This is a genomic window from Bradyrhizobium centrolobii (assembly GCF_001641635.1).
Classification (GTDB): Bacteria; Pseudomonadota; Alphaproteobacteria; order Rhizobiales; family Xanthobacteraceae; genus Bradyrhizobium; species Bradyrhizobium centrolobii.
On record NZ_LUUB01000030.1, the window covers coordinates 77,770 to 135,440 of the forward strand.

Sequence of the window (57,671 nt, forward strand, 5' to 3'; positions counted from 1 at the left end):
CGCCACGAAGAATTGATAGCGGTCGGCGAGATCGCGGCAGGCGCGGGCGACCAGCTCCTCGGACCGCGCCAGGCGCGCATTGGCGGTCTGCTGGAATGACTCGAACAGCAGGTAGCCGGTCGCAATACCGGAGACGACCAGCATGATCCACAGAGCCAGCAGTCGGGATCGAAGGGAGCGCATCGCGGCGTCCTTAAGACTTGTCGCCTGATCAGTATCTCAAAACTTCACCGCCAGCAGCACCGCACCGGCACCGATCATGGCGATGCCGAGCCAGCCCTGCGCGGTCGGGCGCTCGCCGAGAAAGGCGAAGGCGAACAGCGCAACCAGGACGACGCTGAGCTTGTCGATCGGCGCGACCAGCGTCGCGGGCCCGAGCTTCAGCGCGCGGAAATAGCAGAGCCAGGACGCCCCGGTCGCAAGGCCCGACAGCACCAGGAACAGCCAGGTCTTCGACGAGATCGCGGAAGGCACGGCGAACTGGCCGGTGAGGAACAGCAGCATGGAAAAGGCGAGCAGCACCACGATGGTGCGGATGAAGGTCGCCAGATCCGGATTGATGTTCTCGACACCGACCTTGGCGAAGATCGCGGTCAGCGCGGCAAAGCAGGCCGACAGGAACGCCCAGGTCTGCCAGGCGGAGAGGAGTGCGGGTTTCATGGGGGGTACCTGATGCGTAGTCTTAAGTTGGTCGTCGCGGAGATGACTGCTCGCCAAGCATTTCACTGTCGTCCCGGACAAGCGAAGCGCAGATCCGGGACCCATACCGCGGAGTCTATCTTGAGGCACGCGCGTCGTCGCTCTTCGCCAAACACAATCCTGTGGTTATGGGGCCCGGATCAGCGCTCGCTGACGCTCGCTTGTCCGGGACGACGGCTGAGAGCTGATCACCGCGCCACTGACAGTTTCTCCATGATCGCCTTGCGCAGGATGCGCGACAGCGATTCCACCGAATACGGCTTCTGGATCAGCTCGAAGCCGCGATGGGCGTTTTCGGCGAGCACGTTGCTGTAGCCGCTGGTGAGCACGACGGGGAGGCCCGGATAGCGCTCGCGGAGGACGCCGGCGAGCTCGACGCCGTTCATGCCGGGCATGATGACGTCGGAAAAGACGAGGTCGACAGCGAACTCGTCCTCGGACAGGATCGCGAGCGCCGCATTGGCGTTGGCGACGCGGCGCACGACATAGCCAAGATCCTCCAGGAGCTCGGTGGAGAAGCGGCCGACATCGTCATTGTCCTCGACCACGAGCACGCGATAGCCGCGCCCGGTGGTTGCGGCCTCGTGGGTCAGCGCCGCCGCTTCCGCTTCGGTGATCGGGCTTGGTGCCTGCGGCAGATAGATGGTGAAGGTCGCGCCGCGCCCTTGCGTGCTTGTCACGGCAAGGTCGCCCTCGGACTGCTTAGCGAAGCCGAAGGCCTGGCTCAGGCCGAGCCCGGTGCCCTTGCCGACCTCCTTGGTGGTGAAGAACGGCTCGAAGATGGCTTCGATGTTTTCCGGCGCGATGCCGCTGCCGGTGTCGGCGACCGAGATCGCGACGTAGTCGCCGCCGCGCGCCGATTGCCCGCGCAGGCTCGGAATGCCCTGTACTTTCCGGACCGCGATGGTGAGGCGGCCTTCGCCGTCCATGGCGTCGCGGGCGTTGATGGCAAGATTGATCAGCGCGGTCTCGAACTGGGCGATGTCGGCGATGGTGAAGCAGTCGGCATCGGCGACCTCCACCGTGATCTCGATGCTGCCGCCGACCAACGGCCGGACCAGCTGCGCGACGCCCTCGACCTGGTTGCCGACATTGAAGATCTGCGGTTTCAGCGGCTGCCTGCGGGCGAAGGCGAGGAGCTGCGCGGTCAGCTTGGATGCGCGCTCAACGGTCTCGGCGATCGCATCGACATAGCGGCGGCGGCGCTCCTCCGGCAGGTCGCGGCGGCGCAGGAAATCGTTCGCCGAACGGATGATGGTGAGGAGGTTGTTGAAGTCGTGCGCGACGCCGCCGGTGAGCTGGCCGATTGCCTCCATCTTCTGCGACTGGCGCAGCGCTTCCTCGCCGCGGCGTCGTTCGGTGATGTCGACGGCTTCGGGCACGGCACCGGTGATGTTGCCGTGGCGGTCGAGCACGGGACGCATGCCGAACTCGAAATCGCGCTCGCCCACGGGAAGGTGCAGGCGCATCTCCATCCGCACAGCTTCGCCCCTCAGCACGGTGTCGAAGGCGTTGCGCACGATCGCGCTCATGCCTTCCGTGGCGGTGAACCACGGCGTTTCCCAGAACGGCTTGCCGATGACATCGCGTGCCTCGGCGCTGATGCCGTCAAGCGCGGTCCGGTTGGCGTAAAGCAGCTCGCCCCTGAGATTGACCAGACCCTGATACTGATTGCTGGTCTCCAGGATTGCGCGCAGCCGCGCCTCGTTGGATTCGAGCTCGGCGGTGCGCTCGGTGATACGCTCTTCCAGCGTCTCGTTGAGCCGTCTCAGCTCGATCTCGGCCTGCTTGGCGGCGGTGATGTCGTGGGCGACGCCGATGAAGCCGATATGCTTGCCGGTCGGGTCCCAGCGCGGTTGGGATTCCGAGCGCAGCCAGCGCCATTCGCCTTTGGCGTTCTTGTAGCGCGCTTCCAGCACGAAGGGCTTTAGCGACGCTTCACCCTGGACGGATTGCTGCAACACGTGCGGTAGGTCATCCGGATGTAGCACCTTGCGCCAGTCGAAATCGATGGCCTCCTCGTAGGGCAGGCCGACGAAGTCGACATAGGCTCGGTTGGCGAAGGAGCGCTTGCGGTCGAGCTTGGTCACCCAGATCGGCACCGGCGCGCTGTCGGCGATCAGCCGAAAGCGCGCCTCGCTCTCGCGCAGCGTTTCGCGGACGAGCATTTGGGCGGTGATGTCGATATGGGCACCGACCAGGCGGAGGGCGCGGCAGTCTGCGTCGCGCTCGATCTTGGCGACGACGCGGATCCAGCGTGTCTCGCCGTAGTTGGGACGGATGATGCGGTATTCGGCGGTGTAATCTTCGCTCCTCCCGGCCAGCGCGTCGAAGAAATGTTTGACGGTCGCCGCCCGGTCCTCGGGATGGATTCGATTGACCCAGTCCTCGTGCGACTCGTCGGCGGCTTCCGGGGGTAGGCCGTGGATGATCAGATATTCCGGCGAGCGGCGGTTCTTGAACCCCTCCCGGAAATCGACCTCGAACCCGCCGACCTTACCGATGCGCTGGATCCGCGCGAGCTCCGCCTCGCGCTCCTGGAGCGCGCGATAGGCGTTGTCGCGCTCGCGCGCGAGCTCCTGAAGATGCTGGCGCAGCCTTTCGGCGGCGATGGTTTCGGGCGAAGGATCGTTCAAGGCGTCGGCCGTTGTGATGCGGGTGCGCACGTGCCGAGCCGATATTCACACAGACGGGGAGGGATGACCATTGTTCAATGGAAGGGTGCTTAAGGAAACGGCTCGGCAACGCCGGGTCTGGCATTTTGTTCCGGAGACTGGAACGATCGGCCCACGAGAGCGTCGTCGCGGGGCGCAAAACGCTCTTCCACAAGACTTCCTTTCCGAAGAGGCTAAATCTTGAAGCTCTTTGTCTGCCAGGCCTGCGGTAACGTGCTGTATTTCGAGAACCGCACCTGCGAGCGTTGCGGCCATCGGGTCGCTTTCCTGCCCGAGAAGGAGACGCTGTCGGCGATCGAGCCCGATGGCGAGGCCTGGACGGCGCTTGCCGACAAGGGCAGGGGCCGCATGCTGTGCCGGAATGCGGAGTACGACGCCTGCAACTGGCTGACGGATTCGGACGACGGCAACGGCTATTGCCGCGCCTGCCGGCACAACGGGATTGTGCCGGACCTGTCCGACCCGGCTCAGCTCGCGGGCTGGCGCGAGCTCGAGGTGGCGAAGCACCGGCTGTTCTATTCCCTGATCCGCTGGAAGCTGCCGCTCCAGACGCGGCAGGAGAATCCCGCGCACGGTCTGATCTTCAATTTCCTCGCCGACGATCTGAACAGCGGGCAGAGGGTGACGACCGGCCATGACAATGGGCTGATCACGATTGCGCTCACCGAGGCCGATGACATCGAGCGCGAACGGCGCAGGCTCGAAATGGGCGAGCCTTACAGGACGCTGCTCGGGCATTTCCGCCATGAGGTCGGGCACTATTTCTGGGACGTGCTGGTGCGCGACGGCGGCAGGTTAGAGGAATGCCGCGCGGTGTTCGGCGACGATTCGGCCGATTACGGCCAGGCCTTGCAGCGCCATTATGCGGAAGGCGCGCCACCGGACTGGCAGCAGAACTATGTGTCGGCTTATGCGACGATGCATCCCTGGGAGGACTTTGCCGAGACCTGGGCACACTATCTCCACATCGTCGACACCTTGGAGATGGCCTCCGAGTTCGGCATGGAGGTGCGCCCCAAGGTCGACCCCGACGGGGAGTTGACTGCGCGCATCCGTTTCAACCCTTACGAGGCGAAGCACGTCCAGGCACTGGTCGGCGCATGGCTGCCCTTCACCTTCGCCATGAACAGCGTCAACCGCGCCATGGGCCTGCGCGACCTCTATCCCTTCATCCTGTCGCCCGCAGTGGTCGCAAAATTGGCCTTCATTCACGGCCTGGTGCGGGACGTCGCCAAGGCCAAGGGACGTTAGAGGGGCGCGCGGGCTCCCGCCGCGGCTGGTTTTGGCCCTGCCTGGTACGCCAGGGGCGCGGATTTAGACCGTTGCCTCCGGCCCATTTTGCTGTACCACGACGGGGATACGGCCCGTCCCGATCGGCCGCCAACGGCCCGGGAGGGGTCCCGCCCAAGGACGAAGCTCAAAAAGAACATGTTCAAACGCATTCTGATCGCCAATCGCGGCGAAATCGCCTGCCGGGTCATCAAGACTGCCCGCCGGATGGGAATTCAGACGGTTGCGGTCTACTCGGAGGCCGACCGCGATGCCCTCCATGTCGAGATGGCCGACGAGGCGGTGCTGATCGGCCCGCCGGCGGCAGCCGAGAGCTACCTGGTGATCGAGAAGATCGTGGACGCCTGCCGCAAGACCGGCGCGGAAGCAGTGCATCCCGGCTACGGCTTCCTGTCCGAACGCGAGGCGTTTCCGCGTGCGCTTGAGGCGGCCGGCATCGTCTTCATCGGTCCCAACCCGGGCGCGATCGCTGCGATGGGCGACAAGATCGAATCCAAGAAGGCCGCAGCGAAGGCCAAGGTCTCGACCGTGCCGGGCTATCTCGGCGTCATCGAGGACGACAAGCACGCGGTCCGCATCGCCGACGAGATCGGCTATCCCGTGATGATCAAGGCGTCCGCGGGCGGCGGCGGCAAGGGCATGCGCATCGCGCATTCGAAGGCCGAGGTCGCCGAGGGTTTTAATCTCGCCAAGGCCGAGGCCAAGGCCTCGTTCGGCGACGATCGCGTCTTCGTCGAAAAATTCATCGTCGATCCCCGCCACATCGAGATCCAGGTGCTGGGCGACAAGCATGGCAACGTGATCTATCTCGGCGAGCGCGAATGCTCGATCCAGCGCCGCAACCAGAAGGTCATCGAGGAGGCGCCGTCGCCGCTGCTCGATGAAGCCACCCGCCGCAAGATGGGCGAGCAGGCGGTTGCGCTCGCCAAGGCCGTCCATTACGACTCCGCCGGCACCGTCGAGTTCGTCGCCGGCCAGGACAAGAGCTTCTACTTCCTGGAGATGAACACGCGCCTGCAGGTCGAGCATCCCGTGACCGAGCTCGTCACCGGCATCGATCTCGTCGAGCAGATGATCCGCGTTGCTGCCGGCGAGACGCTCAGCATCGCGCAGAAGGACGTCACGCTGACGGGCTGGGCGGTGGAATCGCGCCTCTATGCCGAAGATCCCTTCCGCAACTTCCTGCCCTCGATCGGGCGGCTCGTGAAGTACCGGCCGCCGGCAGAAGCCAGCAAGGACGGCATCACCGTGCGCAACGACACCGGCGTGCAGGAGGGCGGCGAGATCTCGATCCACTACGATCCGATGATCGCCAAGCTGGTCACGCATGCGCCCTCGCGCGCCGCCGCGATCGAGGCGCAGGCGACCGCGCTCGACGCCTTCTATGTCGATGGCATCAGGCACAACATCCCGTTCCTGTCGGCGCTGATGCATCATCCGCGCTGGCGCGAGGGCCGGCTCTCGACCGGCTTCATAGCCGAGGAATTTCCCAAGGGCTTTGCGGTGCGCGTGCCGGAGGGCGAGGTCGCGCGGCGGATCGCCGCGGTCGGCGCCGCCATCGATCACGTGCTCGGGGAGCGCAAGCGGCAGATTTCGGGGCAGCTCGGCGGTCGTGTCGTGCAGCGCGAACGCCGCCGCGCGGTGTGGCTCGACCGTGACGAGATCCTGCTCGAGGTCGCGCGCGAGGGCGAGGCCATCGCGGTGAGTTTCGTCGATGCCGAGGGCAAGGCCGGCAATGTGCATCTGTTGCAGTCGCCATGGAAACCGGGCGATCCGGTCTGGCAGGGCACGATCGACGGCCACTTCGTCGCGGTGCAGGCGCGTCCCATTGCGAACGGCATCCGCCTCGCGCACCACGGCGTCGAGGTGCCGGTCTATGTTTGGACCGAAGCGGAAGCGGCCTCAGCGCGGCTGATGCCGGTTGTGACGGCCTCCGACACCGGCAAGAAGCTGCTCTGCCCTATGCCCGGCCTCGTGGTCTCCATTGCGGTGACCGAGGGCCAGGAGGTCAAGGCCGGCGAGACGCTCGCGGTGGTCGAAGCCATGAAGATGCAGAACGTGCTGCGCGCCGAGCGCGACGGCACGGTGAAGAAGATCCACGCCGGCGCGGGCGCCACGCTCGCGGTGGACGCGCTGATTTTGGAGTTTGCGTAAGGGCATCAATGTCGTCCCGGACAAGTGAGCGCCTGGCAACGCGCAGCGTTGTCCAGGTCGCGAACGCCGATCCAGGACCCAGTACCCCAGGGAGCAGTTGTTGACGGAGATCGTGGCCGTCACCTTCTGCAACGACCTTCAGCCGGGGTAATGGGTCCTGGCTTTCGCCAGGACGACGACGGGGATGCATTCATATTGATCGAGACAGCACCATGACCTTTCGTTCCCGCCGCGAAAAACTGCGCTTCATCCTGTCGGGCTCGGACTGCGTCCGTCCGGGCTCGGTCTATGACGCGATCTCGATCCGGATCGCTGAGGATCTCGGCTTTCCGCTCGGCATGTTCGGCGGCTCGGTCGCTTCGCTCGCCGTGCTCGGCGATCCCGACATCACGCTGATCACGCTCACCGAGCTTGCCGAGCAGATGCGGCGGATGTCGCGCGCTGCGACGCTTCCGGTGCTGGTCGACGCCGATCATGGCTATGGCAACGCGCTCAACGTGCGTCGCACGGTGCAGGAGCTTGAGACCGCCGGTGCCGCCGGCCTCACCATCGAGGATACGCTGCTGCCGGCCGCCTTCGGCGAAGCCAAGACGCAGCTGATCTCGCTCGAGGAAGGCGTCGGCAAGATGAAGGCGGCGCTTGACGGCCGCAGCGATCCCTGGCTCGTCATCATGGGCCGCACCGGTGCGGCCTCGATCACCTCGCTCGACGACACCATCGGCCGCGCGCGGGCCTATGAGGCCACCGGCGTCGACGCGCTGTTCTTCACCGGCATCAAGTCGCGCGCCGAACTCGAGGCAATTGCGGCGGCGACGCGTCTGCCGATCGTGCTGGGCGGTGCGCCGGACGAATTGAACGCGCTCGACTATCTCGCGGGCCAGCGCGTGCGCATCGCGCTCCAGGGCCACGCGCCGATCGCGGCCGCGACGCAAGCCGTCGACGACACGCTCAAGGCGCTCCGCGAGGGCACGCCGCCGAAAAACCTCAAAGGCCTCGCATCGTCGGAACTGACCGGCCGCGTCATGCGCGAGGCCGACATGAAGGCGCGCAGCGCCGACTTGCTCGGGCTGAAAAAATGAGCCAGGCGATCCTCCAGGTCATGATCCGCGGGCGCGTCCAGGGCGTCGGCTATCGTGCCTGGGTCGAATATCAGGCTGTCACAAGCGGGCTAGAAGGCTGGGTCCGCAATCGCCGTGACGGCAGCGTGGAAGCGCTGTTTGCGGGCGCGCCGAAGCATGTGGCCGACATGGTCGCGCTGTGCCGCCACGGTCCGCCGTCCTCGCGCGTCGACAGCGTCACCAGCGAGACCGCGAGCGCCGATGAATTGAAGCTGCGCAGGGCAGGGGAAGCGTTTTCGGTGTTGCCGACGGTCTAACCATCCGCACACACGGCACCTTGGTGGCTGCGAACGGACTCGGCCTCATGGTTCGAGACGCGCCGTAAGGCGGCGCTCCTCACCATGAGGGGCTGAGATTTCACCGCGAAACAGGGCCTCATCCTGAGGAGCCCGCCAACAGCGGCGTCTCGATGGATGGGCCGCAAGGAGGCTGCCCGCCAAGTTCTATTTCAAATGCGATAGCCTGTCGCAAGCGGGCGAGGTGGAGCGGGCGCGCCTCACCGCGGCAGCTTGGCGATCGCTTCGCTGAGCTCGTGGATCTCGTAGGGCTTGCGCAGGATCGGGAAGTCGCCGCGGACGTCGGCGGCGATGTCGCTGTGGCCGGTGGCGAGCAGGATCGGCAGGCCGGGGCGGATCTGGCGCAGATGGTGGGCGAGGCTGAGCCCGTCCATCTTGCCGGGCATCACGATGTCGGAGAACACGAACTCGACGCCGTTCATCTCGAGCTCGTGCAGCGCAGCCTCGGCATCGGCGACCCGGCGCACATTGTAGCCGAGCTGCTCCAAGAGCCCGATGCTGACGGATGCGACGTCAGGATTGTCTTCCACCAGCAACACCGTGCCGCTACCGCGGAACGGCGCGGACTCAACCGTCTCCCGCGTCGGTGCATTCGTCCCGCGCGGCAGGAGGACGGTGAAGGTCGTACCCTTGCCGAGCTCGCTTGCGACCTTCACGGTGCCGTCGGCCTGGTGGGCGAAGCCGTGCACCTGGGAGAGACCGAGACCGGTGCCCTTGCCGATCGGCTTGGTCGTGAAGAACGGCTCGAAGATCTTGTCGAGCACGTCGGAGGGAATGCCGAGTCCGGTATCGGCGACGCTGATCGCGACGAACTCGCCGGCGTAGGGCGGCTCGGCCAGCACGGCATTGCGGGCGCTGATCGTCACGGCGCCGCCGTCGGGCATCGCATCGCGGGCATTGATGACGAGATTGAGCAGTGCCGTCTCGAGCTCGGAGACGTCAGCCTTGACCGGCCAGACGCCGCGCTCGATGTCGAAAGCGAGACGCACGGCACTGCCGACGCCGGCATCGAGCACCTCGCGGATCGCGGCGATGCGCTCGGTGAAATCGATCGCCTGCGGATTGACGCTCTGGCGCCGTGCGAAGGTGAGGAGCTGGTTGGTCAGCGCCGCGCCGCGCTTGGTCGCGGTATCAATCGCGGAAATCGCGCGCTGCAGCTTCGCATCGTCCTCGGCCCCCCGCTTCAGGATGTGAAGGCTGCCGCTAATGATCATCAGGAGGTTATTGAAGTCGTGGGCGACCCCGCCGGTGAGCTGGCCGAGCGCGTCGAACTTCTGCGACTCGGCGAGCTGCTTCTGCATCGCCTCGAGCTTGAGCTGCGTATTGCGCCGTTCGGTGATGTCGCGCGTGATCTTGGCGAAGCCGACGAGCTCGCCGTCCTCATAGATCGGATCGATCACGACGCTCGCCCAGAAGAAGGTGCCGTCCTTGCGGACGCGCCAGCCTTCCTCCTCGTAACGGCCCTTTTCCCGCGCAATACCCAGCGCCCGGGCGGGCTTGCCGTTCGCACGGTCGGTCTCGGTATAGAAGCGGGAAAAATGCTGGCCGACGATTTCGCTCGGCGAATAACCCTTGATGCGCTCGCCGCCGATGTTCCAGCTCGTGATGATCCCGGAGGGATCGAGCATATACAGGGCGTAATCCGCAACGCCTTCAACCAACAGCCGTAAACTGCGTTCGCTTTCGAACAAGTCTCTCTGTTGATTGTACTTTTTCACCATTCCCAGCGCCCTGCGTCGACCCGTGCAAACGCTGCAGGATAGGGATTGTTCCCGACCGTGGGATATTTTTAGGCAAATGTCGCCAAGGGTATGCAGGGCAAAGCATTCCCAGCGACTTGACAGTGGACCGGATTCGTCAGATATTTCTGTCATGACAGAAATAACCGGCAAGAAGAAATTACCCGTGGCCGTCGAGCGCTTCATCCTGCATTGGGGCGACATGGGCGACGAGTGGGGCGTCAACCGCTCGGTCAGCCAGATCCATGGGCTGCTGTATCTGGCGGAAGCGCCGATGACCGCCGAGGACATCGCCGACACGCTCGGCATGGCGCGCTCCAACGTCTCCAACTCGCTCAAGGAGCTGCTCGCCTGGAACCTGATCCGGCGGGCGCCGATCCTCGGCGACCGTCGCGACCATTACGAGGCCGAGACCGACATCTGGGAGGTCGCGGCGCGGATCGCGGCGCGGCGCAAGGAGCGCGAGATTGATCCGGCGATCGCCGCGCTGCGGGCCTGCGTATCGGATGCCACCGACGATCCGACCATCAGTCCGGTCGCGAGCAAGCGGCTGAAGGAGATGCTCGCCTTCACCGAGCTCGCCGATCACTGGTTCATGCAGATGCTGAAGGTGCCGCGGCCGCGCCTGGTCGCGCTGATGAAGCTTGGCGAGAAGATCGCCAACCTGCTGCCGCTGGGTAAGGCCAGATAGTTCGGAGGGGGGCGATGACGTCGGCAAGATTACCGGGCTCTCTCGCATCTCATCCCCCTCACACCAGACTACTCGACGATCGCCGCTTTCGTGCCCTGCTGTCGGACGAGGACTGGGGTCGCCTGCCGCTCGCGACCTGGCGCCGCTTTTCGAAACGCGTCGCTGACGGTGACAGCGTCGTTTACGTCGGCGTGGTCGACGAAGTCGGCTTCAGCGATATCGGCTGGTGGTTTGCGCAAGTCGCTCGGCTGATCGGCGGCCCCTTGCCGATAAGCCGCGACACCGGCGTGCCGATGATCGTCACGGTCACCGAGGATGGCGTGAGCGGCGGCCAGACCTGGACGCGCATCTGCGCGCGCCGGTGCGGCTTCCCGCAGGTCATTCACTCCGCCAAGCGCTTCGCCGGCCCGACCGGGCTCGAGGAATATGTCGGCTTCGGCGTCTCGATGGCGCTGCGTATTGCGGTCGAGGACCAGGTGCTGACCTTCCGCAGCGCGGGCTATGGCCTCCAGCTCGCAGGCTTCTGGATTCCGCTGCCGCAATGGCTCACGCCCGGCGATCTCACCGTGACGCACCGCGATCTCGGCGAGGGCACCTTCCGTTTCACCCTCGATGTCACTCACCCGCGTTACGGCGCGCTGATCCACCAGTCCGCCGTGTTCAGGGAGGCCGTATCATGACGCCGCTTTTGTGGACGCTCATCGCCATCCAGATCGTGATGGGCGTGTTCGACACCTTCTATCACCACGAATTCACCGAGCGGCTGGCCTGGCGGCCATCGCAGCGTTTCGAGCTGAAGCTGCACGCCGTGCGCAACATGCTCTATGCGCTTCTGTTCCTGGTGCTTGGCTGGCTCGAGGTTCATGGCCTGTTGGCGCTCCTCATCGTCGCGGTGCTGGTCGCCGAGATCATCATCACGCTGATGGATTTCGTCGAGGAAGACCTCAGCCGGAAACTGCCGCCGAGCGAGCGCATCAATATCACACCCTGCTGGCGATCAACTATGGCGCGATCCTGGTGCTGCTGCTGCCAGTGCTGATCGACTGGGCAATGCAGCCGCTCGGCGTGATCATCGTATATCAGAGCCTGCTCAGCCTCGCGGCGACCGCCTGCGCGGTCGGCGCGGCGCTCTGCGGCATCAGGGACTTCGCGGTGACACGGCGGCTCGCCCGCATGACCAGCGCGCCCGCGCACGAGCTCGTCGAGAAACTCTCCGGCCGGCAGACCGTGCTGATCACGGGGGCCACCGGCTTCATCGGCAGCCGGCTCGCGGCGAGCCTCACCGGCGCGGGGCATCAGGTCATCGCGCTCGTTCGTAACCCGGCCAAAGCGGAGACACTGCCGCCACCGGTCACCCTGATCACAAGCCTCGATCAGCTTGCCTCGGACACGCGCATCGACGCTATCGTCAATCTCGCCGGCGAGCCGATCGGCAACGGCCTCTGGACCGATGCCAAGCGCGCAAAAATCCTCTCTTCACGGATCGACATGACCGGCGAGGTCGTGAAGCTGATCGCGCGGCTGGAGCGCAAGCCCGCGGTGCTCGTCAGCGGCTCCGCGATCGGCTGGTACGGCCTGTGGGCCGATCAGGTGCTGACGGAATCGGCGAAATCGCACGCCTGCTTCAGCCATGAGCTGTGCGAGGCCTGGGAGAAGGCGGCGCGGCCAGCAGAGGAGCTTGCCGTCCGCGTGGCGTATTTGCGCATCGGGCTCGTGCTCGGCACCGAGGGCGGCTTCATCACGCGCATGCTGACGCCGTTCGAGTTCGGCCTCGGCGGGCCGCTCGGCACGGGTCGGCAGTGGATGTCCTGGATCGAGCGCGACGACCTGATCCGGCTGATCGCCTATGTGATCGCGACGCCGGAGCTCGCGGGTCCCGTCAACGCCACCGCGCCGATCCCGGTCACCAACGCGAAGTTCACCGAGGAGCTCGGCCGCCGCCTGCATCGGCCCGCGGTCTTTCGCATTCCGGGCGGCCTTTTGCGCCGGATCGGCGGCGGCTTTGCCGACGAGCTCCTGCTCGGCGGCCAGCGCGTGCTGCCGAACAAGGCCCTGAGCCGCGGCTTCGTGTTCCGGCACGAGACGCTGCGCAGCGCGTTCGAGGCGATCTTGTGAGATCGAGCGGCATCAAGCCGTCGCTACGCTCCGGAACGTCGCCGCAACGGTCCGCAGCGCCGCCAGTTTTGCCGGATCGCTGACCTTCGAATGCAGCATCACCTTCGAGCTGCCGAGCTTCGGCAGCTTGTGTGCGGGCCCGATGTCGATCAGCCCGCCTGGCGCGATCCGCCGAGCCAGCGGCGCGATCGCAAGTCCGGCAAGCGCAGCCGCGACCACCGCCGTGACGCCGCCGCCGACAAAACGCTCGCGCCAGGCGATGCCGGCCTTGTCCAGCGCGCGCACGGCGATGGCGCGGACCCCGCAGGGTGGAGCAAGCGTCGCAAGTGGCAGCGGCTCACCGTGGGGCAGGGTGAAGCGTCTTGCTGCGAACCAGCCAAACTCGTCCTCGGCGAGCTTCTCGCCGCCGCGCCGGCTGCCTTCCTGACGGACGATGACCGCATCGAGCCGACCTGCGTCGTAAGCGTCCTGCATCTCGCGCGAGAAGCCGATGGTGACGGCGAGGGTGAGGTCTGAGGACATCGCGTGCAGACGCTCGAGCAATGGCACCAGCTCGGGGCCCGCCGCGTGGTCGGAAATGCCGAGCGAAAGCGACTGCGCGGTTGATGCGCCGCCGGACAATGCGCGGTCATGCGCCTCGATCAGCGCGCGGGCGCGATCGCGAAAACCGGCGCCGTCGGCCGTGAGCCGGACCGCGCGCGGCGAGCGTTCGACGAGGCGTTTTCCGAGCAGTGTCTCCAGCCGCTGGAGCTTCAGGCTGACGGCTGCCTGCGTCGTGCCGAGCGCTTCGGCGGCACGGGTGAAGCTCTGGAGCTCGGCGACCAGCAGGAAGGCCTGCACGGTGGCGATGTCGAGGTGTGGTGTCATTACGAATGATTATCACTGGTATCAGTATAAATAAGATACCAAAATGGCTACGGCAGGTCTAGCTCTCCACCAACGCCGCGCGAGGTTCGCGCGACAGTTTAAGAGGAAGAACGACCATGCCGCTGATCACCGTGTCCTACACAAGCTCCCGTCAATCGCCGTCGCTGAAGGCCGATATTGCGAACGCCGTGTCCGAGCTCACCGCAAAGATCCTGCACAAGGATCCCAAGGTCACCGCCATCATCGTCAAGTCGGTCGACGCGGCCGACTGGTTCGCCGGCGGCAAATCGCTCGCCGAGCAGAAGCTCGCAAGCTACTGGATCGACATCCACGTCAGCGAAGGCACCAACACCAAGGACGAGAAGGCCACCTATCTCGCCGCCATGTTCAAGCGCATGGGCGAGCTGCTGGGCCCGCTGCATCACGAGACGTACCTGCATGTCGACGAGGTGAGGGGCGATGCCTACGGTTTCGGCGGCCTTACCCAGGAGCGCCGCTACATCGCCGGCAAGCTCGAGGTCGCGCCCGACCACGCGGCCGCCTAGGTCACAGCCTCCGGCAGCAGCGCCTTTGTTGGGCCGAACAACTCCTCAAAAGCCTGCCGGAGCGCGATGTCGACATCGGCCATCGTGACGGGATGGCCGAGGTCGACCAGCGAGGTGACGCCGTAGCGGGGATCGGCGACGCCGCAGGGCACGATCCCGGCGAAATGCGACAGCTCCGGCTCGACATTGATGGCGATGCCGTGGAACGACACCCAGCGCTTCAGCCGGACGCCGATGGCGGCGATCTTGTCCTCGTGGTCCGGCCCCTTGTCCGGGCGCCGGACCCAGACGCCGACCCGGTCCTCGCGCCGCTCGCCGCGGATGTTGAAGGCGGCCAGCGTCCGCAGGATCAATTCCTCCAGGCTCGCGACATAGGCCCGGACATCCGGCCGGCGGCGCTTGAGGTCGAGCATGACATAGGCCACCCGCTGCCCGGGGCCGTGATAGGTGAGCTGCCCGCCGCGCCCGGTGGCGAAGGTCGGAAAGCGCGAATCGAGCAGGTCGGAGGCCTTGCCCGAGGTGCCGGAGGTGTAGAGCGGGGGGTGTTCGAGCAGCCAGACCAGCTCGCTCGCCTCGCCCGCCGCGATCGCCGCAACGCGTGCCTCCATGGCGGCCACCGCGTCCGGATAGGGCACCGGGGCGTCCGAAATCCGCCACTCCACGGGCGCGCCGGCGGAGGCGGAAAACGACGTCAAATCGAGGTCTTGGCGGTGGTTTTCAGGCTTATTAACCATTGGCTAACCATAACGTGGTGATCATCGCGAGAGCAAATGCGAAAGTCCCAAGTTGCAGCGGTCCTGACAGTGCCCACTCTCGATAAAGTCACCGTGGATCTCATGGTCGTCCTCGGGACGACCACCATGCCGATCCATCAGGTATTACGTCTTTCCCGCGGCGCCATCATCGAGCTGGACGCGACCGAGGCCGACGAGGTCAAGGTTTTGGCCAATAACCTGCCGGTGGCTTCCGGCGTGGTGCTGGTCGATCGCAACCGGATCGCGGTCGAGGTCAAGCAGATGCTGCCGCGCTCGCCCGGCACGAGATAAGGCCGGTCCGGGCGGATCTTTCCTCGCAAGCTTGTGGAATTCAGGGGCTTTGCAGGCTTGTATCCCCCTGATGGATTTGTTAGATCGGCGGCCGCTGATCCGGCCAGCCTCAAAGCCTCAGGCCGGCATCTTCTAGCGCTCGTGGCGGAACTGGTAGACGCGCTGCCTTGAGGTGGCAGTGGGTAACACCGTGGGGGTTCGAGTCCCTCCGAGCGCACCATAAACCCACATTTTCAATTGAAATGATTAGGCTTTTTTCTGGGTGTTACCCGGGAATGTTACCACTCCGTTCCGGCGCGGCGTTCGCGTGCTGTTCGCCCGCGGCACTGCCAGCCAGTCGTCGAGTGACTGGCTCTGATCGAACGTCACGATCTTCTCCATTCCACTGATGCCAAGCTTCTCTCGATTCGCCTGCGCGATGTAGTGGGCGGGCATTTTGGGGTCGGTCCAGCCGAACATCGCCATCATCTGGCTCTCGGTGCAGTCGGCATAGGCGGCCACTTCGGCCCGGGCCTTGCGCACGCCGTGGCAGCTCTTCTTCGGCTCGTTGACGCCGGCTAAGACCGCATACTTTTTGAATTTGGCTGCCCAGGCTTTCTTGTTCATCGGTAGGACCCTGCCGCGCACAAGCTTGCCGGTGAATACCTGAGCACCAATGATGTTTGCCGCGCGAGCCGCCCTCAGGCTCACGGCGAACTCTGGATGCACAGGTACCGTGACGGTCATATTGCCCTGACTTTTCTCAGTGGCAATCTGCACCGCCATCTTTCGCACGATCTGGCGAAGGTGGGGCGGGCCGAAGCGGTGGGCATCTCCAAGCCGCAGGAACGTGTAATGCAGGATGTCGAACATCAGCCGCGCCTCGGTACCGAGCGGCCACTTCGCTCGATACCGGGCCATGTCATCCTCCGTCCAGGGAACAAAGCCGCCGGTCTCGCGACTCGCTTTTGCCTTGCCGGACTTTAGTCCGATGGTCGGATCGTCGTCTTCGTCGAGATGCTTCTCGTCGATCATCCAGCGGATCATGCCCCGAACCGCCGACAGCAAGTTGCCCGCCTGCGATGGGGTGCGCGCCTTCATCTCCGCCTTGATAACCTTGCGCGTCAGCACTGCAAACGGCTTCTCACCATTCTCGGGCAGTAGTGACTCGATCAGTCCGGTGCGCTGAAGTCGGGTCGAGTCCGCCAAGCCCTCATGACCGACACTGAGATCACCCAGCCAGTGTTCGCTTCGCTTGTAGCCGTTCCAGTACCAGCGCAGCGTGCCGGGTTTCGCCGGCGTCTCGGGTAGAGCAGGGCGTGCCTCGTTGCGCTGCTTTTGCGCATTGATGTAGTCGCCCTCATTGCCATACAGCGCGATCTGGGCCGCGATCGCTGCATCAACCTCGGAATTAAACTCAGGCGTGCCGTACTCGGCCTTGATCCTGATCTTCGGAAGCTTGTTGCGCAGTTGCACGTAGTGACGCACTTGGCCACGTTGGCTGACGTCGACGTCCAGATAGCGGCGTTCCGGTTGGTCCGGCTTCACCATGTCTTTGACACGACGCATGCGCATGAGTCCGCCCAACGCCGCAACGCCGGCTTCATAGGCGGCGTCGAACGCGGACGTCCCGTATTCCTCGCTGATCCCGATCCTGCGGCCCTTGCGGCTAACCTTCACGTACCAGCGCTGCGAGCCAGATTCGGAATAATTGAAGTAAAGGTACATCCGCCGATCCCCGGGGGCGCGGGGGTCGCGTTTCTCCGTTCCGAGCATTGGATGTCTCCGTGGACCAATGCTCGGATTCTAGCGATGCGGTGACTCCGCAGCAATTGCATAAGGTGCATTTCACCCGCTTTCGGTGCGCTTCAGGTAACGCTGCAGCGCCTCCGATGGCACCCATATTTCGTCGAGACCTGTTGTGAGCTTGGTTGGCACGGCGCTCGACGTCAGTGCAATCCGAATAACGCCGTCTGCATCGACGCTGACCGCACTCGCGCCGGCTTCCTTGGCGGCGCGGATCGCGCGAGCCAGGTCTGCTTGCGTAACCTTTGCCGGACGCCGCGGCATGACCTTTCTCCTAAGTGTGACATTCAGCGCGTTCAAGCTGCGCGCTTCCCCGTTTCGCGACGCCGATCATTCCGAGTTGCGAGCACAGCGCGTTTGGCATCAGCTTCAGCGTCGGTGACCGCGAAATCGAGGTAGGAATGGGAAGAGAGCGCCGCGTTGATTTATTCAACCACGGCGGTCGGTAGTCACTCTAGAGAAGGCAGATAAAACTTGGAGTATCGTGAGATAGTTGAAAGAGCCGAAAATCATCGTGAGCAAGCGAAGTCGAAGAAGAAGATAGCGATCATTTTCGCTTGATCGGCCTACCTGCGATAGTTTTGCAGCTTCTCAGAGATTCCTTTAGCGCTTCCAATGCTGCGGCCTTGAGACGTCGGGGGCGGGCCGACCTCGTACATGCCCCCAACGTTTTCTCGCGGCGGACCAGAACGCGCTAATTTTCAGGCGGCAGCTAGATGAGCGCAGTCATGACCGTGTGCACTCCTCATTTCGTGTGCGCTACGTGTGCACCGAAAGGTCAAGGCGAGTACAGCGGAGTGCAGCTTCGGCAAGCTCAGAGTGCACGCATTGGTGCTTCAGCCCGCTAAGGCGATTCCGTAAGTCCTTGCAATGACGGGAGTCCTGCATTTCTGTAGCTCCGATGATGGATTGGAGCGAGAGCTCAAGTTTTTCAAGCGGTTAGAAGGCAGCGTGTGCACGACGTGTGCACCGGGAGATCAAGAAAAATCTATCGAGAGTAGGTAAGGCTGGTCGTTCTTTGAAGTGATATGAGGCCCTGCGGAATTGTGGCGATCAGGCGAGTCGCAAGGCAAGGTAATTACGCGAAGGAGCCGGTCGTGCTCGTCATGAGCAGATTCCTTATTCGGTCGACCAAGACGAGCTCTGTGGATTGCGATCAGGGCAAACAACGTTGTCGGGGCGAATCACTCGTCTGCCGCCACGGGCAACGATTGTCTGCGACTGTACTTGTGATTTTAGTCGTCTGAGTCGCTTCGGAATATGCGGGGCCCATCTTTGCCGTACCGGCCGTGGCGCATTCTGTCGAGGGCCGATTTTGAAGCGGAGGAAGAGGGAAGGTACGTAAGCCAGCTAGCCCTCAACGCTCAAACCAAAGGCCCGAGGATGTCGGGCCTGATTGCGGGGGGCGCCAGCTTCGAACCTCATCGATTCCGGGGATGAGACCAGGGGCTATGCCGAGATCATTGCGCCGGAGATCCTCTTTACGCAATCGATGCCGGGGCAATCGTCTGGGTATTCGCAGTCGAGAGCAGAGCCGGGACGAAGGAAGCAAGCTGTGCGTTTGTTGCGTTAGTCAGCTCTGTGGATGTTCGTCCGAGTCGTTGCCGGTCACACCGTCGGTGTCGTCGTTTCCCGGCGCGAAGCAGATTGTGGGCAATGGTGGAGGTTTTCCGTGCTCGAGAAGACTTTGCTCGGGATCTCGGTCAACAGACAATTTTATTCGCGTTCTATTCGACGTCGCTGAATTCGTCGTGGAGCGCACCGCGTGAAGCGTAGTTCCCGACGCGAGCAGTCTAGCGACAAGTTGACGCAGTCGCAGCCTTCTACAACTTGTCGTAGTTCTTTCACTTGCGAAGAGTCCGCGTGCTTTATATGCAAAGACGACTCTAAGTAGTGGCAGTCACGTTTGGAATCCGTACCGCAAGATACAGGCCTGCAATGCCTCGCGCTGTTGTTGCGGTTTCATCAGATCGCTGTTGATCCCGCGCAGATTGCGCACCAGTTCGCCGGCTCGACGGTCGGCGTACAGGAAATGCTGAGATGCGCCAAGCAGCTCAAGCTGAAGGCGCGCGCGGTCAGCGAGAGCTGGTCAGGCCTTGCCCGGCTGTCGTTGCCTGCGATCGTCGAGAGGCGTGACGGCACTTTCGCCATCCTCGGCAAGGTCGGTACCGACGATGTTCTGATGCACGACCCTGCGGTCCACCGCCCGCAAGTGGTCAAGCGTGCCGAGTTTGAAGAGCGCTGGACCGGGCGCATCGTGCTGATGACGCGTCGCGCCTCGCTTTCCGATCTGGCGCGCCGGTTCGACATCACCTGGTTCCTCCAGGCCATGCACAAATATCGCCGGTTGCTTGGCGAAGTGCTGGTGGCGTCGTTTTTCCTGCAGCTGTTTGCACTGGTTACGCCGCTGTTCTTCCAGGTCGTGACCGACAAGGTGCTGGCGCACCGTGGCTACACCACCCTCGACGTGCTGGTGTTCGGATTGATCACGGTCTCGGTCTTCGAGACTATCCTAGGTGGCTTGCGGACTTACGTCTTCTCCCACACCACCAACCGGATCGATGTCGAGCTTGGCGCGCGCCTGTTCCGCCACCTGATCGCGCTGCCGATCGCTTATTTCGAGGCGCGGCGGGCAGGGGACTCCGTGGCGCGCGTGCGCGAGCTCGAGAATATCAGGAACTTTCTCACTAGCTCGGCCCTGACCTTGGTGATCGACCTCGGCTTCACCTTCGTCTTCCTCGCGGTGATGTTCTACTACTCACCGTTCCTGACCTGGATCGTGGTCGGCTCATTCCCGATCTATGTCGCGATCTCGGCCGGCGTCACCCCGATCTTCCGCGAGCGGCTGGACAAGAAGTTCGATCGCGGCGCCGAGAACCAGGCCTTTTTGGTCGAGAGTGTCAGCGCGATCCAGACGCTGAAGGCGATGGCGATCGAGCCGCAGATGCAGCGCCGCTGGGAGGAGCAGCTCGCCGGCTATGTCAGCGCCAGCTTCGACGTGCTCTCGCTCGGCAACTGGGCGAGCCAGTCGGTGCAGTTCATCAGCAAGCTCGTCACTGCCTTGACGCTCTATTTCGGCGCGCACCTCGTCATCGAGGGTAACTTGTCGGTCGGCGAGCTCATCGCCTTCAACATGCTGGCCGGCCGGGTGGCGCAGCCGGTGCTGCGGCTGGCCCAGCTCTGGCAGGATTTTCACCAGGCGAGGGTCTCGATCGCCCGGCTCGGCGACATTCTCAACGCCGCGCCCGAGCCGATGTTCGATCCCTCGCGCGCGACACTGCCGCCGATAAAGGGCGAGGTGACGTTCGACCATGTCAACTTCCGCTACCGGCCGGATATGTCGCTCGCCCTCCAGGACGTCTCGCTGAAGGTGCTGCCGGGACAGGTGATCGGCATCGTCGGGCCCTCCGGCTCCGGCAAGTCGACCCTGACCAAGCTGATCCAGCGGCTCTACGTGCCGGAGGCTGGCCGCATCCTGATCGACGGCATCGACCTGACAGTTGCCGACGTTGCCTGGCTGCGGCGCCAGATCGGCACGGTCCTGCAGGAGAACGTGCTGTTCAACCGCACGATCCGTGAGAACATTGCGCTTGCCGATCAAGGCATGGCGATGGAACGCGTGATCGCCGCGGCTGAGCTCGCCGGTGCCCATGAGTTCATCCTGGCCCTGCCGGACGGCTACAACACCGTTGTCGGCGAGCGCGGCGCCAGCCTGTCGGGTGGCCAGCGCCAGCGCATCGCGATCGCGCGGGCGCTCGTCAGCAATCCCCGCGTCCTGATCTTCGACGAGGCCACCAGCGCGCTGGACTATGAGAGCGAGAACATCATCCAGCGCAACATGCGCAAGATCTGCGCCGGACGGACTGTCTTCATCATTGCCCACCGGCTCTCGGCAGTGCGTCACGCCGATCGCATCATCACGATCGAAGCCGGCCGCCTGGTCGAGGACGGCACCCACGACGAGCTGATCAAGAAGGCCGGGCGTTACGCCATGCTGCACCAGATCCAGGCGGGGCTCCATGTCGTCGGCTGACGTGATCGAGCGGAAGAGCCGCACGTTCTGGCGTCGCCAGCGCGACGCGCGCGAGTTCCTCCCCGCAGCGCTGGAGATCCTGGAGACACCGGCCTCGCCGGCCGGGCGGATGATCGGCCTAACCATCATCCTGTTCTTCGCGCTTGCGATCGGCTGGGCAACCTTCGGCCATGTCGACATCATTGCGACTGCGACCGGCAAGGTGGTGCCGACCGGTCGCACCAAGACGATTCAGCCCCTGGAAACCGGCATCGTCTCCGCCATCCATGTGCACGACGGCGACAAGGTGACGGCGGGCGATATCCTGGTCGAGCTGGACCGCACGGTGACACAGGCCGAACGCAAGCGGGTGGGGCAGGATCTGATCGCGAGCCTGCTCGACGTCGCCCGTCTCTCGGCGCTGCGCCGCAGCTTCAATGACCTCGCAGCGCCCCACGATATCGAGGAGCCCACTGGTGCGTCCGAAGTGGAGATCGCGCGGGCGCGGTCCGCCATGCTCGCCCAGGCCTCCGAGCAGCAGGCCAAGCTCGCCTCGGTGGTTCAGCAGATCGACCAGAAGCGCGCCGAGGCGCAGTCGGTGACGGCCGCGATCGCTAAGATCGACGCGACCCTGCCGCTGCTCGAGGAGACGCTGACCATTCGCAAGAAGGCGATGGACATCCAGTACGGCAACCGCATCGCCTGGATCGACGCCCAGACCCGCCTGATCGACCAGCAGAACGAGCGCATCGTCCAGGAGCGCAAGCTGGTCGAGATCGAGGCCGCCCGCCGCGCGCTGGAGCAGCAGCTCGCCCAGACCAGATCCGGATTCGAGCGGCAGGTCTTGAGCGACCTCTCCGACGCCCAGAAGAAGGCCGACGAGTTCCGCCAGGATTCCGTCAAGGCGCAGCAGAAGACCGACGAGCAGCTCCTGCGCGCGCCGATCGACGGCACGGTGCAGCAGCTCGCGATCCACACCGTCGGCGGCGTGGTCTCGCCGGCGCAGCAACTGATGATGATCGTGCCGCGCGGCTCCAGCATCGAGGTCGAGGCGATGATCTCCAACCGAGACATCGGCTTCGTCGAGCATGGCCAGGACGCAGAGATCAAGATCGATACCTTCAACTTCACCCGCTATGGCCTCCTGCACGGCAAGGTCATCAGCGTCTCGCGTGATGCCATCGTCAAGGACAAGCCGCCGGAGCGGAATGGCGCCGCGAAGCAGGGTGGCGCACTATCGGAATCGAGCGAACCCGCCGGCCAGGAACTGCTCTACGCCGCGCGTGTGTCGCTCGACGGCACGCAGATGCATGTCGAGGACAAGATGGTCAACCTCGCGCCCGGCATGGCCGTGACGGTGGAGGTCAAGACGGGGCAGCGAAGGATCATCGAGTATGTGATGTCGCCGTTGTTGCGGTACAAGCAAGAGAGCTTGAGAGAACGCTAATGACTTGGTGGGTCGAAATCGGGAGTACTCGTCAAGCGGCTAACGTTGACGATCAGAGTTACTCTTCTGAGGTGCGATATGGGTCAGGGAATGCAGAACAACTCCGTGACAAGAGCAGCCTGATGGGCAAACGGAGTTAGGAGGGGGCGAGCATGATGAGATTTATCGACAGCTTGCCCTATGCTCTTGTTGTAGCAATTTGTGCAGCGGTCGCACCTCTGCTGGGCATGCTACCCTTTGCCACCACGGAATTCCGGCCGTTGGTTGTTGTGCCCGGCATGGGGCTAGTCCTTGGATTTCTTGCAGCGATCATCATCCTGAGGAGCAAAAATCTTCGCTGATCGGCGACTGTGGACGAAATGAGGTCAGCGATACGCGCGGAAGGTGGAGGCGATAGCGGGGCAATCTGGTTGTCGACACGAGATATCCATGAAGTCGAGGATGGAAGGTTTGGAACGCACCCCGTCAGCTTCCGTGATTTCCATTTTTTGAACCGACCACAGATTACTCGAATGCTGTGGATCGATTGGCTCACCGGAATTCTGGGTTGGAGCGCGGCCTTTCTTCTTTTCGCCGATTCAAGTTTTGCGCTGACTGTGACTCTCGCTGGCTTGCTGGCAGTACATATCGCCCGGATAGCATGGCTCATACGCCAGCACAAATTGATGCTGACACTCCATCAATCCACGGTGACAATTGTAGTTGGGGGAGCCGCGGGGGCAATAGTTCTACTTCTTGCCTATCTCAGCACCGCGCTGGGCCTCGTAGGTTCGTGGCCAGTGTACCGCAACGTCAGCTTCGTACTGATGCTCCTTCCCTTTTTCTTCGTGTATGCAGACATCGCGATCGCTTCGCTTTTTCGAAAGTCCCTGAGATAAGAAAAGGAAGACTGTCATGTCATCGCTGCCTTTGCTGGATGCAGTTACAGGCGCCTACAACAAGTGGGCAACCTAGCGGACCGCCGTGAATCGTTGTCTGGGAGTTGCGCAACGAGAAGACGCGTCGGATTGCATCAATACGTACTGGGCTGAACGTGCAAGATCCAAAATGTCGCAACTCTCTTCTTCCGAAAGAGTCACCAAGAAAACGATTGCGACCAGCGTGTGCGATCCGTATCATTGCATCTCATAAGCGAAGCCTTGAAATGTTCCGAGGTTTCACGGAGCCACCTGATATGAGCCTGCGATCGTCGGTCGTCGTCACCCGCCGGTGGTTGGAATGCTTCCTACTCGGGGCGCGAATTGCGCGGGACGAAGAATACAGCTCTCAGTTCGACACCATCGCGATCGCCTACTTGCTCACTGCCCTTGCTGTCGTGGCCCTGCTGATCAGCGGTCTAGCTTTCGTTGGGCTATTCGACTCATCTCAACCGCCGCTGTCCTCTCGATTGGGAATGGTGGTCGCAATCTCAAACGCTGCGTCATTCGCGCTCATCTACGTCAGCTCGATGAGTTGGAGAGCAAATCAAAATATGCTCGACCGCCTATGCAGCAGGGCAGACGCGAGAGGTGGCAGTCGTTTGCTCAGATATCGAATTGTTGTTCCGGCGGCTCTTCTCATCTGGGGCGCGTTTTCGTTCACGCTCACCGTCGGGCTGTTCTACACGCTCGGCTCCAAACTGCTCGACGGTGTGAGTGTAGGAAATCTGCTGGCAAGTCTCGCCGCGAACATCTTGCTGCTCCAAGCGACGTTTGTTCTGCGATCTATCAGGAATGCTGCTACGGGAGGTTTTGAATGAGCGTCGTCGGTGATCTCATTGAATTTGGGCTCCAATTCGATCGGTCCTGGAACAATATGCGGGACCGGCTCTATCCGAAGGGCAACGTCCCGGTTCAGGTAGCTGACTTTTTTTCGAATTCGTCGTCACTGCTCAAGGCGCTAGTCTCTGGGGCTGCCAAAGGCACCCAGTGGGGGACAGGCGCTGCGATGGTGGACGCGATGTCTCCGCTGACGAGCGCACTGAGCGGAATAACTCTCGGGTTCAACTTCGCTGCGGATCTTCTTAGATTCAAGGATGCGATCGACAGTGGCAATCAACAGGAAGTTAACAAGGCCGCGGAAAAGCTGGTTCTCTCAGCGGTCGGAGCGTTGGTGGCGACAGCCATTGGCTCGTATGTTCTCGGCGCGGCGGGGCTTGCCTTGCTGCCTTACGCAGCGCTCGGCTATCTGGTCGGCGGTGCACTTGCGAGCATTCTGCTTCGCCTGAACAAAGATCCCATTGCTTTGGATCTAGATGGAAACGGGCTTGAGCTGTCGGCGTTCAATTCTTCGGATGTTCATTTCGACTACGGAGGCGACGGATTCAGAGAACGGACCGGTTGGGTTGCGCCGTCTGACGGAATCCTTGCTATCGACGATAATGGAAATGGCATCATCGATAACGGATTAGAGCTATTTGGTTCGCCAACACAGGATGGATTTGCCGTTCTTGAAAAGCTCGACAGTAACAATGACGGGATAATCGATGCCTTGGACAGCGAGTTTGCCAAACTCCGAGTATGGCAAGATCTGAATCAAGATGGGATCTCGGATCCCGGCGAGCTGAAAACCCTAAGTGAATTGGGAATCACGTCCATATCTCTCAATCGTCATGCAGTTAATGGATCAAACCAGGGTCATGCGATCGGATATGAAGTAGTCTTTACGCGCTCCGACGGTAGTACGAGCGTAGCGCAGACCGTTTACTTTCAGACGGATACGCAACAATCGATTCCAGATAACACGCCTGGTTTCGAGCCCAGTGCTGACGCTCTATCACTCCCGCAATTGAGCGGCTCGGGCCTCGTCAACAGCATCGCGTACAAAGTCACCAATGATGCGAGTTTCCGAGACGCGTGGGCGGCCCTTACCGATAACGCTGGGAACTTGAGCGCGATTGAGCTGCGGCACTCTTTCCAAGCGTTGCTTCTCCGCTGGGCGGGAGTTGACGGTGTAGATTCCAGCAGTAGAGGGCCCTTCGTAGATGCTCGGCATTTATCATTTCTCGAGAAGCTGTTCGGTGACAGCTATCGTGAGGTCGTGCGGGGTCAAGAAACGCGCACGTATCCAAGTACGGCAGGCTTCGGTGCGGATATTGAGCGAGCTTTTCAGCAAATCGCGGATGAACTGGAAACTCTCTTTTTAGCTCAGGTTCCGTTCAGCGTTGCTGCCCGCGGAGCGGATTCGCAGACGGTCTTAAGTAACCCCTACCTCTATTATAGCCTACTCGATCTTGGTGCGCACGGCTCCGGCGATCCGCTGGCCGACACGCCAGGAAACATCGGTATGGTTGTAGATCTGCTGATCGCAGCGTTGCCTGAGCAGTCGGGATCGGCCATCGGCTATCTTACGAAAGTGATGGCCGGCCTTTCGGGTGTTGTCGGTCTCTCATTCAGTGGAAATCAAGCGGAGTACGTGAGCTCTGTCGCACCACATTTGGATGCGATCGACGACGCCGCCGAGCGAGCCGTCGCTACCGCGATCGTGGACAAAACGGCCTTTCTCGGCACAATTGGTGCTGAAGGCATCAACGGTACGTCGGCTCAAGATGTTCTCATCGGCGGTGGCGGTGGCGATCTGCTGAGCGGCGGAGGCGGCAGCGATATCTATGTTTACAATAAGCAGGACGGCAACCTCTGGATCAGGGACGATGGCGCTACGACGGATACCGACCGCCTGGTCCTGACGGACCTGAATTCGACGGACGTGACCTTCGATCGCATCGGTGACGATCTCCTGATGCGCATCACGACGACGGGCAAGACCGTCCTCGTGGAGAGTTTCTTTGCTGGGCTGGGTATCGACGTCCTGCGTTTCGCCGATGGCACTGAGTGGGATCGCACCCAGCTCAAGAACTCCAGCATCTATCGCGGTGATGGCCACAACAACTCAATTGCGGATTCGGGGTCTGACGATGTCATTCGCGGCGCCAAGGGCGACGACTACATCAGGATCAGCGAAGGCAGCGACACGATCCTCTACAGCAAGGGAGATGGATACGACGTCGTTCACGACACCTCCGGTCAAGTCAGTGAGCGAGACACCTTTGTCCTGACCGATCTCAATCCCGGCGACGTCGAGCTCTCGCGCGTCGGCAGCCACCTGCTACTCAAGATCAAGGCGACCGGAGAATATGTCGATTTCGACAATTTCTTCCCGACCAACACCGGCGACTGGGCGACCAGCGGCCGCAACATCGACGTTCTCAAGTTCGCGGACGGAACGACCTGGAACCGCGCGCAGATTCAGCAGCAGGCCTGGTATCGCGGCACGGACAGGCTGGACAGCATCACCGGCTCCGAGCTCAACGACACGATCTACGGCGGCAAGGGGGACGACATCCTTCAGGGGTGGACCGGCAGCGACACCTACGTCTGGAAGAAGGGCGACGGTAACGACGAGATATCCGACTTCTCCTCGAAGATCGGCGATCCCAACAATGCGGATATCGATACGCTGTGGCTGCAGGACGTCTCGGCAGGCGAGGTGAGCTACTCCTACCAGGGCGGTACGCTCCTCATCATCATCAACACGACCGGCGAGATCATCCGGGTCAATGACTTCTTCTCCGGCGTCGACAGCCTGCTCGACGGCAATGCCGGCAACTGGGTGGGTATTGACCAGATCAAGTTCCAGGACGGCTCGGTCATCGACCGGGCGCAGATCACCTACAATGCCGGCCGCGACTATCTCGGCTGGGACCCCGTGGTCGTCACCATGGTCGAACAGGGTCTGATCATCTGGCAGACGTTCTGGGACGAATTCGGCCATGAAGGAAACATCGTTGCCGGAGCCTCCCCGGGCATCGACGATATCTGGAACGCCTCGAGCTATGGCGGACTGGGTGGCACGCTCGGCACGCCCGACGCGCTGCAGCCGAATCCCTTCCACGGCGGCGGCAAGAACATTCTGAATGGCGCCAATGGGGTCGACATTCTGGCCGGCGGCGGCGACCAGGACGTGCTTCACGGATGGGGGGGCAACGACGTTCTCTATGGCGACGATGTCGGCCCCTCACCGGGCGGCGGCAACGATGTGATCTACGGTGATGACGGCGACGATATAATCTACGGCGGGGGTGGTTCGGATTACCTCGATGGCTGGGTCGGGAACGATTATCTCTCCGGTGGGGATGGCAAGGACTACATTTCCGGAGGTCCGGGAGATGATATCCTTGTCGGCGGCAAAGGGGACGATGTTTTCAATGGGTGGAGCGTCGGTGGCAACGACACCTATATCTACGCAAAGGGCGACGGCAACGACCTCATCGTCGAGGACAATTCGCCCCCCGATACCGACGTCCTGATCCTGACCGACCTGACCTCCGACGAAGTTGAGCTGTCGCAATCGGTCGATGATCTCCTGATCAAGATCAAGGCGACCGGCGAGGTCATCACGGTCGCGGGTCATTTCGCCAACCGGTATGGCGGCAACAACACGGCCGGCATCGGGCTCGAATATATCCGCTTTCAGGATGTGCAGTGGGATCGCGCTCAGATCCAGCAGCATGCCTGGTTCCGTGGCACCGATGGCCGCGACATTCTGGATGGTCAGTCGACGCTGTCGAATCTCCAGCTCAACGAAACGTTTGATGCCGGCAAGGGCAACGACATCATCTACTCCGGTCGCGGCGGCGACACGTTCATCTATGCGAGCGGTGACGGCAACGATATCATCAATGACGGCTCCTGGCGCTCCGCGCTCGATCCCAATGACACGCTGAAGTTCACCGATCTCAACGCCAGCGACATCCAGCTGATGCGGTCGGGCACCGACCTGTTGGTCAAGGTCCTCGCGACCGGCGAGGTCATCACCGTGGTCTCGCAGTTCACCAGCGGTCAGGTCGATACAGGTGCAGGCATCGAGCTGATCCAATTCGCCAATGGCGAGCAATGGAATCGTTTCCAGATCCAGCAGAACGCCTGGTACCGTGGCACTGATGGCGTCGACCTCATCGACGCGCGCGAGAGCCGCTGGAACGACACGATCGAAGCCGGCAAGGGCGACGATATCATCTTCACGGGCACGCAGAGTGCCAGTGGCAGCGACACCTTCGTCTATTCGAAGGGCGACGGCAACGACACCATCTACGAAAATACCTGGCGCTCGTTCTCCTCGACCGAGACGGACGTCCTGTTCCTCAAGGACATTCAGAGCTCCGAGGTCAACCTGACCCGCTCCGGCGGTGACCTTCTGGTGCACATCCTGCCGACCAACGAGACGATTACCATCGTTGGCCAGTTTGGCGACAATACCGATACCCCGGATTCCGGCGTCGAATACATCCGCTTTGCCAATGGAGATCAGTGGAGCCGGTCGACCATCTATAGCATTGCGACTAGCAATGCGCCCTTCTTCGTGGGAACGAGCGGCAATGATGTCCTGACCGGCTCGAGCGCCAGCCAGAACTTCTATGGCGAGGCGGGCGACGACCGGATCGACGGCCAAGGCGGCAGTGATCTGCTCTATGGAGGGCTCGGCAACGATACGCTCGTGCTGAGCGTCAGCGCACCCGGTGATGTTGCTACCGTCAACGGCGGCGTGGGAACCGATACGCTCGATCTCAACGGTTTTGGGGCCGCGGTGTGGGTCGATCTCGTCACCACCGGTGCCGAGATGCGTACGACCGGCCAGAGCGATCTCGCCAGCGGGACCTGGCGTGACATGGCCCAGGTCGAGCAGGTCGAAAACATCACCGGTACTGCGTTCTCGGACCAGATCGCGGGCGATGCCGGCAACAACGTGATAGTTGGTGGCGCGGGCAATGACGTGATTGACGCGCGCTCCGGCGATGACACGGTTTCGGGCGGCAGTGGGGACGACACGCTGACCGGCGGCATGGGCAATGACAAGCTAGACGGCGGCGCTGGTGCTGACATCCTGAACGGCGGGCTTGATCGGGACACCCTGATCGGCGGCGCTGGAAACGATGTCCTGACTGGCGGCGCGGGTGGCGATGTGTTCGTGATCGGTGTCGGCGATGGATCCGATACGATCACGGATTTCGCGGCGGGAAGTGGGACCGATCACGACGTGGTGCGGTTCGATCGCGCCATGTTCGCTGATTTCGCCTCGGTCATCGCGGCCGCGGCTCAGTCTGGCAGCGATGTCGTCATCGCGCTCGGGAATGGCGACAGCCTGACCCTCCAGAATGTCGATCTTGCTGCGCTGACCGCGAACAATTTCGAATTCAGGCGGATCGGCAACGAAGCGCCCACGGGCATTGCGGTCACAGGCGGCTCCGTACAGGAGAACGCCGTGGCCGGTACGGTCGTGGCGACACTTGCGGCGGTCGATGCTGGCGATGCCGGGGCGCACACCTTCAGCATCGTCGGAACCGACGACCTGTTCGAGATCGTCGGCAACCAGATCCGTGTCAAGGCCGGCGCCGTCGTCGACTTCGAAACACAGTCCCAGCACTCGCTGACCGTCAAGGCCGTGGACGATGATGGTATGGTCGTCACGTCAACCATTGTGATCGGCATCACCGATCAGGCCGAGATTGTTGCGGGCACCTCGGGGAACGACGTTCTTACCGGCGAAGCGGGCTCCGACATCCTGGTGGGTGGCGCCGGCAATGATCTCCTGAACGGAGGCGGCGGCTCCGACGAGTATCGCTACAATTCCGGCGACGGCAGTGACCGTATCGTCGACAGCGGCGGCAGCGCCGATACCGATCGCCTGGTGTTTGGCAGCGGAATCGATCCTGCCACGATTACAGTCGGGCGGTCGTCCGCCGACAATTCGGATGTGGTGCTGCGGCTCGCGAATGGCGAGACGATCGTGCTCCAGGATCAATTGTCCGCGACGCCGGGATCCGGCCTCGAGCAGGTCAGCTTTGCCGATGGCACCGTTTGGAGCCGGTCGGATATCCTGAACCGACTGGACACCCATCTGTTCATCGGCGGCGCTGGAAGCGAAACTCTTGTCGGCTCGGGTACGGCTGACGTCTTTGTCGCGGGGGCCGGCAGCGAAACGCTGATGGGCTACGGCGGCAGCGATACCTACCGGGTGGGGGAGGGCGCCGGCAATCTCACCATTTCCGAGGATGCGGAGGACGGGACTGATCGCCTGGAGCTGACTGGACTCAATGCCTCGGATGTTACGTTCATTCAGCGAGGCGTCGACCTCATCGTCAAGAACAAGGCGAATGGTCACATCACGACCATAACCAACCAGTTCGGCTTTGCTCCGACCGGCGTCGAGCAGGTCGCGTTTGCCGATGGGACCGTATGGGACAAGACGCAGATTGCATCGCATGTGGTGCTGCCGAATGCGGCCGGCAACTATACGATCGTGGGTACTTCTGGAGACGACACTTTCCAGCCTGGCCCCGGCAACGACCTCATTGAAGGCGGCGCGGGAAGCGACACCGTCATCTATGCTTTCGGCGATGGCAGCGACACCATTAGCGATGGGTACAACTCTGCTTCTCAGGTCGACGTTCTGAAGCTTGTCGATCTGCGGCCAGGCGACGTGGTGTTCTCCAAACAAGGGGAAAATCTCACGATCGCGATCCCAAGTGCAGGCGATGTCATCACCGTCCAGGGACAATTCACGTCCGCCAACGAATACTGGGGGCTGGAGCAGATTCAGTTCTCCGATGGCACGGTCTGGGACCGCGCGGCAATCGCCGCGGCGGCGTGGATACGTGGCAGCGCCGCGGCCGAGACGCTGAACGGTTCCGTGGATCCCGACACAATCGACGGCGGAGCGGGGGCCGACACCCTCAGCGGCGGCGATGGCGGCGATACCTATATCTATCACGCTGGATCGGGCAACGACGTCATCTACGAGAGCAGCGCGGGTTCGGGCACCGATACGCTCAAGCTGGTGGGGTTGAATCCTACCGATGTCACGTTCAGTCAGGCTGGCAATGATCTGCTGATGCGTGTCACCGCGAGCGGCGAGGTGTTGACAGTCAAGGATCAATTTGACGGTGTCAGCGGCATCGAGCGCGTGGTCTTCGCAAACGGATCGAGCTGGACCCGCACCGAGCTTCTCTACAATCTGAGCGGAGCAGGCGTGTTCTTCTTCCATCCCGGAGACGGGCAGCTCACGCTTGATTCCAGCGTAGGCGTCGTCCGCATGGATGCGGCGATCGCTCCGGGCGATGTTATTCTCCAGGCCAACGGCAGCGATCTGATCGTCAAGCTGCGCAATAGCGCAGATTCCATGACGATGCGCGCGGATCTGGCCACGAACACGTGGGGCGTGTCGAGCATCTTGCACCAGTTGATCTTCAGCGACGGATCGGTGCTCGACATCGGCCGGCCCGCCGCAGGGTTGGGGCAGCCGATCACTTTTACCTGGCTCGGCAACACGGCCAACTTCAACATCACCGGGTCAACGTACGGCACGAACGTTTACGAGGCGACGCTCGGCGGCAAGTTCAACTTCGTCGATTCAAGCGCGGCCGGCGGAACCAACATCGTGAAGTTCGACAAGGGTGCGCAGAACGTCGCCGTTCAGGTGAACGGCTACAGCGGCAGCTTCGAGCTCGGGCCGCAGATCTCGGCCCAGGATGTCTACTGGCAGAGCAACCAATATGGTGACCTGATCCTCAAGATCCGGGGCGACGATGCGGACAGCATGAACGCCTGGGGCGATATGAAGGTCGTCAACGGCGCCATCACCAGCGCCATCAAGACGGTCAAATTCGCCGACGGAACCGTGCTGGACATGAGCCATGGCCCGACCGCGTTTACCTGGCTGGGCAACACGTCGAACTTCGATATCACCGGGACGACGTTCGGCACCAACGTCTACGAGGCGACCGTCGGTGGCAGGTTTACCTTTGCCGATTCAAGCGCGGTCGGCGGCACCAACCTCGTCAAGTTCGACAAGGGTGCCCAGGCCCTCAACGTTCGGGCCAACAACATCAGTGGCAGCATCGAACTGGGGCCGCAGATTGCTCTCCAGGACGTCTACTGGCAGACCAACCAGTATGGCGACCTGATCCTGAGGCTGCGGGGTGACACGACCAACAGCATCAATATCTGGGGCGATATGCAACTTGCCAACGGCGTGGTCACCAGTGCAATCAAGACCGTGAAATTCAGCGACGGCACGGTCCTGGACATGAGCCATGGTCCGTCCACATTCACTTGGATCGGGAGTGCGGCCGGCTACACGCTCACCGGCACGAATCTCGGCACCAACGTGTACGAGGTAACGGCCGGCGGCAAGGTCAACTTCGCGGATTCCGGTGCAGCTGGTGGCATCAATGTCGTGAAATTCGACAAGGGCGGCCAGGCAGTCAATGTCCAGGTTAACGGCTACAGCGGCAATCTGGAGCTGGGATCGCATATCGCGGCGTCAGAGGTCTACTGGCAAAGCAACGGCTATGGCGATCTCATAATGAGGCTACGCGGCGATGATGCCGATAGCATCAATTTCTGGGGCGATCTGCGGGTAACGAACGGCAGCCTCACCAGCACGATCAAGAATGTGAAGTTCAGCGACGGTACGGTTGTCGACATGAGCCATGGTCCGTCGAACTTCACCTGGCTGGGCAATACGTCGAACTTCACGCTTACGGGCACCACGTTCGGAACCAACATCTACGAGGTCACCGCCGCCAACGGAAAGATCAACTTCGCCGATGCCAGCGCAGTCGGCGGGATCAACATCGTGAGGTTCGACAAGGGCGATCTGGCGCTCAACGTTCAGGCCAACAATTTCAACGGCAGTCTCGAGCTCGGACCGCAGATTTCGGCCCAGGATGTCTATTGGCAGAGCAACGGCTATGGTGACCTCATACTGAGGCTTCGTGGCGATGACGCCGATAGCATCAACGTCTGGGGAGATCTGCACGTCGTGAATGGCGCCCTCACCAGCGCGATCAAGACCGTGAAGTTCAGCGACGGGACCGTTCTCGACATGAGCCATGGTCCGTCGAACTTCACCTGGCTCGGCAACACGGCGAACTTCACGCTCACCGGGACCACGTTCGGGACCAACATCTACGAGGTCACCGCCGCCAACGGCAAGATCAACTTCGCCGATGCCAGCGCGGTCGGCGGAATCAACATCGTGAGGTTCGACAAGGGCGATCAGGCGCTTAACGTCCAGGCCAACAACTTCACCGGAAATCTTGAGCTCGGTCCGAACATCCTGGCTCAGGACGTGTATTGGCAGACGAATGGTTATGGTGATCTGCTTCTGAAGCTGCGTGGCGACGATGCCGACAGCATCAATGTCTGGGGCGACCTCCACGTCACCAACGGCGTCGTCACCAGCGCAATCAAGAACGTGAAGTTCAGTGACGGGACGGTTCTGGATATGACCCAGGGACCGTCCGCGTTCACCTGGATCGGCACCGCAAACAACTACAATCTCGTTGGCAGCAACATGCGCTCGAATGTGTTCGAGATTGCCCAGGGCAACGGTGCAATCACCTTCGGCAATGCGGGCGGGGGTGGGGACGGCAACAACACGATCCGGTACGACAAGGGCGACGGGCTCGCCGACGTTCGGCTCAACAGCGGCAAAGGGGTCGTCACATTCGGCAGCAACGTCTCCGTGCAAGACGTCATCCTGGCGTCGAACAGCAACGGCGACCTGATCGTCAAGTTCCGCAACGATACGACCGACGCGATCACGATCCACAACGACCTCGTCTTCGGCGACGTCAATTCTTATGGGATCAGTGCCATCCAGTTCGTGGATGGGACCACCTGGGATTACACGTTTATCGCGTCGAACGCCTGGGTCAGGGGGACTACGGGGAATGACTCGATCGGCCTTCCCGTGAACGCGGCGACGGTCGATGCTGGCGCGGGCGATGACACGCTGAGTGTCTCGGGTAATGGTTCCGATCGCATCGTGTTCACCGCCGGCTCCGGTCACGACGTGCTGGACAACCCCGGCAACGGCTACGTGCGCAGCGACGTCCTCGATCTGACAGGGCTCCTCCCGTCCGACGTCGTGCTGTCGAGATCGGGGAATCAGCTGATTGTGAAGTTGCCCGCGACGGGAGATACGTTTACGGCGCTCTGGCAGTTCTATGGCGACGGTCTCAGTTACGGCATCGGTTCCATCAAGTTCGCGGACGGAACGGTGTGGGATCGAACGACGATCGCTACCAACGCCTGGGTCCGGGGCACCTCCGGGAATGACTCGATCACCCTTCCGGCGACCGGCGTTACTGCCGATGCGGGAGCGGGCGACGATACCCTCACGGTTTCCGGCACTGGCTCCGACCGGATCGTCTTCGCCAAGGGTTACGGGCACGATACGTTGACCAACCCCGGTTCGGGTTACAACCGGGACGACACGTTGGTGCTCAACGACATCAATCCGTGGGAAGTCCAGTTCAGCCGTAGCGGCGACGCGATGACGCTGAGCGTGCCGGCGACGGGAGACTCCTTCCGGGTGAATTTCCAGTACTGGGGAGATGGCAGTCAGATCCAGGGGCTTACGCACATTCAGTTCGCGAATGGCAGCACCTGGAACAGGTCGAACCTGGTCGATACCACCTCCACCTTCACTTGGTCCGGTAGTTCGACAAACGCGGTCCTCACCGGCAACGACTACGGTTCGAACATCTTCCAGCTCGCCGCGGGTGCGGAGTCTGCATATGGCGGCGCGAGGGCCAATGTGTATCAGGTCACGACAAGCACGGGGCAGGCGCAAATCAACCTGTCACCAGCAACGGGCTCGAAGAACGAGATTGATTTCCTCAGCGGGATCACCAACCAGAACCTGTGGTTTGAGCAGGCGGGCAATGACCTGAAGATCGATCTCCTAGGAACGAACACGAGCACCACGATCGGCAACTGGTTCGCGGGCAGCTCGGGCGCTTTGCAGGAGATCGTGGCCGGTGGCCTCAAGATCGATAGCCAAATCTCGCAGCTCGTGCAGGCGATGGCAGTCTATTCGGCCAACAACACGGGGTTTGATCCGACGAATTCCAGCAATCATACGCTACCGAGTGACACGGCGCTCAAGAACGCGATCGGAGCAGCTTGGCACGCATAGATTGAACTTGGTCGCATCTAGAATTGTTGGGACGCGACCGAGCAGGTTGAAGAGCAGGTGTTGGTGCCTTTCGCTCCAACACCTTGCCTGCGTCCCCCAGGCTCGATTAGCACTCGTTTTGGCGGCAGCCATCGCGGGGCGCTGACCCGGTGGGATCGGCAGCTTTCAGCGCAAAGCGGACCGCCGTTGATCTGCGGTGATCTTTTTGGCTGGACCTGGCTCAAACTGGACGATGATGGATTGGAGCGAGAATTGAAGCGTTTCAAGTAGTTAGGAGGCGCTGTGTGCACAACGTGTGCACCGGGAGATCAAGAAATATCTATCGAGAGCAAGCGCGGATCGTCGCTCTTTGGGTGATGTCAGATCCGCGCAAGTTTGGACGCGTTGGAGAGTCGGGCCGCAAGGGCAAGGCGCTGACGTGCGACTTGAGGGCTGATCGTGCTGCTGGCCGGCAGCGCTCAGTGTTCGGTCTACGCCGAAGAGCTCTGCCGATCACAGTGAAGAGAAAGAATGATGTCGGGGGTTCGAGTCGCTCCCCCGCTACCAAATCTACGATGTTGAGCACTTTACTCCGATTTTCCACGAACTCCTTCGCCCGATTGTAACGCTCAGGCAGCGTCGCGAGTCCGAGTGGGGTGGACGCAGCGGCGACAGGCTATCGCAGATATTGACTGAAGGGATCGAAGGGCGGCCGACGGGATGTGGACCGCAAGCGATTCTCGCGGGCCGCCACTTCGATGCAGTCCGTGCTTTGCGGACCGTCGCTCGATCACGAGGCGACATTCGGTTGGCGGAAGGCCGCTTCCATCTCGCGACGGACGCGCACGGCGAGGCTGTCCGGATCGTACTCCACATCCTCCCACTTCAGCCGTTGACCTTCTTCGATCTCGGTCTTGAGCTTGACGTGGTGGGCCAGGCCGAGCGGAAGATAGCCCTGCTTGAGCGAGGCCTCAGCCGGCGTCTGCTTGCCCCAGACGCAGAAGCCGCCTTCGCCGTCGAGCATCTCGCCGGCCTTCAGCGTGCGCTTGGCGGTCGCAACCACGTCCGAGTTGAACACGATCGGCGCGCCGGTCGGCTCCTTGCGCAGTGCCGCCGACGCAACGGAGATGCCGAGCTCGAGCCCGATCATGTGGATCGGACGGTAGAGCGAAGCATATTTGCCGGTCTTGTCCGGCAGCATGCTGTACTCGCGAAAACATTCCTCGGAATAGGCGCTGTCGGTCTCGAACACGACATAGGTGCCCATCACGAGGCTCTGTGGCACGTCGGTGCCGTCGCGATAGACGGACGAGGTGACCTCGGTGACGCCAGACTTCTCCAGCGTACCGCCGTCGGATCTCGGCTTGCAGATCTCGGCGTGCTCGAAGCGGGTGGCGGGCGGGAACGACAGGCCTTCGCTCTGCGCATGCAGGCCGGTCGCATTGCAGACCGCGGTCATCTCGATGCCCGACTTGGTGCCGTCGACGAAGGAGTTGAACATCTTTGGATTGATCGAGTTGCGATCCTTGATCTTCATGTATTTGTCGAGGATGTCCCACACCGTATCCGGCGTCGACTGGTGATAGGTCGGGTGGTAGCGCGTGCCCTTGCCGGCGGCGACGACCCTGAAGCCGGCCGCGCGCGCCCAATCGACGTGATCGGCGATCAGTGCCGGCTGGTCGCCCCAGGCCAATGAGTAGACGACGCCAGCCTGCCGCGCTTTGCGCGCCAGGATGGGGCCTGCGACCGCATCCGCCTCGACATTGACCATCACGATGTGCTTGCCGTTCTCGATCGCTTTCATCGCAAAGCGGATGCCGGCGCCGGGATCGCCGGTCGCCTCGACGATGACCTCGATCGCCGGATGGGTGATAAGGGCGTCGGCATTGTCGGTGACGATGGTACGGCCGTGCTTCAGCGCGTCGTCGATCGAGGTGGCTGCATATTGCTCTTCGGGCCAGCAGCCGAGCTTGAGCTGCGAACGGGCGCGGGCGGTGTTGAGGTCGGCGACGCCGACCAGATGCATGCCGTCGGTCTGGCGCACCTGCGACAGGAACATCAGGCCGAACTTTCCGGCCCCGATCAGCCCAATAGTAATCGGTTTGCCGGCAGCCTTGCGCTCCAGCAGCATGCGATGGAGATTCATGAGATTGTTCCTTGACGTTCCTCGGACGACGGCTGTGTCCGCCGTTTCGCGGGAAACGTTAGGCAGCGGCGAATCCGAGGGCAATTCAGATTATCTGCCGCGACGATGTAGACACGCTAAACTATTCGCTCGTGCCAACTGTCGCGCTCCTTGCGCAGCCAGTCGAGGAAGGTGCGGGTCTTGCGGTGGCGCAGATGGCCGTGCGGGCAGACGATCCACTGCGTGGTCAGCGCGATAGCCGGCGGATCCTTCACCGGACAGACCAGGCGGCCGTCGCGCAATTCGCGCCAGGCCAACAGCTCGCTTTCCAGCCCGATGCCGAGCCCGTCAACAGCGGCGTCGATCGCCATGTGGCTACGGTCGAACAGCACGCGCTTCCAGCGCTCGGTCGGCTCGATGCCGGCCTCCGTGAACCAGCGCGGCCACTGCATCTGCGATTTCACCGAATGGATCAGCCGGTGCTTGAGCAGGTCGGCGGCGGAAAGGCTGCCCGCCGCAAAAGACGACGGCGCGCACAGTGGAAAGAATCGCTCCTTGCCGAGGCTCTCGACGAACAGGCCCGGCCAGCCGCCTTCACCGTGGCGGATCTCGAGGTCGACATTTTCCTTGTGGAAGTCGGTCGGCTCATTGGTGCCGTCGAGTCGCAACTCGATATCCGGGTTGGCGTCAACGAAGCTCGCGAGCCGCGGCAACAGCCATTTGCTCGACACGCTGGGGGCTGCGCGCACCGTCAATGTGGTGGCGGAGCGGATGCCGCGGACATGCTGCGTCACGTCGGTGACGTGCTCGATCTCGCGGCTGATCATCTCGAAATAGCGCTCGCCGGCTTCGGTCAGGGTGATGTTGCGCCCGATCCGCGAGGTCAGCGCGGTGCCGAGATGCAGCTCCAGCGCCTGGATCTGCTGGCTGACCGCCGAGGGCGTCACCCGCAATTCGTCCGCCGCGCGGGAAATCGAACCCGCGCGCGCCACCGCGTGGAAGACGATGATGGCGCGGAAGGGTATCTGCATCAGGAAACCTTTTAGGCCAGCTAAAGTGACGGCGAATATAATTCAATTGTCGCGCATGACCAGCGATCTAGGCTTCACCCTCAAGGCAACCCGCGACAGACGGGGCTGACGAGGAAACAGGACGGCGCTGGCCGCCGATCCGCCCGGGGGGAAGGAACACAAGGCTTAGAGCCCTTTCACCAGACAACCCATTCGATGACACCGCCGCAGCAAGTCCTGCGGACGCGGCACTGAACACGCGCGCCAAAAGGCGCCGCACCAGGGGAGAACGACCGATGCCGGGCAAGCGCCATACGATCTCACGCCGCAGTTTCATGGTTGCTGCCGCGGCCGTCCCTCTGGTCGCGATCCGCACAAGGCCGGCACATGCGGCGGAATTCGAGTACAAGCTCGCCACCGGCCAGTCGCTGACGCAACCGATCAACACGCGGCTCGATCAGGCCGTGAAGCGGATCAAGGAGGCGAGTGGCGGGCGGCTGGAGATCAAGTTCTTTCCGGCCTCGCAGCTCGGCTCGGACACCGACCTGCTGACGCAGATTCGCAGTGGCGGAGTCGATTTCCTTAATATCGCCGGCTCCGTGCTGTCGACGGTGGCGCCGGTCGCCGGCATCGCCAATGTCGGCTTCGCCTTCTCCGACTACAGCCAGGTCTGGACTGCGATGGACGGCGATCTTGGCAAGCTGATCGCGGCGCAGATCGAGAAGACCGGCGCGCTTGTGATGGCCAAGCCGGCCGACAACACGTTCCGGCAGATCTCGTCGTTTGCAAAACCGATCAAGACGCCGGCCGATCTCGCCGGTTATCGGATCCGCGTGCCGGTGTCGCCGATCTTCACCTCGCTGTTCAAGTCGCTCGGCGCCAATCCGACCTCGATCAACTTCAACGAATTGTACACGGCGCTGCAGACCCATCTGGTCGACGGACAGGAGAATGGCCTCGTGACCATCGAGGCCGGCAAGATCTACGAGGTGCAGAAGTACATCTCCGAGACCAACCACATCTGGGATCCGTTCTTCATCCTCGGCAACCGCCGCTCGGTGAAGGCGCTGCCCGACGATCTGCAGGCGCTGGTCCGCAAGGAATTCGACCAGGCTGCGATGGAGCAGCGCGCTGACACGGCAAAGCTCAATCTGACGCTGAAGGACCAACTGATCGCCAAGGGCATCACCTTCGAAGCATCGGACAAGGAGGCGTTCCGCAAGGGTCTCTCCGCCGCCGGCTTCTACAAGGAATGGCGCGGCAAGTTCGGCGAGGACAATTGGAAGATTCTGGAGGCCGCGGCCGGGGCGCTGGCATGAGCGCGGCCATCGGCATGCCGGAGACGGTGGCGCTCGGCGAGGCAGCTTCCTTGCGGGGACGCTGGCTGGAGCAGGGGCTGCGCTGGCTGGTCGAGATCCCGGCCGCGATCGCGGTGGTCGCAGAGGTCATCATCCTGTTCGCCGGTATCGTCGCGCGCGGCATCTTCCACCGGCCGATCATCTGGTCGGACGAGCTCGCGTCAATCCTGTTCCTGTGGCTGGCGATGCTGGGCAGCGCGATCGCCGTGCAGCGCTCGGCGCATATGCGCCTGACCTTCTTCACGTCGTATCTGTCGCCGCGCGCCGAGGCCTTCACCTCGACGCTTGCTGCCGGGGCCGTCGCGCTGTTCCTTGCGATCATCCTGCATCCCGCACTGGAGTATGTGGAGGACCAGGCTTTCGTCGAGACGCCAGCGCTCGGCTGGTCGGGCATGGTCCGCGCTGCGGCGATCCCGGTCGGCTGTATCATCGCGCTGGCCAGCATCTGCCTGACGCTGGTCAAGCGTTCGGCGGGAGATTTGCTGGCCGTTGCGCTGCTGTTTGCTGCGGTCGCTGGTGCGCTCTATCTCGCGGGGCCGTCGCTGAAGCCGCTCGGCAACTGGAACTTGCTGATCTTCTTCGTCGGCCTGCTTGCCTGCGCCGTGATGGCTGGCGTTCCCATCGCATTTTCCTTCTGTCTTGCGACCGTGGCCTTCCTGCTCACGACAACGAGGACGCCACTGCTCGTCGTTGTCGGGCGGATCGACGAAGGCATGAGCTCGCTGATCCTGCTCGCGGTGCCACTATTCGTGTTGCTGGGACAGTTGGTCGAGCAGACCGGCATGGCGCGGGTGATGGTCGCGTTCCTGGCATCGGTGCTCGGCCACGTCCGCGGCGGGCTGTCCTATGTGATGCTCGGTGCGATGCTGCTGGTCTCTGGCATCTCCGGCTCGAAAACCGCCGACATGGCGGCGATCGCGCCGGTGCTGTTTCCCGAGATGCGCAAGCGCGGGATGAAGGATGGCGAGCTGGTATCGCTGCTGGCCGCGTCCGGGGCGATGAGCGAGACCATTCCGCCATCGATCGTGCTGATCGCGATCGCCTCCGTCACCGGCGTGTCGATCGCCGCGCTGTTCACCGCCGGCATCCTGCCCGGAATCGTGCTGGCAATCGTGCTCGCCTTCGTTGCTCGCTACCGGGCGGGTGCCGAGGAGAATGCCGCGGTCAAGGTCGCACGGGCGCCGATGTCTGTCATGGCGAAGACGTTCTGGGCGGCGTTGCCGGCGCTGGCGCTGCCGTTCCTGATCCGCAGCGCGGTGGTCGAGGGCTATGCGACCGCGACCGAAGTCTCGACAATCGGCATTGCCTATTGCCTCGTGCTCGGCCTGATCATCTATCGCGGCAGCCTGAGTTGGAAGAACGTGCTGCCGATGTTGGTGCAGACCGCTTCGCTTTCCGGCTCGATCCTGTTCATCGTGGGAGCAGCGAGTGCGATGGCCTGGGCGCTGGCGCAGTCCGGTTTCTCGCATGAACTGGCCGCGCGCATGGCCGGCGTGCCCGGCGGCGCCTGGGGCTTCCTCTTGATCTCGGTGGTCGCCTTCATCGTGCTCGGCAGCGTGCTGGAGGGGATTCCGGCGATCGTGCTGTTCGGGCCGCTGCTGTTCCCGGTGGCAGCAACGTTCGGCATCAATGAGGTGCACTATGCGATGGTGGTGATCCTGGCGATGGGCCTCGGCCTGTTCGCGCCGCCGTTCGGCCTTTGCTATTACGCGGCCTGCATCATCGGCGGCGTGCCGCCGGATGCCGGCCTGCGCCGCATCTGGATCTATCTCGCCTGGCTCTTCATCGGCTTGTTGCTGATCACGTTCGTGCCTTGGATATCCTTGGTATTTCTATGAGCGGTCATGGGCGCGAATATCTGAGGCGAAGACAGTATCGCGGGTTCGGCCGGTGGGAAAGGCGGTAGCACTCCCCCGCTACCAATTCTACGATTTCCTACGCTATTCCACGATTTCCCAACGCCTTGTCTCAGCTTCCCGCCATTGCATTCGTCAGACGGCGACACGTAGGCGCGTAGTGCGCAGGGCGTAATTGCTGCTCTTCGCCGATTCTACCTGATTTTGATGTTCCCACCCGATCAGCGATCGCGCAGCTTGGGATCCAGGGCATCGCGCAGCGCGTCGCCGAACAGACTGAAGCCGAAAACGGTGAGCGCGATCGCTAGGCCTGGAAAGATAGCGATCCATGGCGCCGTCGAGGCGTATTCCTCGGCGCCTCCCTGCAACATCAGGCCCCATGCTGCCGTCGGCTCCTGCACGCCAAGCCCAAGATAGGATAGCGATGCCTCCGCCAGGATCGCCTGGCCGACGAATGCGGTCAGCATGATCAGAAACGGCGCAAGCACATTCGGCACCATGTGGCGAAGTATGATGCGCGTGTGGCCGAAGCCGCAGGCGCGCGCAGCATCGATATAAGGCACCTCCCGGATCGCAAGCGCGCTCGAGCGCACGACCCGCGCGCAACGGGGGATGAGCGGAATTGTGATCGCCACGATCACGTTGTAGACGCCGCTGCCGAAGATGGCGATGACGGCGAGCGCCATGATGATCAGTGGGAAGGCCATTACCACATCCATGACGCGCTGCAGGACGAGGTCGAGGCGGCCGCCGAAATAGGCGCTTGCCACGCCAAGCACGAGGCCGGCGCCGCCCCCAATGATCGCGCACGAGAATCCCACGATCAAGGCGGTGCGCGCGCCGAACACGATGCGGGAGAACAGGTCGCGGCCAAACTGATCGGTGCCCATGAGGTGCGCCCAGCTCGGCGGTTCCGTCATGGCGGCGAAATCGTTCGACGTTGGATTGTAGGGGGCGATCCACTCGGCCGAGAGGCCTGCGACCGCCATGACCAGCACCAGCACCAGGCCGACCGTGCCGAGCGGCTGGCGGCGGCAAAAGCCGATGATGCCTTCGCGCGACGGGCGCGGGCTCTCCGCCGCGGTGTCGACGGCGGAAGCGCAGGGCGGCGTGAGATCGACCATCGTGCGAGCTCCCACTCTTTAGCCGTAGCGGATGCGCGGATCGAGCCACGCATAGAGCAGATCGACCACGAGATTTGCGAACACGAAGACTGCGACCGTGAGCATGACGAGAGCCTGCGTCAGCGTATAGTCCTGATTCTGGACGGCCAGCACGAACAGGCGGCCGACGCCATTGAGGTTGAACACCTGCTCGGTCACCACGAGGCCGCCGATCAGGAAGGCGAACTCGATGCCGATCAGGGTCACGACCGGCAGCAGCGCGTTCTTGAGCGCGTGCCGGTTGATGATGAGCCGTTCGAGCAGACCCTTCGCGCGGGCGGTCCGGATATAATCCTCGCGCAGCACCTCCAGCATCGCCGAACGCGTCATCCGCATGGTGACAGCGGCGTAGCGGTAGCCGACGGTAACCGCCGGCAGAATCACCATCGACAGGTTGCGAAGTGGATCCTGCCAGAACGGGACGTAGTCGATCGGGGGCATCCAGGGCGTGCCGAATACTGCATGCGAGATGTCGAGAACGGCCAGGATGGCGACGATCCCCAGCCAGAACGACGGCGTCGCGATGCCTGCGATGGCGGTCGTGCGGACCACATGGTCGATCCAGCTGTTCTGCTTCAATGCCGAGATGGTCCCGAGCGGGACTGCGATGGCGATGGCAACCACGGTTGCCATCACGGCGATCTCGAGCGAGATCGGCAAGCGCGCTGCGATCTCTTCGGCGACGGGCTTGCCCGACCACATCGAGGTGCCGAAGTCGAGGCGAAAGAAGCCCCACACAAAGTCCAGGAACTGTAGAATTAGCGGACGATCGAGTCCGAGCTCGGCGTGGCAAAGCGCCACGGCGCGCGGGTCGACGCTTCCGCCACCGGAGCTGAGTCGGACCTCGCAGATGTCTCCTGGAATGAGGCGCATCAGCACGAACACGAGCGCCGCCGCTCCGACCAACGTCGGGATCACGAGAAGCACCCGGTTCACGATATACCGGTACATCCTGAGCGTCCGATCCTGACCGCACCGCGATGCCAGTCAGCGGTTGCGGACCGGTATCGCGGCATGGCGCAGCCTATTTGTCGAGCCACACGTTGGCCAAATCCTGATTGAGGTAATGGCTCGGACTGATCTTCCAGCCCTTCACATACGACCGGGCGGGGATGATGCGATTCCACCACGGCGTCATCAGCATGTGAACCTGGGTGTCGAGAACGTATTTTTCGAACTCGCGGATCATCGATCGCTGCTTGACGGTATCGGTCTCGTGAAGCAGCGCCTGATAGAGGGCAATCTCCTTCTCGTCGTCATAGTTGCCGTAGTTCTCGGCATAGACCGAGTGCGGCAAGAACTTGCCGATGTCCATGAGCGGGTTCACGACGCTCTGACAGTTGAAGTCCACGGTCACATCGAAGGTGCCATGACGCAGCGCGTCGAAGAACGGACCGGTCGGCAGCACGCGCTGCGTGACCTGCAATCCAACCTTGCTCCACTCGTCGATTAGCCAGGTGGCGACATACTTGTAGGGCTGGTCGACGTTTCGGTTCATCAGCTCGAATTTGAGTCCCTCGGCCCCTGCCTCCTTGAGCAGGCGCTTGGCCTCCTCGCGCGATTTCCCGATATCCGGCCAGAACCCGGCTAACGTCTGCAGCTCCTCCTTGGTCGCCGCCAGCGGCGATCCCGGAAACACGATGCCGGCTACCGTATGCACGGTGGCGATCTTGGCGAGCGCCGGCGCGCCGTGCCAGCTGTCGATCGCCAGCGCAAGCGCCCGGCGGACCCGCACGTCGTCGAACGGCTTCCGCTTGTGGTTGGGGGTCACCAGGTTGCCGCAGTTCCAATCGCTGGTCTGAACGGTGATCTGGTCGCCGAGCTCGCGCACGAGCTCGTCGCGGGCTGAGGGCGGCAGGCCGCGGAACTCGACCGCGGCGCGGTCGGCGCGGATCGCATCGACCCGCACGGCCTGCTTGGCCGCGAAGATGCCGATGAATCCGTCGAGATAAGGCCGTCCTTTGTGATAATAGTCGGGATTGCGCACCCCCTTGATCGACTGGCCGATCTCGTAGCCGGCGAACTTGAACGGGCCGGAGCCCATAATGTTCTTCTCGAACCAGCGCGGATCCTTGTCGAGGATCTCCTTCTTGTAGATCCAAGCAAAGGGATCGGCGAGCGAGGGCAGAAAAGCGTTGGTCGCGAACTTCAGCCGGAACACCACGGTCGTCGCATCCGACGCCTCGACCTTGTCGACCATGATGAAGTAGCTCTCGCGTGCGCTCGACATGCCCTCGCGGGGATGTATGATCTCCTGCCAGCTCGCCGCAACGTCCGCGGCGGTGAGCGGCGAGCCGTCGTGGAATGTCACGCCCTCCCGGATCTTGAAGGTGTAGGTCTTCCCTCCGTCGGTCGGCGTCGGCATTTCGGTGCAAAGATCACAGACGAAATCGGTGGTCGACGACGGGTTGTCCGGGTTAATCCTGATAAGCACGCTGTAGAATGGCGCAACCGCGTGCACGGTCGCATAGGTGGTCTCGCGGTGGCCGTCGAAACTCGGCGGAGCGTCCGCCGGGATCATGAAAGTGAGTATCCCTCCGCGCTTCGGGGTGTCGGCAGCTGCCGGAGCGGCCGCGTTCGTGAGAGGCGCGATGCAAAGAGCAGCGCCAAGACCGGCTGCCGCCAATAATGTCCTGATCATTTGCCTCCTCCTTTTCCTTCCTTCCTTGTTATTGGGGATGGATTGGTTATTGGGATCAATGCTTAGAGCCACCTCTCAATCGGGTGTCCGGCGAAGCGTGCGGCGGTCCTTCGTGGAAAGCGCCACAGCTCGACCGAATCTAACGCACCTCGCTGCAGGCCACCCAGTGGCCGGGTCGCACCTCCCGCAGCTCAGGGCGGACCCGGCTGCAGCTTTGGACCGCGATCGGGCAGCGCGGATGAAACGCGCAGCCCGAGGGCGGATTGATCGGGCTCGGCACCTCTCCCTTCACGGGGCGCAACCTGCGACCGGCCTCGACGCTTGGATCCGGCACCGGCACGGCGTCGAGAAGCGCCCGGGTGTAGGGATGCAGCGCGTTGTCGAACAGCTCGTCGCAATCCGCGAGTTCGACAATGCGGCCGAGATACATCACCGCGACGCGCTGGCAGAGATGCCGCACCAGGGAGAGATCGTGTGCGATGAACAGATAGGTGAGGCGGAAGCGCTCGCGCAGATCCTCGAGCAGGTTGACGATCTGCGCCTGGATCGACACGTCGAGGGCGGATACGGCCTCATCGCAGACGATGAATTCGGGATTGAGCGCGAGCGCGCGCGCGATCCCGACGCGCTGGCGCTGGCCGCCTGACATCTCGTGCGGGTAGCGATCGGCAAAATTCGGACTGAGGCCGCAGATCGCGAGCAGCTCGCGCACCCGGGCCGCGCGGCGGGCCGCATCGAGCTCGATGGCATGGACCTTCATCGGCTCGGCGATGATGTCGCCGACCCTCATGCGCGGATTGAGCGAGCTGTATGGATCCTGGAAGATGACCTGGATGCGGCGCCGCAGCGCCCGGAGCTGCTTGTAGCCGAGCTTGGTGAGGTCGACGCCGTCATAGAGGATCTCGCCGGCGGTCGGCCGTTCGAGCAGCAGGATGCACCGGCCGGTCGTCGTCTTGCCGCAACCACTCTCGCCCACCAGCCCCAGCGTCTCCCCCCGGCGAAGCGTGAAATCGACGCCGTCGACCGCGCGCACCTCGCCGGCCGCGCGGAGCGCGAGGACGCCCTCGGTGACCGGGAACAGCTTCTGCAGCCCCTTCACCTCGAGGAGCGTCGGAGCGTGGGTTACGGGCGTCCTCATGCCACCGTTCCTGCCGCGGCGACGATCTCCTCGCTGCGCAGGCACGCCGCAAGGTGGCTGGCTGGCCCTGCCTGCTCAAGCGGCGGCCGCACCTGAGCGCAGGCGTCCACCGCGAAGCGGCAACGCGGGCGGAATGCGCAGCCTTGGTCGAGGCGCGTGAGCTCGGGGGGCTGGCCGTTCACCGGGTCGAGGCGCGCCTGGCGCGGACGATCGAGCCGAGGCACCGACCGCAGCAATGCCATCGTGTAAGGATGGCGCGGGTGGTGGTAGATCGCCGCTGCCAGGCCGCTCTCGACGATGCGCCCGGCATACATGACGTTGACCCGCTTGGCGTAGCGCGCCACCACGCCGAGATTGTGCGTGATAATGATGAGCGCCACGTTGAGTCGGCGCGTCAGGCCGTTCATAAGCTCCAGGATCTGCGCTTGGATGGTCACGTCGAGCGCAGTCGTCGGCTCGTCCGCGATAATGAGCTTGGGATCACAGGCGATCGCGATCGCGATCATGACGCGCTGGCGCATGCCACCCGAGAGCTGGTGCGGATACTGCTTGAGGCGGCGGGCCGGATCGGCGATGCCGACCAGGCCGAGGAGCTCGATGGCGCGCTTGTACGCCGCAGCGGAATCGGCACGGCGGTGCTGCTCAAGCGTCTCGGTGATCTGCCGGCCGATGGTGAGAACGGGATTCAATGATGTCATCGGCTCCTGGAAGATCATGCCGATGTCGCCGCCGCGCACCTCACGCATTTGCGTGTCCGAGAGCTGCATGAGGTCGCGGCCGTCGAACAGAATCTCTCCTCGCGTGATCCGCCCAGGCGGATCGGGGATCAGGCGCAGAATTGACAGCGCCCCGACGGACTTGCCCGACCCGCTCTCGCCGACGATCGCGACTGTCTCGCCCTGCTCGACGGTATAAGAAACCCCGTCGACGGCTCGTACAACGCCCGCGCCGGTCCGGAACTCGGTATGCAAATCCTTGATCTGCAGGAGCGGCGCCAAGACACCCTCCCGATTTTCTCTGCGAGCTATTCTAGCAGCCACCCCAAGGACTTGCCACATTGGTAGTGTCGCAGGACCTTTGCGTGCAATGCCGCAGACAGGTTGAATCGTCGTCCTGACGCCGTGCCGCAACAACTTCGAGCGCGGAGCTCCGAGCGCCGGAGGCCAATATCATCACTTAAGGTGTGCCCGTTGTGCTCACTTGGGACCCTTGGCCTTCTGCACCGGTCGAAACGACGATCGGTATCTGGCGAATATCGGCGTTCATGACATTGCCGTTGAGTGTAACGGCCGCGAACATCGTGTAACGGCCGACCGGCAACCGGTTCTTGAAATCGAATTGGAACGAGGAGCTTTCGCCAAGAGGGGCAGCGCCGGCGAGCACCACACGCTTTCGATCGTCGACGACCACGAACCGGCACTCCGGGGGCGTCCGTTTCAGCACGTCCGGCGGTATGGATGAGAGTGGCACGCGCTTAAGGCGATAACTGCGCTGAAACTTGTCGATCATTTCGATATCGCCCGACAATCGGACCCCATCGCCGGTCGAGTCCACCGCAGTGATGAATCCGCGACGCGGGATCGCGTGAGAGTCATAGGAGCCTACACCCAGCGGGTAGCTCAAGTCCCTGAACGCGGAGAGCACGACGCCGTCATGCGACCAGCTCTTGAGCTGATAGGGCCCATTGGTCACCAGAAAATGGCCATTGGCCTTGTAGAAGGCTGAGAGCGCCGCCCATCGCCTGCGTGCCTCGTCAACGCCGACAAGGGTGCGCAACGCTTCCGGCCGGTAGCCTTCACGCTCGAAGCTCTCGCTCAAGGCCGCGAGCCGCTCCTTCAGCGCTTGCGAGCGGACGAGGTCCAGCCATTCGACGCTGCGGCGAACGGCCTCGGCCTGCGAGAATGCCGCCCAGTTTCGGCCAACCGCTTCTTCCATCAGGACAAGAAGATGCCAGGGCAGCGTGCTCCAGGGCGGCGCCGGGACCGCCTCCCGTTCCGGGCTCGTCGGCGCGCTGGTCGTATAGACCTCGATCGTGAAGACTTCGCGGAGGAAATCGACGTCGCCGACTCTGATCGACCGGGACGCGGTTTCGCTGCCCACGACCCGCAATCCGGCAAGCTGGCGACGTATCGGCGCGGTCGCGGTATCGATTGATTGATCGTAATGCGTCTCGCGGCCATCGCCACGAACGCCCCAGCGATATGCAAAGATGTAGGGGTAGAGCAGATCGGCCGCTGTCATCCTCGTCCCGTCGTGGAACGCGGAGCCGAGCAGGCGATAGACCAGTTTCGTCCTGGCGAATTTGCCGGGGCCGATGGCCTGGAGGTGGCTATTGTCGGGATCAGGCAGTACGGCGTCTGCGGGGATCGCAATCATATTCTCCGCCACGGTCGATGGTTGCGCGGATGGCCTGCTCCGCTCGACGATCGGCTCGGCCAGGATCGACAGACTGACGAAGGTGTAGACCACCATCAGCGCGGTGAGCGGAATCTGAGAGGCCAACGCGCGCTTGCGCGCGGAAAATGTCTGCATCGCCTGCAAATGCGCGAGATAGACTGCCGTGATGTGTCCGAAAAGGACGGCCGCGACCGCCGTGTACCAGGCGAAGCGCGCCCCTACGATTGCAATGTTCGGCCGGTAACTCGCGGTCCCGAGCAGGTTCCAGCCGTAGCCGAAAGGATCGGAAAGCAGCGGAACGATGTATTGCCCCTGGACCAGGAAGTATACGAGGTAATGCGCAAGGTGATAGCCGAGCGCGATTGGGATCAGCGTCAGGGCGAAACTCTGGGCGATCTGCCGCGGCGAAAATTGCCACTCCGTCACCGCGGCTATGATGATGCTCACCATCCAATAGGCTGACAGGAACAGGAGCCAAAACCCGAGCAGGCCGACGCTTCGTAGGGCTACCGGGCCGAGCTCGGCGACATCAGATAAACGCGCGATGATCGCGGATTCCGTCACCGACCATTCGGGAGTCGCAATCAGGCCGTCGTAAAGAACGCTCGACAGGAGCAGCAGCACGAATGCCATCATTGATGGCGAAATCTGCTCGCGACAGGCCAAGCCCGTGCCAAATCCTCGCAACCGAAATTGCGGTTTCGGCGGGGCCGTGCGTATGTCTGTTGGCGCAAAGCGCGCGAAAGTACCGAATACAACGGTGAAGAGCTCGCCATGCCGCAGCCAGGCCTCGCTGCCGAACAGATACATTCCGGTCCAGGTCAGCGCGGAATAACCAAGCGCGAAGGAAGCTAGGTGTAACGGCACAGCAGGTGTCGGATAGACGAGTTCGATCCAGGAAAAGGTCAGCAGCAGGAGCACCGCGGGCCAGACACCGAGTGCCAGGGGATACGGTCTGCCGAGTGCGAGATTGCGGCCACAAACGCGCCTGTACACCATCTCAACGCCGTCGAAGGCAGTTCGCCATGGATTGATAAGCGGCCAGATATTTCCGACGAACGCCGAAACATAGGCGAGGCCGACCCAGGCGATGATCCAGACCAGCGTGGGTGCGAGATTGCGGTAAGGATTTTGATCGCCGAAAAAACCCGCCACCAGCATCGCGGCGAACAGGACGAGAGCGATCAGCTTAAGCGGAACGCCCAACGCCGCGACGACTTTTCCGAGCGGATAGTCGAACAGATCGATGCGCGAATAGGCGCGTGCAGGCTGCGCGCGGCGTACAAACAGGCCGACCACCACGAAAGAGAACACGACCGCAGCCGCGCCGCCGAAAAGATACAGAGACAAGGGCAGGGGGAGATCGTAACGCTGGCCGAAGCCGTGCGCGCCGGCCGGTGTGACGCCAATAAGCAGGGCCGCAGCCGCGGCCAGCCTGCATCGGGTCGTTATGGCGGTTCTGGTCACGGATAGACCTCGATACGAACAAGGGGAGCTTCCCCGTGAGAGTGGCCGCCGATCCCAGACGACCCATGGACTTCCACTAGAAACCGCCCGGTGGCGTACGCGACGAATTCCATCACACCGACGGTGCCGGGCTCGATCTTCCTTTCAATGTCATAACCGTGCAGATGCAGGATGATTGATCGATCCGTGTGCCATCGCAGCTTGACGTCATCGCCCTGGTTGATCCGGATGACCTGCGTGCTCTCCATCACCCGCCCGCGCTCGATGTGGAAGTCGAATGTGAGCTCCGCGGCAAACGCCCCGGTGATGGTCGCTCCGGTTGCCCAGGCGAGCACCGTGCCCGGGAGACATGCCCGAAAGAGTGTGCTGCAAGGCATCGCTGCAATTCCTCATCGCGGCGGGGTGGCCTGGATCTCCGAGATCCGATTGGCCATCCAGTCCTGGTCATAGGGCGACGGCAACAGAGCCGGGTCTGCGACGGCGGACCACATCAGTTGTCCGAATCTGTCGGAAAAGCCCGTGATCGGATTCCAGGCCGACGTCGGTCGCGCGTCGATTCCGACACGGAGCCAGCCGTTCCAGGGAAAGTCCTTCAGCTTGACCGTACGGAGGAAGATCGCTGCGTTGAGGCCGTTAATGGAATCGAAAGCGATGTTCTCGATCCCGGCCGAGAATTCGGCATTGAAATATTCGCGCTTGAGCGTGTAGCCGATGACGACTTGACGGCAGTCGCCGATGAGGGCTGTCACCAGCGCCCGTTCCAGATTGATGCGATCGACCGGGTCGGTGAAATCGCCTGACTGAATCCGTTGCAGGTCAGCTTCCACGCGCTCCTTTGTGCCGACATCGATTGCGTCGTGCAGAACGAGATAGGCCTGGTACCATCCGCCCCTCGCCGCTGGCGGGACCAGCCAGCCGTTGATCACAGTCGTTGCCGAGGCAACGAGTTCGGGCAAGTTGATTTCCCTGATTTCAACGTCCCAGTCTGATTCCGGCGCCGCCTTCTCGGTGCCGAGCAGCCGTTTCGCGGCAGCGTCCGCTGCCTTCAGCTTCAGATCCCGGATTGTTGGAAAAGCCTCCGTGTCGGAGAGCAGGCGTCGCTTCGCCGTTTCGGCGAGATCGGCATGGTACAGGTAATCGCCGTGCAACGGTGTGATCGGATAGGGATGCAGGATCACATCCGGATTGTTCGAGCTGATCTTTCGCGCAACGGCATGCGCGGCTGCGCAAGCTGTCGCATCCGCTTTCGCATATGACGATATTGGGTTGACGCGGATCGCCACCAGGGACCCAAGTGATTCCACACTGCCCAAATCCGCCACCGAATCTGAAAAGCGGCGCTCGTTTCCGAGATAGGCGTGGATCTTGGCTTGCAGTAGCAGGCTTCCGGCGGCATCCGGGGCGACGGTCTTAATCTCGATCTCATGCGGATAAAAAGACGGATAAACTGCCGATTCGTGGCCGCTTCGCGCCGGCCCGATTACGGCTAAAGCCGACAACAGAAGTCCAAACGTTATGCGGCTCTTCATGGGCATTCCCAACAAAACGAAGATTCGTATCGCGCGGGCGCGTACCACGATGCGCAATCATCCGCGCAAGGCCTTCATAACCCTTTCATCTCCGCGAGCATCGCTTGGCGAACCGCGGAAGATGATCTCGCCGCGATCGATCACGTAGAGCCGGTCGGCGATACGGGACGCGGCGGCGAGATGCGATTCCGCCATCAGGATGGACACACCCATCGCCTTGATCTTCATGACGGCTTCCGTGAACCGATTGACCACGACCGGCGCGAGCCCCTCGAATGCCTCGTCGAGCAGGAGAAGGGACGGCGACAACATCATCGCACGTGCGATCGCGACCATCTTGCGTTGACCGCCGCTCAGCTGCATACCTTGGCGTTGCAGCAGATCCCGAACTTCGGGAAAGACTGCGAAAGCCTGCGTCTGCGGGTCTGGACGCACAGCCCCGTCCCGCCGGCGCGACACCTCATCCCCGAGCCAGCGGCTGATCATCAAATTGTCGTCGACGGACAGTTCCGGGAACACGCCGCAATCCTCCGGCGAATAGCCGATTCCGCGTTTGGCGCGTTCGTGCGGGGCAAGCCTCGTCAAGTCTTCATCGGCAAACACGATCTGCCCTGCCTGCAGCGCCAGGAAGCCCATAATGCTCTCGATCGTCGTGGTCTTGCCGGCGCCGTTACGGCCGACCAGGCACACGACCTCCTGCCTGTCCACGCGCAGCGAAACGCCGTTGAGGATGTGAGCGGGGCCGCGGTAGGTGTGGATCGCCTTGACCTCCAGCACGATCATTCCTTTCGCGAAAATGCATCCGGCCCGGAAGAGCCGAGAAGGATCATCGCAACATCGTCATTGTTTCTGATGGCGTCCGGCGTGCCCTGGGCAAGGATCGCCCCCTGGTGCATCACCACAATTCGGTTGGAATACTTGAAGACGACGTCCATATCGTGCTCGATGATCGCGGCGGTGATGCCTTCGCCGCGCACGACCGAAGCGATGATGTCCATGATCTTGTCCTTCTCCCGCGTGCTCACCCCGCTGGTCGGCTCGTCGAGAAACAAGAGATTCGGCCGCAGCGCGTAAGCGAGCGCCACATCTAAGAGTTTGCGTTCGCCTTGCGCGAGACCTCGCGCGGGCTCGTTGCGCTTGCTGGCGAGTCCGAACTGATCAAGAACCGTGTCAGCTTCGATAGTGACCTCGCGGTCGCGGTCGGCGAGTGCCGCCATGTTCCTTATCTTGCCGTCGCGCGCGAATATCGCCAGCGCCACGTTGTCGAAGGCCGTCAGATCGTCGAACAGGTTAACCAGCTGGAAGCTGCGCGCGATACCGGCTTTCACTCGCTCGATCACCGATGAATGGGTCATGTCGCGCCCCTTGAAGATGATCTTTCCGGAGTCGGGAGCGAGATGGGCGCTGATGACATTGCATAGCGAAGTCTTTCCGGCTCCGTTGGGGCCGACCACGGAAATGAACTCGCCTTCCGCAATGGTCAGGTTGACATCATCGACCGCGTGCGTGTCGCCGAAATATTTCTTCAGGCTGACCGTCTCCAGGAGGGTCATTTCGTCGATCTCCCGCGCTTTGCAGCGAGCTGCGCAGCCGTTCCGACGATGCCGGCGGGTAGCGCCATCACCAGAATGACAAGCACCACGCCAAGCAGAAGCTGCCAATACTCGGTGCTAGCGATTGCGTAGGTCTTCAGGTAGTTGAACGCCATCGCGCCGACGATTGGACCGGTGAAAGAGCGGAATCCGCCTAGCACACTCATAAACACGATCTCGCCGGAGAATGGCCAATAGAGAATGTCGGGCGTGGTGAGACCGTTGAGCGGAACCCACAGAATCCCGGCAAGTCCCGTAAAGATCCCGGAAATCATGAAAGCGATCCAGCGATAGCGCCTTACCGAAATCCCGACAAACCGCGCGCGCGTTTCGTTGTCGCGGATCGCCTGCAGCGCCTTGCCGAACGGTGAATGCGCGATCACCCACATGATGGTCGTGGAGACGGCAAACAGCGCAAGGACGTAATAATAGTAGGCATAGATGAAACGCTGAAACGAGCCGCCCCCCTTGAAATCGACCAGGCCGCCGAGCAGCGTGAGACTGGCATAGGGTACGCGGATGCCGTCGGTGCCGCCCGTCACCCAGAAGAACTTGAAAGCAAGGCTCCACAGGACCTGCGACAGCGCAAGCGTCAGGATGCCGAAGAAAATGCGTGTGTGCCGCACGCAGACGAATCCGAAAATCGCTGCAATGATCAGCGTGCCGAGCATCCCCCCGACGATGCACAGCTCCATGGAGTGCGCGCCGAGATCTCGCGTGATGAATGCCACCAGATAGGCGCCAGCGCCGAAATAGGCCGAATGCCCAAACGACAAAAGGCCGGTGTAGCCGAGCAGCAGATTGAACCCGAGTGCGGCAATCGCCATGATCAGACCGTAGGTCAGCAGAACCGTTTGATAGGGATCGACGACCTGCGGCAGGATCGCAAGGATCACGAGAACGAGTGCAGAGTCGATGGTGGTCCGCCAAATCGAGGTGCCAGTGGCCGCCATCGTCATCGTCATGCCCTTCCAAACAAACCGGTGGGACGGACGAGCAGGACCGCGGCCGCAATCAGGTAGAGAACCGCGAGTTCAATCTCCGGGAAGAACTGGATGCCGGCGGTGCGCACGAAGCTCACAATCACCGCGCCGACGAGCGCTCCTTGCAAGCTCCCGAGCCCACCGATCACGACGACCACGAAGGCCAGGATAAGCACCTCGATGCCCAGGCCAAGGACCGCCGCCTGAGCCGGCACCACCACCGCCCCGCCGAGGCCGGCCATGAAGCAGCCGATGGCGAAGGCCTGGACATAGACGCGGCTGACATTGATGCCGAGCGCGGCAGCCATGCGCCGGTCCTGTGAGGTAGCGCGCAGTATGACGCCAAACTTGGTGCGGTAGATAAATGCCCACAATCCGATCGCGGCAGCAATCCCGACTGCGACGACGAACAGATTGTAAGTGGGATACATGAGGCGACCAACCGGGATGCTGCCCATCCGATCCATGATCGTGCCGGCCGATAATGGCGTGCGGCCGAACACGAGCTTCATGACATCTTCGAGGATCAGGAGCAGACCGAATGTGACCAGCAGGTGATATTCCTCCGATCGTTGATAGAGCGGGCGCAGCAGGGTAGGCTCGATCAGGGCGCCGACGGCCGCGATGGCAATCGCACCGAGCGGGAGGAGGAGAAGCATTCCGGCCAGGCCGAGAGTTCCTTCCAGCGCGTGACCGACCGCACTGCCGACAATCCAGGCGGAAACGTAGGCGCCGAGCGCATAAAGCGCCCCATGCGCCAGATTGACAATGCGCATGACGCCGTAGATGAGACTTAGGCCCGCGGCGATCAGGAACAGGACTGCCGCGTAAAAGAAAGAGTTGAGAATCTGGATGACGAAGATCGTCACGGTTTTCTCTCCTCGTCCCTCGCGTCCCCGGTTCGCCCGGCCTTGCCAATTGTCCCGCCATTGCGCAGCTCGATGCGTCCGATTGCGGGATTGATCGTGTTTCCATCGAGAAAGATCGCCGCGAACAGCGTATAGACGCCCGGCTGAAGGGTGGTCGGCAGCGACACCGCAAAGCGATTGTCCGGTTGCCGTACCAGGCCTCCGACGGCAGCTACTCGGCCGTCCTGGCCAATGATGACATAGTGCGATTCCGGCCGAATAGGCTGCAGCGTGCCGCGCAGCGTGTCGGGCTGCAGCGGCGCGCGGACGAGGCGATGGTCGCGTTGCTGCTTGACGGCGAATTCGGCGTCGGCGCTGACCAGCACGAGATCGCCTGCGCGCTCCATAGCGCGGATGAGCGCGCGTGCCGGATCGGCAAAGCCGTTGAACGTACCGAGTCCGACGGGATAGGTGAACTCCCGTACGACCTCGAAAACGAACGTGTCGGGCGACCAGGCCTTCAGCCGATAGGGTCCGTTGGTCACCAGCAAATGATCGTTGGCTTCAACGAACTGGTCGAGAAGCTGCCAACGGGCCTTCGCCGCCTCAGGGCCGACCAGCAGCTCGAGCGCTGCCGGCCGGTAGCCGGTTTGTGCAAATTCCTTGATCAGCGCGCGCAATGCCTTCAATTGAGCTGGATCGCGGAGGAGGTCGAGCCATGGGAGGTGGCGCCGCTCAGCTTCGCTGCGCGAGAAGGCTGCGATGCCGCGCTCGACCGCAACCTCCATCAGCGCAAGCACGTGCCAGGGCACCGAACTCCAGGGCGGAGCGATGAGGGCATCCTCCTGTTCGTCGAAAGTCAGATTATCGAGATAAACCTCGATGATCGGGCTGCGATAGGTGAAGGTCTGATCTGCAATCGTCCGCGCGGTTTCCTCCACCCGGACGAGCTTCACGCCGCGCAGCCGCTCGCGCATCAGCCGTGTCGCAGCGGCGATCTCTGGATCGTAGGTCGCCGCATTCTGCCCGCCGGCGCTCCAGCGGAATGCCAACGCAAACGGATACAGCAAATCGGCCGGCTCCATCACCGAACCGTCGCTGAAATTCGAGGCCGACATGCGATACAGCACTTTGGCCATCGCGCCATGGCCCGGCCCAACCGGGGCAAATTTGCCGGTCATGGATTGTGGCATCAGCGCATCATCGGGAACACGAACCGACCGCCGGATGCCGGATTCGTCCGTGGTGCGGATTTCAGCGCGATTCTGGACCCATCGGCTATTATAAGGAACAGGCAGGAAGGCGTTGTCGCCGACGATCGACCACACCAGACGACCGGCCGCATCGGTAAAGCCAGCAATCGGATTCCAGGCTGCGGTCGGCCGCGGATCGATGCCAATTCGCAGCGAGCCATTCCAGAGGAAATCCTTGAGCTTGACCGTCCTGACAAAGACCGCCGAATTCAACCCGGACTGAGAATCCACGGAGATATTTTCGATGCCGTCGGAAAAGTCGTCAGTGTAGAATTCGCGCCGCAGCCGATAGCCGACTACGGCGCGCTCGCAACTGACGAGCAATGCTGCCAGCAACTCGCGCTCGAGGTTGAGCTGTTCGGTGCGATCCCTGAACTCGTTATGGGCGAGGCGCTCAAAGAGCTCGTCGGCCTGTTCCCGGTCGCTCGCCTGGCTCAGGGCAGGGCGAAGTAGCTGGTAGGCCTGGAACCATCCTTCTTTGGTCCAGCGTGGCGCTGGCCAATCATTGAAGCCGATACCTGCGTCGGTGAGCAATGCGCTCACCGAAGTCTCATCGAGGCTCACATCCCAGTCGGTCGCCTGGACGGGGGCCTGCGGCGAGAGCAGAGACGTATCGGCGCCGGCGCGAAACGTCGGCACGGGCGCAGCGGTTGGCTGGCGCGTGGCCTTGCCCGGAGGCAGCCGATCTGCGTGGCCGAGATAGTCGGCGTGGTAGGGCGTGATCGGATACGGATGCATAACGACGTCAGGTGGCGCGCGCAGCGCCGCAGCGGCCTGTTCGATGGCGTGGCAGCGCGCCTCGCGGTTCTGAAGCCGCGACGACTGCGGATTGACGCTGACGGTGATCAGCGATTTGAGCGACTCGGCCGACTTGAGGTGCTCGGGAATCTGAC

Annotated in this window: 38 protein-coding genes, 1 tRNA gene and 2 pseudogenes (1 of these 41 running past the window's edge); 18 read left to right on the plus strand and 23 right to left on the minus strand. The window is 62.5% G+C overall.

The genetic code is table 11. The annotated features are described in order from the left end of the window. From AYJ54_RS52030 to AYJ54_RS06270, 3 genes and pseudogenes are all read right to left on the minus strand, one after another. Positions 1 to 183, minus strand: a pseudogene (locus AYJ54_RS52030) (sensor histidine kinase); the annotation flags it as partial. A gap of 36 nt (positions 184 to 219) precedes the next feature. Beyond that, positions 220 to 660 carry an EamA family transporter gene (locus tag AYJ54_RS06265; protein WP_063697438.1) on the minus strand — a complete coding sequence of 147 codons (441 nt, stop codon included), beginning with the start codon at positions 658 to 660 and terminating at the stop codon, positions 220 to 222. Positions 661 to 887: 227 nt separating this feature from the next. Continuing rightward, entirely contained in the window at positions 888 to 3,365 is a 2,478-nt protein-coding gene (locus AYJ54_RS06270; RefSeq protein ID WP_063697440.1) for a PAS domain S-box protein, read from the minus strand. Positions 3,366 to 3,554: 189 nt separating this feature from the next. On the opposite strand from AYJ54_RS06270, the gene AYJ54_RS06275 reads away from it, so the two are divergent. From AYJ54_RS06275 to AYJ54_RS06290, 4 genes are all read left to right on the plus strand, one after another. Beyond that, complete coding sequence (locus tag AYJ54_RS06275) at positions 3,555 to 4,625, plus strand: zinc-binding metallopeptidase family protein (RefSeq protein ID WP_063697441.1); 1,071 nt, start codon at positions 3,555 to 3,557, stop codon at positions 4,623 to 4,625. Between the two features lie 177 nt (positions 4,626 to 4,802). Then, entirely contained in the window at positions 4,803 to 6,818 is a 2,016-nt protein-coding gene (locus tag AYJ54_RS06280; protein ID WP_063697443.1) for an acetyl-CoA carboxylase biotin carboxylase subunit, read from the plus strand. 212 nt (positions 6,819 to 7,030) lie between these two features. Beyond that, the gene (locus AYJ54_RS06285; RefSeq protein WP_063697445.1) at positions 7,031 to 7,897 is read left to right on the plus strand and encodes an isocitrate lyase/PEP mutase family protein; all 867 of its coding nucleotides are present in this window, start codon (positions 7,031 to 7,033) and stop codon (positions 7,895 to 7,897) included. Next, the gene (locus AYJ54_RS06290) at positions 7,894 to 8,193 is read left to right on the plus strand and encodes an acylphosphatase (protein ID WP_063697448.1); all 300 of its coding nucleotides are present in this window, start codon (positions 7,894 to 7,896) and stop codon (positions 8,191 to 8,193) included. The genes AYJ54_RS06285 and AYJ54_RS06290 overlap by 4 nt, the downstream gene beginning before the upstream one ends. Positions 8,194 to 8,432: 239 nt before the next feature. Here AYJ54_RS06290 and AYJ54_RS06295 read toward each other — a convergent pair whose 3' ends face one another. Then, positions 8,433 to 9,953, minus strand: a complete 1,521-nt coding sequence (locus AYJ54_RS06295) for a PAS domain-containing sensor histidine kinase (protein ID WP_063697451.1) — start codon at positions 9,951 to 9,953, stop codon at positions 8,433 to 8,435. A 151-nt stretch (positions 9,954 to 10,104) separates the two neighbouring features. Here AYJ54_RS06295 and AYJ54_RS06300 point away from each other — a divergent pair, with 151 nt between their 5' ends. The 3 genes and pseudogenes from AYJ54_RS06300 (at position 10,105) to AYJ54_RS06310 (ending at position 12,777) form a co-directional block, all read left to right on the plus strand. Beyond that, positions 10,105 to 10,662 carry a GbsR/MarR family transcriptional regulator gene (locus tag AYJ54_RS06300; RefSeq protein WP_063697454.1) on the plus strand — a complete coding sequence of 186 codons (558 nt, stop codon included), beginning with the start codon at positions 10,105 to 10,107 and terminating at the stop codon, positions 10,660 to 10,662. Between the two features lie 14 nt (positions 10,663 to 10,676). Then, the gene (locus tag AYJ54_RS06305) at positions 10,677 to 11,342 is read left to right on the plus strand and encodes a DUF4166 domain-containing protein (RefSeq protein WP_063697457.1); all 666 of its coding nucleotides are present in this window, start codon (positions 10,677 to 10,679) and stop codon (positions 11,340 to 11,342) included. Then, positions 11,339 to 12,777, plus strand: a pseudogene (locus tag AYJ54_RS06310) (TIGR01777 family oxidoreductase). The gene AYJ54_RS06305 and the pseudogene AYJ54_RS06310 overlap by 4 nt, the downstream one beginning before the upstream one ends. Before the next feature lie 12 nt (positions 12,778 to 12,789). On the opposite strand, the gene AYJ54_RS06315 reads toward AYJ54_RS06310, so the two are convergent. Further along, entirely contained in the window at positions 12,790 to 13,644 is an 855-nt protein-coding gene (locus AYJ54_RS06315; RefSeq protein WP_063697460.1) for a LysR family transcriptional regulator, read from the minus strand. A gap of 116 nt (positions 13,645 to 13,760) precedes the next feature. Between AYJ54_RS06315 and AYJ54_RS06320 the strand changes: the two genes are divergently transcribed. Then, positions 13,761 to 14,189, plus strand: coding sequence for a tautomerase family protein (locus tag AYJ54_RS06320; protein ID WP_063697463.1), 429 nt, complete (start codon positions 13,761 to 13,763; stop codon positions 14,187 to 14,189). Here AYJ54_RS06320 and lipB read toward each other — a convergent pair. Beyond that, positions 14,186 to 14,923 (minus strand): lipoyl(octanoyl) transferase LipB, encoded by a 738-nt coding sequence (gene lipB, locus AYJ54_RS06325; RefSeq protein ID WP_063697466.1) that lies wholly within the window; start codon positions 14,921 to 14,923, stop codon positions 14,186 to 14,188. The genes AYJ54_RS06320 and lipB overlap by 4 nt on opposite strands. 69 nt (positions 14,924 to 14,992) lie before the next feature. On the opposite strand from lipB, the gene AYJ54_RS06330 reads away from it, so the two are divergent. Together AYJ54_RS06330 and AYJ54_RS06335 are read left to right on the plus strand one after the other, a co-directional pair. Then, the gene (locus tag AYJ54_RS06330; RefSeq protein WP_018647371.1) at positions 14,993 to 15,235 is read left to right on the plus strand and encodes a FliM/FliN family flagellar motor switch protein; all 243 of its coding nucleotides are present in this window, start codon (positions 14,993 to 14,995) and stop codon (positions 15,233 to 15,235) included. 135 nt (positions 15,236 to 15,370) lie between these two features. Beyond that, positions 15,371 to 15,455 (plus strand) — tRNA-Leu (locus tag AYJ54_RS06335). 26 nt (positions 15,456 to 15,481) lie between these two features. On the opposite strand, the gene AYJ54_RS06340 is transcribed toward AYJ54_RS06335, so the two are convergent. Next, the gene (locus AYJ54_RS06340; RefSeq protein ID WP_063697470.1) at positions 15,482 to 16,942 is read right to left on the minus strand and encodes a site-specific integrase; all 1,461 of its coding nucleotides are present in this window, start codon (positions 16,940 to 16,942) and stop codon (positions 15,482 to 15,484) included. 120 nt (positions 16,943 to 17,062) lie between these two features. Then, a complete protein-coding gene (locus AYJ54_RS06345) occupies positions 17,063 to 17,320 on the minus strand; it encodes a hypothetical protein (RefSeq protein ID WP_136623480.1) in 258 nt (85 codons plus the stop codon). Positions 17,321 to 18,926: 1,606 nt separating this feature from the next. On the opposite strand from AYJ54_RS06345, the gene AYJ54_RS06350 reads away from it, so the two are divergent. The 6 genes from AYJ54_RS06350 (at position 18,927) to AYJ54_RS06370 (ending at position 35,439) form a co-directional block, all read left to right on the plus strand. Beyond that, a complete protein-coding gene (locus AYJ54_RS06350) occupies positions 18,927 to 21,053 on the plus strand; it encodes a type I secretion system permease/ATPase (protein WP_063697476.1) in 2,127 nt (708 codons plus the stop codon). Then, positions 21,040 to 22,479, plus strand: a complete 1,440-nt coding sequence (locus tag AYJ54_RS06355; RefSeq protein WP_063697479.1) for an HlyD family type I secretion periplasmic adaptor subunit — start codon at positions 21,040 to 21,042, stop codon at positions 22,477 to 22,479. The genes AYJ54_RS06350 and AYJ54_RS06355 overlap by 14 nt, the downstream gene beginning before the upstream one ends. A gap of 152 nt (positions 22,480 to 22,631) precedes the next feature. After that, positions 22,632 to 22,820, plus strand: coding sequence for a hypothetical protein (locus tag AYJ54_RS48970; RefSeq protein WP_136623481.1), 189 nt, complete (start codon positions 22,632 to 22,634; stop codon positions 22,818 to 22,820). Between the two features lie 171 nt (positions 22,821 to 22,991). After that, entirely contained in the window at positions 22,992 to 23,357 is a 366-nt protein-coding gene (locus AYJ54_RS06360) for a hypothetical protein (RefSeq protein ID WP_063697482.1), read from the plus strand. Between the two features lie 296 nt (positions 23,358 to 23,653). After that, complete coding sequence (locus AYJ54_RS06365; protein WP_136623482.1) at positions 23,654 to 24,217, plus strand: hypothetical protein; 564 nt, start codon at positions 23,654 to 23,656, stop codon at positions 24,215 to 24,217. Further along, complete coding sequence (locus tag AYJ54_RS06370; protein ID WP_082905498.1) at positions 24,214 to 35,439, plus strand: calcium-binding protein; 11,226 nt, start codon at positions 24,214 to 24,216, stop codon at positions 35,437 to 35,439. Before AYJ54_RS06365 ends, AYJ54_RS06370 begins: the two co-directional genes overlap by 4 nt. 769 nt (positions 35,440 to 36,208) lie before the next feature. Here AYJ54_RS06370 and AYJ54_RS06375 read toward each other — a convergent pair. Then, the gene (locus tag AYJ54_RS06375; protein WP_063697491.1) at positions 36,209 to 37,564 is read right to left on the minus strand and encodes an NAD(P)H-dependent oxidoreductase; all 1,356 of its coding nucleotides are present in this window, start codon (positions 37,562 to 37,564) and stop codon (positions 36,209 to 36,211) included. A gap of 116 nt (positions 37,565 to 37,680) precedes the next feature. After that, positions 37,681 to 38,574, minus strand: coding sequence for a LysR substrate-binding domain-containing protein (locus AYJ54_RS06380; RefSeq protein WP_063697494.1), 894 nt, complete (start codon positions 38,572 to 38,574; stop codon positions 37,681 to 37,683). A 275-nt stretch (positions 38,575 to 38,849) separates the two neighbouring features. Between AYJ54_RS06380 and AYJ54_RS06385 the strand changes: the two genes are divergently transcribed. Further along, positions 38,850 to 39,872, plus strand: coding sequence for a TRAP transporter substrate-binding protein (locus AYJ54_RS06385; protein WP_063697497.1), 1,023 nt, complete (start codon positions 38,850 to 38,852; stop codon positions 39,870 to 39,872). Beyond that, the gene (locus AYJ54_RS06390) at positions 39,869 to 41,749 is read left to right on the plus strand and encodes a TRAP transporter large permease (protein ID WP_063697500.1); all 1,881 of its coding nucleotides are present in this window, start codon (positions 39,869 to 39,871) and stop codon (positions 41,747 to 41,749) included. Before AYJ54_RS06385 ends, AYJ54_RS06390 begins: the two co-directional genes overlap by 4 nt. Before the next feature lie 239 nt (positions 41,750 to 41,988). Here the strand turns inward: AYJ54_RS06390 and AYJ54_RS06395 are convergent, their stop codons facing one another. The 13 genes from AYJ54_RS06395 to AYJ54_RS50545 form a co-directional block, all read right to left on the minus strand. Continuing rightward, a complete protein-coding gene (locus tag AYJ54_RS06395) occupies positions 41,989 to 42,891 on the minus strand; it encodes an ABC transporter permease (protein WP_082905499.1) in 903 nt (300 codons plus the stop codon). 18 nt (positions 42,892 to 42,909) lie between these two features. Further along, on the minus strand, positions 42,910 to 43,881 hold the full coding sequence (locus AYJ54_RS06400) for an ABC transporter permease (protein ID WP_063697502.1): 972 nt from the start codon (positions 43,879 to 43,881) through the stop codon (positions 42,910 to 42,912). A 73-nt stretch (positions 43,882 to 43,954) separates the two neighbouring features. Beyond that, entirely contained in the window at positions 43,955 to 45,451 is a 1,497-nt protein-coding gene (locus AYJ54_RS06405; RefSeq protein ID WP_161491807.1) for an ABC transporter substrate-binding protein, read from the minus strand. 259 nt (positions 45,452 to 45,710) lie between these two features. After that, positions 45,711 to 46,709, minus strand: a complete 999-nt coding sequence (locus AYJ54_RS50440) for an ABC transporter ATP-binding protein (protein ID WP_063697508.1) — start codon at positions 46,707 to 46,709, stop codon at positions 45,711 to 45,713. Continuing rightward, positions 46,706 to 47,707, minus strand: a complete 1,002-nt coding sequence (locus tag AYJ54_RS50445; protein WP_063697510.1) for an ABC transporter ATP-binding protein — start codon at positions 47,705 to 47,707, stop codon at positions 46,706 to 46,708. The genes AYJ54_RS50440 and AYJ54_RS50445 overlap by 4 nt, the downstream gene beginning before the upstream one ends. 178 nt (positions 47,708 to 47,885) lie before the next feature. Further along, the gene (locus AYJ54_RS06420) at positions 47,886 to 50,573 is read right to left on the minus strand and encodes a hypothetical protein (RefSeq protein ID WP_063697513.1); all 2,688 of its coding nucleotides are present in this window, start codon (positions 50,571 to 50,573) and stop codon (positions 47,886 to 47,888) included. Further along, a complete protein-coding gene (locus AYJ54_RS06425; protein WP_136623483.1) occupies positions 50,570 to 50,908 on the minus strand; it encodes a hypothetical protein in 339 nt (112 codons plus the stop codon). Before AYJ54_RS06425 ends, AYJ54_RS06420 begins: the two co-directional genes overlap by 4 nt. Before the next feature lie 54 nt (positions 50,909 to 50,962). Continuing rightward, positions 50,963 to 51,877 carry a hypothetical protein gene (locus AYJ54_RS06430; protein ID WP_136623484.1) on the minus strand — a complete coding sequence of 305 codons (915 nt, stop codon included), beginning with the start codon at positions 51,875 to 51,877 and terminating at the stop codon, positions 50,963 to 50,965. A gap of 282 nt (positions 51,878 to 52,159) precedes the next feature. Next, the gene (locus tag AYJ54_RS06435) at positions 52,160 to 52,885 is read right to left on the minus strand and encodes an ABC transporter ATP-binding protein (protein ID WP_063697521.1); all 726 of its coding nucleotides are present in this window, start codon (positions 52,883 to 52,885) and stop codon (positions 52,160 to 52,162) included. Beyond that, complete coding sequence (locus AYJ54_RS06440) at positions 52,882 to 53,763, minus strand: ABC transporter ATP-binding protein (RefSeq protein ID WP_136623485.1); 882 nt, start codon at positions 53,761 to 53,763, stop codon at positions 52,882 to 52,884. Before AYJ54_RS06440 ends, AYJ54_RS06435 begins: the two co-directional genes overlap by 4 nt. Then, on the minus strand, positions 53,652 to 54,659 hold the full coding sequence (locus AYJ54_RS06445; RefSeq protein ID WP_082905500.1) for a branched-chain amino acid ABC transporter permease: 1,008 nt from the start codon (positions 54,657 to 54,659) through the stop codon (positions 53,652 to 53,654). The genes AYJ54_RS06440 and AYJ54_RS06445 overlap by 112 nt, the downstream gene beginning before the upstream one ends. Continuing rightward, positions 54,656 to 55,546 carry a branched-chain amino acid ABC transporter permease gene (locus AYJ54_RS50540; protein ID WP_063697527.1) on the minus strand — a complete coding sequence of 297 codons (891 nt, stop codon included), beginning with the start codon at positions 55,544 to 55,546 and terminating at the stop codon, positions 54,656 to 54,658. Before AYJ54_RS50540 ends, AYJ54_RS06445 begins: the two co-directional genes overlap by 4 nt. Beyond that, positions 55,543 to 57,671, minus strand: partial view of a hypothetical protein gene (locus tag AYJ54_RS50545; protein ID WP_161491808.1) — the 3' portion only. The gene runs 238 nt beyond the window's last position; the window shows 2,129 of its 2,367 coding nt (coding positions 239-2,367); the start codon falls outside the window, past its right edge; its stop codon occupies positions 55,543 to 55,545. Before AYJ54_RS50545 ends, AYJ54_RS50540 begins: the two co-directional genes overlap by 4 nt.

What these genes read in the sequence shown, in the direction of transcription:
- AYJ54_RS06265 (WP_063697438.1), bottom strand. Translation starts at nt 660, where the DNA reads ATGAAACCCGCACTCCTCTCCGCCTGGCAGACCTGGGCGTTCCTGTCG.
- AYJ54_RS06280 (WP_063697443.1), top strand. Translation starts at nt 4,803, where the DNA reads ATGTTCAAACGCATTCTGATCGCCAATCGCGGCGAAATCGCCTGCCGG.
- AYJ54_RS06285 (WP_063697445.1), top strand. Translation starts at nt 7,031, where the DNA reads ATGACCTTTCGTTCCCGCCGCGAAAAACTGCGCTTCATCCTGTCGGGC.
- AYJ54_RS06290 (WP_063697448.1), top strand. Translation starts at nt 7,894, where the DNA reads ATGAGCCAGGCGATCCTCCAGGTCATGATCCGCGGGCGCGTCCAGGGC.
- AYJ54_RS06295 (WP_063697451.1), bottom strand. Translation starts at nt 9,953, where the DNA reads ATGGTGAAAAAGTACAATCAACAGAGAGACTTGTTCGAAAGCGAACGC.
- AYJ54_RS06300 (WP_063697454.1), top strand. Translation starts at nt 10,105, where the DNA reads ATGACAGAAATAACCGGCAAGAAGAAATTACCCGTGGCCGTCGAGCGC.
- AYJ54_RS06305 (WP_063697457.1), top strand. Translation starts at nt 10,677, where the DNA reads ATGACGTCGGCAAGATTACCGGGCTCTCTCGCATCTCATCCCCCTCAC.
- AYJ54_RS06315 (WP_063697460.1), bottom strand. Translation starts at nt 13,644, where the DNA reads ATGACACCACACCTCGACATCGCCACCGTGCAGGCCTTCCTGCTGGTC.
- AYJ54_RS06320 (WP_063697463.1), top strand. Translation starts at nt 13,761, where the DNA reads ATGCCGCTGATCACCGTGTCCTACACAAGCTCCCGTCAATCGCCGTCG.
- lipB (WP_063697466.1), bottom strand. Translation starts at nt 14,923, where the DNA reads ATGGTTAATAAGCCTGAAAACCACCGCCAAGACCTCGATTTGACGTCG.
- AYJ54_RS06340 (WP_063697470.1), bottom strand. Translation starts at nt 16,942, where the DNA reads ATGTACCTTTACTTCAATTATTCCGAATCTGGCTCGCAGCGCTGGTAC.
- AYJ54_RS06355 (WP_063697479.1), top strand. Translation starts at nt 21,040, where the DNA reads ATGTCGTCGGCTGACGTGATCGAGCGGAAGAGCCGCACGTTCTGGCGT.
- AYJ54_RS48970 (WP_136623481.1), top strand. Translation starts at nt 22,632, where the DNA reads ATGATGAGATTTATCGACAGCTTGCCCTATGCTCTTGTTGTAGCAATT.
- AYJ54_RS06360 (WP_063697482.1), top strand. Translation starts at nt 22,992, where the DNA reads ATGCTGTGGATCGATTGGCTCACCGGAATTCTGGGTTGGAGCGCGGCC.
- AYJ54_RS06365 (WP_136623482.1), top strand. Translation starts at nt 23,654, where the DNA reads ATGAGCCTGCGATCGTCGGTCGTCGTCACCCGCCGGTGGTTGGAATGC.
- AYJ54_RS06370 (WP_082905498.1), top strand. Translation starts at nt 24,214, where the DNA reads ATGAGCGTCGTCGGTGATCTCATTGAATTTGGGCTCCAATTCGATCGG.
- AYJ54_RS06375 (WP_063697491.1), bottom strand. Translation starts at nt 37,564, where the DNA reads ATGAATCTCCATCGCATGCTGCTGGAGCGCAAGGCTGCCGGCAAACCG.
- AYJ54_RS06380 (WP_063697494.1), bottom strand. Translation starts at nt 38,574, where the DNA reads ATGCAGATACCCTTCCGCGCCATCATCGTCTTCCACGCGGTGGCGCGC.
- AYJ54_RS06385 (WP_063697497.1), top strand. Translation starts at nt 38,850, where the DNA reads ATGCCGGGCAAGCGCCATACGATCTCACGCCGCAGTTTCATGGTTGCT.
- AYJ54_RS06390 (WP_063697500.1), top strand. Translation starts at nt 39,869, where the DNA reads ATGAGCGCGGCCATCGGCATGCCGGAGACGGTGGCGCTCGGCGAGGCA.
- AYJ54_RS06395 (WP_082905499.1), bottom strand. Translation starts at nt 42,891, where the DNA reads ATGGTCGATCTCACGCCGCCCTGCGCTTCCGCCGTCGACACCGCGGCG.
- AYJ54_RS06400 (WP_063697502.1), bottom strand. Translation starts at nt 43,881, where the DNA reads ATGTACCGGTATATCGTGAACCGGGTGCTTCTCGTGATCCCGACGTTG.
- AYJ54_RS06405 (WP_161491807.1), bottom strand. Translation starts at nt 45,451, where the DNA reads ATGATCCCGGCGGACGCTCCGCCGAGTTTCGACGGCCACCGCGAGACC.
- AYJ54_RS50440 (WP_063697508.1), bottom strand. Translation starts at nt 46,709, where the DNA reads ATGAGGACGCCCGTAACCCACGCTCCGACGCTCCTCGAGGTGAAGGGG.
- AYJ54_RS06435 (WP_063697521.1), bottom strand. Translation starts at nt 52,885, where the DNA reads ATGATCGTGCTGGAGGTCAAGGCGATCCACACCTACCGCGGCCCCGCT.
- AYJ54_RS06445 (WP_082905500.1), bottom strand. Translation starts at nt 54,659, where the DNA reads ATGACGATGACGATGGCGGCCACTGGCACCTCGATTTGGCGGACCACC.